The 57671-nt window shown below is 61.1% G+C and carries 52 protein-coding genes and 2 pseudogenes (2 of these 54 cut by a window edge); 31 read left to right on the top strand and 23 right to left on the bottom strand.

The genetic code is table 11. The features are described 5' to 3' along the window. The 5 genes from kdpB to ACS4RR_RS31920 form a co-directional block, all read left to right on the top strand. Positions 1-1306: the 3' portion of a potassium-transporting ATPase subunit KdpB gene (kdpB, locus tag ACS4RR_RS31940; RefSeq protein WP_456190601.1), read on the top strand. The gene continues 755 nt to the left of window position 1, outside the view; only the last 1306 of its 2061 coding nucleotides appear in the window; its start codon lies beyond the left edge, outside the window; it ends in the stop codon at positions 1304-1306. 20 nt (positions 1307-1326) lie between these two features. Then, positions 1327-1896, top strand: coding sequence for a potassium-transporting ATPase subunit KdpC (gene kdpC / locus ACS4RR_RS31935; RefSeq protein WP_260111829.1), 570 nt, complete (start codon positions 1327-1329; stop codon positions 1894-1896). A gap of 112 nt (positions 1897-2008) precedes the next feature. Next, on the top strand, positions 2009-4717 hold the full coding sequence (locus ACS4RR_RS31930) for a DUF4118 domain-containing protein (protein WP_260111828.1): 2709 nt from the start codon (positions 2009-2011) through the stop codon (positions 4715-4717). Further along, the gene (locus ACS4RR_RS31925) at positions 4714-5406 is read left to right on the top strand and encodes a response regulator transcription factor (protein ID WP_456190600.1); all 693 of its coding nucleotides are present in this window, start codon (positions 4714-4716) and stop codon (positions 5404-5406) included. The genes ACS4RR_RS31930 and ACS4RR_RS31925 overlap by 4 nt, the downstream gene beginning before the upstream one ends. 56 nt (positions 5407-5462) lie before the next feature. Continuing rightward, positions 5463-5918 carry a PTS sugar transporter subunit IIA gene (locus tag ACS4RR_RS31920; RefSeq protein ID WP_456190599.1) on the top strand — a complete coding sequence of 152 codons (456 nt, stop codon included), beginning with the start codon at positions 5463-5465 and terminating at the stop codon, positions 5916-5918. Positions 5919-6031: 113 nt separating this feature from the next. Here ACS4RR_RS31920 and ACS4RR_RS31915 read toward each other — a convergent pair whose 3' ends face one another. Together ACS4RR_RS31915 and ACS4RR_RS31910 are read right to left on the bottom strand one after the other, a co-directional pair. Then, positions 6032-7048 carry a porin gene (locus tag ACS4RR_RS31915; protein ID WP_017968352.1) on the bottom strand — a complete coding sequence of 339 codons (1017 nt, stop codon included), beginning with the start codon at positions 7046-7048 and terminating at the stop codon, positions 6032-6034. 12 nt (positions 7049-7060) lie between these two features. Beyond that, the gene (locus ACS4RR_RS31910; protein ID WP_170258370.1) at positions 7061-7294 is read right to left on the bottom strand and encodes a hypothetical protein; all 234 of its coding nucleotides are present in this window, start codon (positions 7292-7294) and stop codon (positions 7061-7063) included. 117 nt (positions 7295-7411) lie between these two features. Here ACS4RR_RS31910 and ACS4RR_RS31905 point away from each other — a divergent pair, with 117 nt between their 5' ends. From ACS4RR_RS31905 to ACS4RR_RS31885, 5 genes and pseudogenes are all read left to right on the top strand, one after another. Then, positions 7412-8437, top strand: a complete 1026-nt coding sequence (locus ACS4RR_RS31905; RefSeq protein ID WP_456190598.1) for a sulfate ABC transporter substrate-binding protein — start codon at positions 7412-7414, stop codon at positions 8435-8437. 8 nt (positions 8438-8445) lie between these two features. After that, positions 8446-9303: a sulfate ABC transporter permease subunit CysT gene (gene cysT, locus ACS4RR_RS31900; RefSeq protein WP_162115288.1), complete on the top strand. Its 858-nt coding sequence runs from the start codon at positions 8446-8448 to the stop codon at positions 9301-9303. Then, positions 9293-10165 (top strand): sulfate ABC transporter permease subunit CysW, encoded by an 873-nt coding sequence (gene cysW, locus ACS4RR_RS31895; RefSeq protein ID WP_017968349.1) that lies wholly within the window; start codon positions 9293-9295, stop codon positions 10163-10165. The genes cysT and cysW overlap by 11 nt, the downstream gene beginning before the upstream one ends. A gap of 10 nt (positions 10166-10175) precedes the next feature. Further along, a pseudogene (locus ACS4RR_RS31890) lies at positions 10176-11215 on the top strand (sulfate/molybdate ABC transporter ATP-binding protein). 257 nt (positions 11216-11472) lie between these two features. Further along, positions 11473-12309, top strand: a complete 837-nt coding sequence (locus tag ACS4RR_RS31885) for a cell wall hydrolase (protein ID WP_456190597.1) — start codon at positions 11473-11475, stop codon at positions 12307-12309. Positions 12310-12447: 138 nt separating this feature from the next. On the opposite strand, the gene pepT is transcribed toward ACS4RR_RS31885, so the two are convergent. From pepT to ACS4RR_RS31845, 8 genes are all read right to left on the bottom strand, one after another. Then, on the bottom strand, positions 12448-13680 hold the full coding sequence (gene pepT / locus ACS4RR_RS31880; protein ID WP_260111827.1) for a peptidase T: 1233 nt from the start codon (positions 13678-13680) through the stop codon (positions 12448-12450). 147 nt (positions 13681-13827) lie between these two features. Continuing rightward, positions 13828-14886, bottom strand: coding sequence for an ABC transporter ATP-binding protein (locus ACS4RR_RS31875; RefSeq protein ID WP_260111826.1), 1059 nt, complete (start codon positions 14884-14886; stop codon positions 13828-13830). Positions 14887-14890: 4 nt separating this feature from the next. Then, positions 14891-15721, bottom strand: coding sequence for a carbohydrate ABC transporter permease (locus ACS4RR_RS31870; protein WP_162115282.1), 831 nt, complete (start codon positions 15719-15721; stop codon positions 14891-14893). A 4-nt stretch (positions 15722-15725) separates the two neighbouring features. Beyond that, the gene (locus ACS4RR_RS31865; RefSeq protein WP_024319982.1) at positions 15726-16661 is read right to left on the bottom strand and encodes a carbohydrate ABC transporter permease; all 936 of its coding nucleotides are present in this window, start codon (positions 16659-16661) and stop codon (positions 15726-15728) included. Positions 16662-16869: 208 nt separating this feature from the next. Then, positions 16870-18129: an ABC transporter substrate-binding protein gene (locus ACS4RR_RS31860; RefSeq protein ID WP_222295270.1), complete on the bottom strand. Its 1260-nt coding sequence runs from the start codon at positions 18127-18129 to the stop codon at positions 16870-16872. Positions 18130-18164: 35 nt separating this feature from the next. Continuing rightward, on the bottom strand, positions 18165-19337 hold the full coding sequence (locus ACS4RR_RS31855; protein WP_260111998.1) for a PLP-dependent transferase: 1173 nt from the start codon (positions 19335-19337) through the stop codon (positions 18165-18167). After that, positions 19334-20056 (bottom strand): FadR/GntR family transcriptional regulator, encoded by a 723-nt coding sequence (locus ACS4RR_RS31850; RefSeq protein ID WP_456190704.1) that lies wholly within the window; start codon positions 20054-20056, stop codon positions 19334-19336. The genes ACS4RR_RS31855 and ACS4RR_RS31850 overlap by 4 nt, the downstream gene beginning before the upstream one ends. Before the next feature lie 387 nt (positions 20057-20443). Then, positions 20444-22267, bottom strand: coding sequence for a HAMP domain-containing methyl-accepting chemotaxis protein (locus tag ACS4RR_RS31845; RefSeq protein WP_260111996.1), 1824 nt, complete (start codon positions 22265-22267; stop codon positions 20444-20446). Between the two features lie 254 nt (positions 22268-22521). Here ACS4RR_RS31845 and ACS4RR_RS31840 point away from each other — a divergent pair, with 254 nt between their 5' ends. Then, positions 22522-22665, top strand: a complete 144-nt coding sequence (locus ACS4RR_RS31840; protein WP_222314014.1) for a hypothetical protein — start codon at positions 22522-22524, stop codon at positions 22663-22665. Positions 22666-23120: 455 nt separating this feature from the next. Here the strand turns inward: ACS4RR_RS31840 and ACS4RR_RS31835 are convergent, their stop codons facing one another. From ACS4RR_RS31835 to ACS4RR_RS31825, 3 genes are all read right to left on the bottom strand, one after another. Then, positions 23121-24011 (bottom strand): LysR substrate-binding domain-containing protein, encoded by an 891-nt coding sequence (locus ACS4RR_RS31835; protein WP_260111995.1) that lies wholly within the window; start codon positions 24009-24011, stop codon positions 23121-23123. 210 nt (positions 24012-24221) lie between these two features. After that, entirely contained in the window at positions 24222-25037 is an 816-nt protein-coding gene (locus ACS4RR_RS31830; RefSeq protein WP_260111994.1) for an endonuclease/exonuclease/phosphatase family protein, read from the bottom strand. Between the two features lie 93 nt (positions 25038-25130). After that, complete coding sequence (locus ACS4RR_RS31825) at positions 25131-26594, bottom strand: phospholipase D-like domain-containing protein (protein WP_260112010.1); 1464 nt, start codon at positions 26592-26594, stop codon at positions 25131-25133. A gap of 213 nt (positions 26595-26807) precedes the next feature. Here ACS4RR_RS31825 and ACS4RR_RS31820 point away from each other — a divergent pair, with 213 nt between their 5' ends. The 8 genes from ACS4RR_RS31820 to ACS4RR_RS31785 all read left to right on the top strand — a co-directional run bounded on the left by ACS4RR_RS31820 (position 26808) and on the right by ACS4RR_RS31785 (position 33024). Then, the gene (locus tag ACS4RR_RS31820) at positions 26808-27449 is read left to right on the top strand and encodes a UdgX family uracil-DNA binding protein (RefSeq protein ID WP_170260495.1); all 642 of its coding nucleotides are present in this window, start codon (positions 26808-26810) and stop codon (positions 27447-27449) included. A gap of 142 nt (positions 27450-27591) precedes the next feature. Continuing rightward, positions 27592-27846, top strand: a complete 255-nt coding sequence (locus ACS4RR_RS31815) for a DUF2934 domain-containing protein (protein ID WP_260111993.1) — start codon at positions 27592-27594, stop codon at positions 27844-27846. A 137-nt stretch (positions 27847-27983) separates the two neighbouring features. Beyond that, the gene (locus ACS4RR_RS31810) at positions 27984-28166 is read left to right on the top strand and encodes a hypothetical protein (RefSeq protein WP_260111992.1); all 183 of its coding nucleotides are present in this window, start codon (positions 27984-27986) and stop codon (positions 28164-28166) included. A 9-nt stretch (positions 28167-28175) separates the two neighbouring features. Continuing rightward, the gene (locus ACS4RR_RS31805) at positions 28176-28349 is read left to right on the top strand and encodes a hypothetical protein (RefSeq protein ID WP_017968332.1); all 174 of its coding nucleotides are present in this window, start codon (positions 28176-28178) and stop codon (positions 28347-28349) included. Positions 28350-28522: 173 nt separating this feature from the next. Beyond that, positions 28523-31237 carry a hybrid sensor histidine kinase/response regulator gene (locus ACS4RR_RS31800; RefSeq protein WP_260111991.1) on the top strand — a complete coding sequence of 905 codons (2715 nt, stop codon included), beginning with the start codon at positions 28523-28525 and terminating at the stop codon, positions 31235-31237. A gap of 397 nt (positions 31238-31634) precedes the next feature. After that, positions 31635-31949, top strand: a complete 315-nt coding sequence (locus tag ACS4RR_RS31795; RefSeq protein WP_011655053.1) for a hypothetical protein — start codon at positions 31635-31637, stop codon at positions 31947-31949. 52 nt (positions 31950-32001) lie between these two features. Next, complete coding sequence (locus ACS4RR_RS31790; protein ID WP_017968329.1) at positions 32002-32292, top strand: DUF3175 domain-containing protein; 291 nt, start codon at positions 32002-32004, stop codon at positions 32290-32292. A gap of 6 nt (positions 32293-32298) precedes the next feature. Next, entirely contained in the window at positions 32299-33024 is a 726-nt protein-coding gene (locus tag ACS4RR_RS31785) for a glutathione S-transferase (protein ID WP_170281966.1), read from the top strand. A 12-nt stretch (positions 33025-33036) separates the two neighbouring features. Here ACS4RR_RS31785 and ligD read toward each other — a convergent pair whose 3' ends face one another. From ligD to ACS4RR_RS31740, 9 genes and pseudogenes are all read right to left on the bottom strand, one after another. Beyond that, the gene (ligD, locus tag ACS4RR_RS31780) at positions 33037-33915 is read right to left on the bottom strand and encodes a non-homologous end-joining DNA ligase (RefSeq protein WP_222295277.1); all 879 of its coding nucleotides are present in this window, start codon (positions 33913-33915) and stop codon (positions 33037-33039) included. Next, positions 33912-34919, bottom strand: a complete 1008-nt coding sequence (locus ACS4RR_RS31775) for a DNA topoisomerase IB (RefSeq protein ID WP_170281968.1) — start codon at positions 34917-34919, stop codon at positions 33912-33914. The genes ligD and ACS4RR_RS31775 overlap by 4 nt, the downstream gene beginning before the upstream one ends. A 12-nt stretch (positions 34920-34931) precedes the next feature. Then, positions 34932-37088, bottom strand: a complete 2157-nt coding sequence (glgX, locus tag ACS4RR_RS31770; RefSeq protein ID WP_260111990.1) for a glycogen debranching protein GlgX — start codon at positions 37086-37088, stop codon at positions 34932-34934. 102 nt (positions 37089-37190) lie between these two features. Beyond that, the gene (locus ACS4RR_RS31765) at positions 37191-37985 is read right to left on the bottom strand and encodes an SDR family NAD(P)-dependent oxidoreductase (protein WP_170281970.1); all 795 of its coding nucleotides are present in this window, start codon (positions 37983-37985) and stop codon (positions 37191-37193) included. A gap of 349 nt (positions 37986-38334) precedes the next feature. Then, the gene (locus tag ACS4RR_RS31760; RefSeq protein WP_260111987.1) at positions 38335-39549 is read right to left on the bottom strand and encodes an MFS transporter; all 1215 of its coding nucleotides are present in this window, start codon (positions 39547-39549) and stop codon (positions 38335-38337) included. A gap of 143 nt (positions 39550-39692) precedes the next feature. Then, positions 39693-40176: pseudogene (locus ACS4RR_RS31755) on the bottom strand (GNAT family N-acetyltransferase). A 76-nt stretch (positions 40177-40252) separates the two neighbouring features. Beyond that, positions 40253-41458, bottom strand: a complete 1206-nt coding sequence (gene pcaF, locus ACS4RR_RS31750) for a 3-oxoadipyl-CoA thiolase (protein WP_260111986.1) — start codon at positions 41456-41458, stop codon at positions 40253-40255. Between the two features lie 9 nt (positions 41459-41467). Then, positions 41468-42172, bottom strand: a complete 705-nt coding sequence (locus tag ACS4RR_RS31745; protein ID WP_170256527.1) for a CoA transferase subunit B — start codon at positions 42170-42172, stop codon at positions 41468-41470. After that, entirely contained in the window at positions 42169-42876 is a 708-nt protein-coding gene (locus ACS4RR_RS31740; protein ID WP_017968319.1) for a 3-oxoacid CoA-transferase subunit A, read from the bottom strand. The genes ACS4RR_RS31745 and ACS4RR_RS31740 overlap by 4 nt, the downstream gene beginning before the upstream one ends. A gap of 259 nt (positions 42877-43135) precedes the next feature. Between ACS4RR_RS31740 and ACS4RR_RS31735 the strand changes: the two genes are divergently transcribed. After that, positions 43136-43894 (top strand): IclR family transcriptional regulator, encoded by a 759-nt coding sequence (locus tag ACS4RR_RS31735; protein WP_260111985.1) that lies wholly within the window; start codon positions 43136-43138, stop codon positions 43892-43894. A gap of 55 nt (positions 43895-43949) precedes the next feature. Here ACS4RR_RS31735 and ACS4RR_RS31730 read toward each other — a convergent pair whose 3' ends face one another. Further along, positions 43950-45494, bottom strand: coding sequence for an acid phosphatase (locus tag ACS4RR_RS31730; RefSeq protein WP_260111984.1), 1545 nt, complete (start codon positions 45492-45494; stop codon positions 43950-43952). Between the two features lie 199 nt (positions 45495-45693). Between ACS4RR_RS31730 and ACS4RR_RS31725 the strand changes: the two genes are divergently transcribed. The 11 genes from ACS4RR_RS31725 to ACS4RR_RS31675 all read left to right on the top strand — a co-directional run. Beyond that, a complete protein-coding gene (locus tag ACS4RR_RS31725; RefSeq protein ID WP_260112009.1) occupies positions 45694-46983 on the top strand; it encodes a cytochrome-c peroxidase in 1290 nt (429 codons plus the stop codon). 92 nt (positions 46984-47075) lie between these two features. Then, entirely contained in the window at positions 47076-48002 is a 927-nt protein-coding gene (locus ACS4RR_RS31720; protein ID WP_170256523.1) for an ArsR/SmtB family transcription factor, read from the top strand. Positions 48003-48212: 210 nt separating this feature from the next. Then, complete coding sequence (arfA, locus tag ACS4RR_RS31715; RefSeq protein ID WP_260111983.1) at positions 48213-49721, top strand: arabinosylfuranosidase ArfA; 1509 nt, start codon at positions 48213-48215, stop codon at positions 49719-49721. 199 nt (positions 49722-49920) lie between these two features. Next, positions 49921-51825, top strand: coding sequence for an ABC transporter substrate-binding protein (locus tag ACS4RR_RS31710; protein WP_260111982.1), 1905 nt, complete (start codon positions 49921-49923; stop codon positions 51823-51825). Positions 51826-51938: 113 nt separating this feature from the next. Next, positions 51939-52943: an ABC transporter permease gene (locus ACS4RR_RS31705; RefSeq protein ID WP_003554064.1), complete on the top strand. Its 1005-nt coding sequence runs from the start codon at positions 51939-51941 to the stop codon at positions 52941-52943. Between the two features lie 3 nt (positions 52944-52946). Continuing rightward, positions 52947-53804 (top strand): ABC transporter permease, encoded by an 858-nt coding sequence (locus ACS4RR_RS31700; RefSeq protein WP_017968309.1) that lies wholly within the window; start codon positions 52947-52949, stop codon positions 53802-53804. A 1-nt stretch (position 53805) separates the two neighbouring features. After that, entirely contained in the window at positions 53806-54795 is a 990-nt protein-coding gene (locus ACS4RR_RS31695; protein ID WP_456190703.1) for an ABC transporter ATP-binding protein, read from the top strand. Then, complete coding sequence (locus tag ACS4RR_RS31690; RefSeq protein WP_260111980.1) at positions 54792-55604, top strand: ABC transporter ATP-binding protein; 813 nt, start codon at positions 54792-54794, stop codon at positions 55602-55604. The genes ACS4RR_RS31695 and ACS4RR_RS31690 overlap by 4 nt, the downstream gene beginning before the upstream one ends. Before the next feature lie 114 nt (positions 55605-55718). Further along, entirely contained in the window at positions 55719-56444 is a 726-nt protein-coding gene (locus tag ACS4RR_RS31685; protein WP_260111979.1) for a DUF2726 domain-containing protein, read from the top strand. A gap of 90 nt (positions 56445-56534) precedes the next feature. Next, positions 56535-57407 (top strand): PGN_0703 family putative restriction endonuclease, encoded by an 873-nt coding sequence (locus ACS4RR_RS31680; RefSeq protein WP_260111978.1) that lies wholly within the window; start codon positions 56535-56537, stop codon positions 57405-57407. 1 nt (position 57408) lies between these two features. Continuing rightward, positions 57409-57671 carry the 5' portion of a hypothetical protein gene (locus tag ACS4RR_RS31675; RefSeq protein WP_260111977.1) on the top strand. The gene runs 235 nt beyond the window's last position, so only the first 263 of its 498 coding nucleotides appear in the window; its start codon is at positions 57409-57411; the stop codon falls past the right edge of the window.

Raw genomic sequence — 57671 nt, 5'->3', positions numbered from 1 at the left:
CGTGCTCGTCGCCCTCTTCGTCACCCTGATCCCGACGACGATCGGCGCACTGCTCTCGGCAATCGGCATCGCCGGCATGGACCGCCTCGTCCGCTTCAACGTGCTCGCCATGTCCGGCCGCGCGGTCGAAGCTGCCGGCGACGTCGACACGCTGCTGCTCGACAAGACGGGCACGATCACGCTCGGCAATCGCCAGGCAACGACCTTCCGTCCGGTCCGCGGCGTTTCCGAACAGGATCTCGCCGATGCCGCCCAGCTCGCCTCGCTTGCCGACGAAACGCCGGAAGGTCGTTCGATCGTCGTGCTCGCCAAGGAGAAATACGCGATCCGCGGCCGCGACATGGCAAGCCTGAAAGCAACCTTCGTGCCCTTCACCGCCCAGACCCGCATGAGCGGCGTCGATCTCGAAGGAGCCTCGATCCGCAAAGGTGCGGTCGATGCCGTGCTGGCCTATGTCAACGGCGATTCATCCTCGAAAAACGGCAGCGAGGTCGTGCGCGAACTGCAGTCGATCGCCGACGAAGTCGCCAAATCAGGCGGCACACCGCTGGCAGTTGCCCGCGACGGCAGGCTGCTCGGCGTCATCCAGCTGAAGGATATCGTCAAGGGCGGTATCCGCGAGCGCTTCACCGAGCTGCGCCGCATGGGCATTCGCACCGTGATGATCACAGGCGATAACCCGCTGACGGCAGCCGCCATTGCCGCCGAGGCCGGCGTCGACGACTTCCTCGCCCAGGCAACGCCGGAAATGAAGCTGGCGCTGATGCGCGAGGAACAGTCGAAGGGCAAGCTCGTCGCCATGTGCGGCGACGGCACCAACGATGCGCCGGCGCTCGCCCAGGCCGATGTCGGCGTCGCCATGAACACCGGCACGGTCGCCGCCCGCGAGGCCGGCAACATGGTCGATCTCGATAGCGATCCGACGAAGCTCATCGAGATCGTCGAGATCGGCAAGCAGCTCCTGATGACGCGCGGCGCGCTGACGACGTTTTCGATCGCCAACGACATTGCCAAGTATTTCGCCATCATCCCGGCGATGTTCCTGACCTTCTACCCGCAGCTCGGCGTGCTCAACGTCATGGGATTGTCGACGCCGCAAAGCGCCATCCTCTCGGCGATCATCTTCAATGCCCTGATCATCATCGCGCTGATCCCGCTGTCGCTGAAAGGTGTCCGCTACCGTCCGATCGGCGCCGGCGCGCTACTGTCGCGCAACCTGCTGATCTACGGTGCCGGCGGCATCATCGTCCCCTTCATCGGCATCAAGGCGATCGACATGGCCGTCGCAGCCCTCGGACTCGCCTGAACACTCCAAGGAGTAAGACAATGTTCAAAGAACTTCGTCCGGCAATCGTCATGATCGTCGCCACCACCGCCATCACCGGTCTTCTCTATCCCCTCGCCATGACGGGTGCTGCCCAGGCCCTCTTCCCGACCCAGGCGAACGGCAGCCTGATCGAGAAGAACGGCCAGGTGATCGGCTCGACGCTGATCGGCCAGGCCTTCACCAGCGACAAGTATTTCCACGGCCGCCCTTCGGCCGCCGGCGACGGCTACAATGCGGCTGCCTCCAGCGGTTCGAATCTCGGCCCGACCAGCCAGAAGCTGATCGACCGCGTCAAGGGCGACTACGAGACCGCCAAGGCGACGAACCCGAACGCGGAGGTGCCCGCCGACCTCGTCACCGCTTCGGGCAGTGGCCTTGATCCCGATATCTCGCCGGAGGCTGCCTACTTTCAAGTGGCGCGCGTCGCCAAGGCACGTGGTGTTGATGAGGCCAAGGTCAAGGCGCTGGTCGACGGTGTGGTTTATGCCCGCGAAATCGGCATTCTCGGCGAACCCACAGTCAATGTTCTGGCGTTGAACCAGAGCCTTGATGCTTCTATGACTCGGTAACCCTGGCAGGCTGGGCGCCCTTTTTCTTCCCATCGCTGCGCGCGTCGCAGGGACGAAGGATAGGAAGACATAGCGCCCCTCCTCGGCAGCCATCTGCAGAAAGACCACACGCATGCCAGACGACAATCGCGACCAGGCCGGCAGGCCCTCGCCCGATGCGCTTCTTGAAAAAGCCCGGGCGGAGTCGCGCGGCCGTCTGAAGATCTTCCTCGGTGCCGCCCCCGGTGTCGGCAAGACCTACGAGATGCTCGTCTCCGGCCGCGCCAAGATGGCCGACGGTCTCGATGTCGTCATCGGCGTTGTCGAAACTCATGGCCGGAAGGAGACCGAGGCGCTCGTCGCCGGCTTCGAGATCATCCCCCGCGTTGAAATCAGCTACAAGGGCCGGCCGCTCGAGGAAATGGACCTCGACGGCATCCTCGCCCGCCGGCCGGATCTTGTGCTGGTCGACGAACTCGCCCACACCAATGCCGAGGGCAGCCGCCATCCGAAGCGCTATCTCGATGTCAAGGAATTGCTCGATCGCGGCATCGACGTTTATACGACGCTGAATATCCAGCATGTCGAAAGCCTGAACGACGTCGTCTCGCAGATCACCCGCATCCGCGTGCGCGAGACGGTGCCGGACTCGATTATCGACCTTGCCGACGACGTCGAGATCATCGACCTGACGCCGGATGATCTGATCAAGCGTCTGCATGACGGCAAGGTCTACATGCCGCGCACCGCCGAACGTGCGCTGAGCAATTATTTCACCCCCGGCAACCTGACGGCACTGCGAGAGCTTGCGCTCCGCAAGACTGCCCAGCGCGTCGACGACCAGCTGCTCACGCATATGCAGGCCCATGCCATATCGGGCCCCTGGGCGGCGGGCGAACGCGTTCTCGTCTCGGTCGACCACCATCCGCGCTCCGCCTCGCTGGTGCGTTATGCCGCCCGCATGGCCTCGCGGCTGCGCGCACCCTGGGCGGCCGTCTATATCGAGACCAACCGCTCGATCAATCTGACGGAAGCCGAGCGCGATATCGTCGCCGCCACGCTGCGCCTTGCCGAGCAGCTCGGCGGCGAAGCGATCACCATTCCCGGCCGCGAGGTAGCCGAAGAGCTCGTCCGCCACGCCACCGCCAATAACGTCACCCATATCGTCATCGGCGCCCCGAAGAAGCCGACATGGCGCGACTGGTGGAGCCGCTCGATCACCGACGAGCTGATCCGCAAGACCGGCGAGATCAGCGTCCATGTCATTTCAGGCAATGAGAAGGACGGCACCACCGCGCGCGGCGTCAGGGCGGCCGCCACCCCGCCGCCACTGGATTTCAGAGCTTACCTGCTGGCGACCAGCTATGTCGCCATCGCGCTCGGCGTCAGCATCGTGCTCGACCAGGTGCTCGACGTGCGCAACCTCGCCCTCGTCTTCCTGATGGCGGTGCTGACCTCCGCCGTCCTCCACGGCCTGCGGCCGGCCCTTTACAGCTGCATCCTCAGCGCGCTTTCCTTCAATTTCTTCTTCCTGCCGCCGCGCTACACGTTGACGATAAGCGATCCGGAAAGCGTACTTGCGCTCTTCTTCTTCCTGGGCGTCGCCATCATCGCCAGCAACCTGACCGCGACCGTGCAGCGCCAGGCGGCCGCCGCCCGCCAGCGGGCGCGCACGACCGAGGACCTCTATCTCTTCTCTAAAAAACTCGCCGGCACCGGCACGCTCGACGACGTGCTCTGGGCGACGGCCTTCCAGCTCGCCTCGATGCTGAAGGTCCGCGTCGTGCTGCTGCTGCCGGAAGAGGGCGGTATCGCCGTCAAGGCCGGTTATCCCCCTGATGACACGCTCGACGATGCCGATATCGCCGCGGCCCGCTGGGCCTGGGAGCACAATCATGCCGCCGGCCGCGGCGCCGACACCCTGCCCGGCGCCAAGCGCCTCTATGTGCCGCTCCGAACCGGGCGCACCGCCGTCGGCGTCATCGGCCTCGACAGCGACCGCCGCGACGGGCCGCTGCTGACGCCGGAGCAACAGCGGCTGCTGGATGCGCTGGCCGATCAGGCGGCCCTTGCCATCGAACGCATCCAGCTTGTTGCCGATGTCGACCGGGCACGGCTTGCGGCCGAAGCGGACCGGCTGCGCTCGGCCCTGCTGACGTCGATCTCGCACGACCTGAAGACACCGCTGGCCGCCATCCTCGGCGCCGCCGGCACGCTGCGCGACTATTTCGCCTCGATGCCGGAGGAGGACCGCAGCGACCTGCTGTCGACCGTCGTCGACGAATCCGAACGCCTCAACCGCTTCATCGCCAACCTGCTCGACATGACCAAGATCGAATCCGGCGCGATGGAGCCGAACCATGCGCTGCATTATGCCGGCGATATCGTCGGCAGCGCGCTGCGCCGCGCGGCAAAGATCCTCGACGGCCATAAGACCGAGATGAGCATTCCTGCCGAGCTGCCGATGGTGCGCGTCGATCCTGTCCTGTTCGAGCAGGTGATCTTCAACCTGCTCGACAATGCCGCGAAATACGCGCCCGAGGGATCGGTGATCCATATCGGCGGCTGGGCCGATGCCGACAACGTCGTCGTGCAGATTTCGGACGAAGGCCCAGGCATTCCGCCGGCGGATCTTACCCGCGTCTTCGACACCTTCTACCGCGTGCGCAAGGGCGATCAGGTGCGCGCCGGCACCGGGCTTGGCCTTTCCATCTGTCGCGGCTTCATCGAAGCGATGGGGGGCACGATCACCGCCGGCAACCGCACGGGCCGTCCGGGCGCTGTCTTCACCATCCGCCTGCCGAAACCCACCGACATTCCAAAACTGGATGAACTCAAATGACCGGTTCAGCCGTCAAAATCCTCGTCGTCGACGACGAGCCTCCGATCCGCAAGCTGCTCCGCGTCGGCCTGACCGCGCAAGGCTACGAGGTGCAGGAGGCGCCGAACGCCAGCGCCGCCCGTCAGTCGGTCGCCGCCGACATGCCCGACCTCATCGTGCTCGACCTCGGCCTGCCCGATACATCAGGCCACGACTTGCTGCAGGCGTGGCGCGACGAAGGGCTTTCCATGCCGGTCGTCATTCTCTCCAGCCGCACTGACGAGGCCGGTATCGTCAAGGCGCTGGAAAGCGGCGCCGACGATTACGTCACCAAGCCCTTCGGCATCAACGAGCTCGGCGCCCGCATCCGCGTGGCGCTGCGCCACCGCCTGCAGCAGCAGGGCGAAAAGGCAATCTTCCAGACCGGCGGGCTGTCGATCGATCTCGTCAAGCGCATCGTCAAGGTCGACGGCCAGGAAATAAAGCTGTCGCCGAAGGAATACGACATCCTGCGCGTGCTCGCCCAGCACGCCGGTAAGGTGCTGACACACCCGTTTCTTTTAAAGCAGGTATGGGGGCCGGCGGCGGATGTGCAGTATCTGCGCGTCTATATCCGGCAGCTGCGGCAAAAGGTCGAGCAGCTTCCGGACCAGCCGCACTATATCACCACCGAGACCGGCGTCGGCTACCGGCTCAGGGAACCGGATTGACATCCCCTCCCTCCCGCTGCCCGAGCAGTATTGAGCCGAACAGTATTGAGAATGACATGAACCTTCTGAACATCATCCGGCCGGAACACACCTTCATCGGCGTGTCGGCGCCGACCAAATGGCGCGCGCTGCAGACCATCGCGGACAAGGCGGCCAAGGCATTCTCCGTCGATGGCCAGACCATCCTGAAGGCGCTCGAAGCGCGTGAGAAGCTCGGTTCCACCGGCATCGGCAACGGTATCGCCATTCCACATGCGGCGATCGACGGCATGACCAGCCCGCGCGGCCTTCTCATCCGCTTCGCCCAACCACTGAATTTCGAAGCGATCGACGATATCCCGACCGACATCGCCTTCGTGCTGCTCTTCGGAGAAAACAATCGCGGCGAATATCTGAACGTGCTGTCTGCCATCGCCAGGCGGCTGCAATCGGACGGCGTGCTTGCCGCCATGCGCAAGGCAAGAACGGGCGACGAATTCTATTCCGATTTCATCGCCGATTCACGGGTGTGACGTCCAAATTCAATAGCGAGAGCATGATGTCGTCCGAAGATCGCTCACACTTGTCGGCATCATAAAAAGGCGCGGCCCGAAGGTCGCGCCCGCTCATCTGCAATCAGACTATCTTAGAAATCGCGCTGGAAGCGCAGGAAGCCGAACACTTCGTCGTCGCCTTCGTCCTCATCGTGATATTGCACGCTGAGCTTCGTACGCAGGTCTTCGACGATCTGGTAGTCGATGGTGACACCTGTGGTATAGGCGCTGCCGCCGGTGAAGCCGTTGCCGTCAGCCTCGAGAGCGATGTTTTCGAAGTACTGGAAGCCGGGAGTGACCTTCCACTTGTCGTTGATCTTCAAGGCATACTCAGCTGCGATCGTCCATTCGGACTCTTCGTAGTAGTAGTTGGCGCCGCTTGCCCATACGCCGGCGATGCCGAGCGTGCCCGGGCCGATATCGGCATAGACGATGCCGCGGACAGCGACTTCGCTGGTGTCGGTGTCATAACCGGCAAGCAGGTAAGCGCTGATGGCGCCGGCCTTGTAGGAGACCTGGCCTGCGACACCAAAGTTGTTCGGGCCGTCGCCCGGCTTGGTGGCGTAGTCGTCTTCCAGTTCGTCGACCGAGATGCCGGCCGCGAAAGCGCCGGCCTCGTACTGATAACGGATCGAGTTGTGGGTCGTCTCGTTGCTGGCGAGCGTATCGGTCTCCCCGCTCATGTCGTCATCCCACCAGCTGTACAGCTTACCGACGCGGAAACCGGCAATGTCGATATAGCCTTCATCGAGCAATGCTTCCTGGTCGGTGGCATTGTCGACATTGTAACGCAGCGTGATGACGCCGGTGAGCGTGCCGTACTCGGTGTCGTTCTTGGCCTGGAAGGTGACCTGACCGCGAGTCCAGAAGTCTACGTCGGAGTCGCCGGAAATATGGTCACCGAAACGCACTTCAGTACGGATGTAACCGCCGATCGAAAGGCATGTTTCCGTCCCCGGAATATAAAAATAGCCGGTACCGTAGGCGTCGCAAACGCGAACATATTCCACGGGCTCGGGTTCCGCCGCCACGATGGCGTCGGCTGCACGGGCTCCGGAGGCCGCGGCAAGGGCGGCAACGGAGGCAAAAAGGATCGTCCTGATATTCATTTTGAATGGCCCTTAACAGGTTTGGAATGCGAGGCGCACTTCAAGGGTTGCCCCCGCGTTGCGGTCGGCGAATACGACCGCAACGGAGGCCATATAGGAATCCGCAAGTGCCATCGCGGCAAAATCTTGGCAAAAATCAGCACCATCATGTCGCTTTCGTGGAGGAACTGTGGCCAAAAAAACACGCTCCCGCGACACGACGGCGGGCGACGATCGATTGGCCGCGGCCAACTTCGGCACGTCCATTTCAAAACCGCCTCTTAAATGGAATGACGTTCTAACAGTCCGACTGGAACGGGAAGAAACTTCGTTTCATTATACGACTGAATTGATAGAGTTAAGACACAAAACAGGAGGGTTCCCATGCAGACACAACGGTTCACCCGGCTCCTCGCGGCGGCGGTCATGGCAGGCAGCTTCGCAATCGGGGGCATCGCTCCGGCATTCGCGGATCAGACGCTTCTTAACGTTTCCTACGATCCGACTCGCGAATTGTACAAGGATTTCAATGCCGCCTTTGCCGCCAAGTGGCAAAAGGACAGCGGTGAAACCGTGACGATCCAGGCATCGCATGGCGGCTCCGGCGCCCAGGCCCGCTCCGTCATCGACGGCCTCGACGCCGATGTCGTGACACTTGCCCTCGAAGGCGATATCGACGCCATCGCCAAGGCGACCGGCAAGATCCCGGCCGACTGGAAGACCAAGTTCCCCAACAATTCGACGCCTTATACGTCGACGATCGTCTTCCTCGTCCGCAAGGGCAACCCGAAGGGCATCAAGGATTGGGGCGATCTGGTCAAGGACGACGTGCAGGTCATCACCCCGAACCCAAAGACATCGGGCGGCGCGCGCTGGAACTTCCTTGCCGCCTGGGCATGGGCCAAGCAGGCCAACGGCGGCGACGAAGCCAAGGCGCAGGATTACGTTGCGAAACTGCTGCAGCACGTTCCGGTTCTCGACATTGGCGCCCGCGGCGCCACGACCACCTTCGTCCAGCGCGGCCTCGGCGATGTGCTGCTTGCCTGGGAAAACGAAGCCTATCTTTCGCTCGAGGAACTCGGTCCCGACCAGTTCGAGATCGTGACACCGACCTTCTCCATCCGCGCCGACCCGCCGGTCGCCATCGTCGACGGCAATGTCGACAAGAAGGGAACACGCAAGGTCGCCGAAGCCTATCTCAACTACCTCTATTCGGACGAAGGCCAGAAGATCGCTGCCAAGCATTACTACCGGCCGTTCAAGCCGGAAGCCGCCGATCCGGCTGACATCGCCCGCTTCCCGAAGCTGACGCTGGCGACCATCGACGACTTCGGCGGCTGGAAGAGCGCACAGCCGAAATTCTTTGGCGACGGCGGCGTATTTGACCAAATCTACAAGCCGGCCCAATAATAGACTTCATGAAAGCACATAGCCCCACGCGGTGGCGGTTCAAACGGCCGAGCGTCATTCCGGGTTTCGGAATGGCGCTCGGCCTTACCTTGACCTGGCTCACCCTTCTGATCCTCATCCCGCTTTCGGGCCTTGCCGTCCGGTCGAGCGCGCTCGGCTGGGAGAAATTCTGGTCGATCGCGGTCGATCCCCGCACGTTGAACGCACTGCGTATCAGCTTCGGCAGCGCCTTCATCGCCGCGATCGTCAACGCCGTCTTCGGCATCATCCTCGCCTGGGTGCTGGTGCGTTACCGCTTCCCCGGCAAACGCATCATCGATGCCATGGTCGACCTGCCCTTCGCGCTGCCGACCGCCGTTGCCGGCATCGCACTGGCGACACTCTATGCGCCGAACGGCTGGATCGGTCAGTTCCTGACGCCGCTCGGCATCAAGATCGCCTTTACGCCAGCCGGCATCGTCGTGGCGCTGATCTTCGTCGGCCTGCCCTTCGTGGTGCGCACCGTGCAGCCCGTCATGGAGGAGATCGACAAGGAAGTGGAGGAGGCTGCGGCAACGCTCGGCGCCAACCGCTTCCAGACGATTTTCCGCGTGCTGCTGCCGGGGCTGGCGCCGGCCGTGCTCACCGGCTTCGCGCTCGCCTTTGCCCGCGGCGTCGGCGAATACGGCTCGGTCATCTTCATCGCCGGCAACCTGCCGTTCAAATCGGAGATTGCGCCGCTGCTGATCATCATCAAACTCGAAGAGTATAATTACGCGGCAGCCACCGGCATAGCGGCGATCATGCTGGTCCTCTCGTTCGCCCTGCTGCTGGTCATCAACCTCATCCAGAGCTGGAGCAGGCGGAGGTATGGCTATGGCGCTTGATGCGACCGTTCGACCGGCAAAGCTGCGTTCGGTGACGACTGAACATCGGATCGCACGCTACAGCCTGATTGTCCTTTCACTCGTCTTCCTGCTGCTGATCCTGCTGCTGCCCCTCGCGGCCGTTTTCGTAGAGGCCTTCCGCAAGGGCACCGGCCCCTTCCTCGAGGCGCTCGGCGATGCGGAGACATTTTCGGCAATCCGCCTCACATTGATCGTCGCGGGGATCAGCGTGCCGCTCAACCTCGCCTTCGGGGTCACCGCCGCCTGGGCAATCGCCAAATTCGAGTTCAAAGGCAAAGCCTTCCTGACGACGCTGATCGACCTGCCCTTCTCGGTCTCACCCGTGATATCGGGCCTGGTCTTCGTTCTGCTGTTCGGCGCCAATACCTGGCTCGGCCAGTGGTTCAGCGCTCACGACATCAAGATCCTGTTTGCGGTGCCGGGGCTGATCCTCGCCACCATGTTCGTAACCTTCCCCTTCGTCGCCCGCGAACTGATTCCGCTGATGCAGGAACAGGGAACGGCCGACGAGGAGGCGGCCCTTTCGCTCGGCGCCAGCGGCTGGCAGACCTTCTGGCACGTGACCTTGCCGAATATCAAATGGGGCCTGCTCTACGGCGTGCTTCTCTGCAACGCCCGCGCCATGGGTGAATTCGGCGCCGTCTCAGTGGTATCAGGCCACATCCGCGGCCAGACCAATACCATGCCGCTGCAGGTGGAAATCCTCTATAACGAGTATAATTTCACCGGCGCTTTTGCCGTCGCCACGCTTTTGGCCTTGCTCGCGCTCCTGACTCTTGTTTTGAAGACGTTGCTGGAAATGCGCTATAGCGCCGAAATCGCCGCCAGCCGGCGGCACTGAAGGAATTGGAATGGAAGTACGCGTTCAAAACATTCGCAAGGAATTCGATCGTTTTCCGGCGCTGCACGATGTCTCGCTCGACATCCGCTCCGGCGAGCTGATCGCACTGCTCGGCCCTTCGGGTTCCGGCAAGACGACATTGCTGCGCCTGATCGCCGGGCTGGAAAGCCCGACGGAGGGGCTGATCTTCTTCGGCGACGAGGATGCCTCGAAGAAATCAGTGCAGCAGCGCAATATCGGCTTCGTCTTCCAGCATTATGCCCTCTTCCGCTACATGACGGTGCTCGATAACGTCACCTTCGGCCTGAGGTCAGAAAGGGTGCGCGGCGGCCTGCGAAGGCCGACATCCGCCGGCGGGCGCTGGAACTGCTCGACCTTGTCCAGCTTTCCGGTCTTGAAAAACGCTATCCCGCCCAGCTTTCCGGCGGTCAGCGCCAGCGCGTGGCCCTCGCCCGCGCTATGGCCGTCGAGCCGAACGTGCTGCTGCTCGACGAACCCTTCGGGGCGCTCGACGCCCAGGTTCGCAAGGACCTGCGCAAATGGCTGCGCGAGATCCACGACCGCACCGGCCACACCACCGTTTTCGTCACGCACGACCAAGACGAGGCCCTAGAACTCGCCGACCGTGTCGTCGTTATGAGCCAGGGGGCGATCGAGCAGGTCGGCACGCCCGATCAGGTCTACGATTATCCGAACTCGCCCTTCGTCTTCGGCTTCATCGGCCAATCGAACTGCCTGCAGGTCGAGATATCAGGCGGTGACATCCTCTTCGAAGGCCGTTCGCTCGGTCTTAATGCCGATGGTGAGCCCGAGGGACCCGCGCAACTCTATTTCCGCCCGCATGACGTCAGGCTCTGCGAATCAGCCGAAAACTGCATAGCCGGCCAGCCGGTCTCCAGCCGCCGCGTGGCAGGCACCCGCCATATCGAATTGGATATCGGCAACGACCGCCCGCATATCGAGATCGAATTGCCGCCGAGCGAGGCCGACAGGCTTGACCGCAACCGGGTAGCTTTCAAGCCAACCCGCTGGAAACTGTTCCGCAGTTGATGGAGATTGGGGCAGCGCCGCGCGTCTTTTCGGGAGCTGCAAAAGACGCTGTAACACTTTGAATTGCTGCATAATTTTATCCTTGGATCGATTCCGATCTCGGGAATCATGGAATGGCTCATCGCCGGAATCGTATTTGGCGAGAGGCCCTTAAGGTTTTTGTTATCTAAGGTTGTTTGTATTTCAGTCATATGACGAGTAAAACGTTTTCGCTTAATCATGAAGGGCTGAACTAATTCCGTAGGAGGCACCTGGCGTTGAGGGCGGAGATTTCCTTTGGAAAATCCCTGATCGGGATTTTGTTTGTAGGACTGGCAGCGGCAAGCTGCACGACGACATCGAAACCGGCGGCAACGGCGGCGAACACCAAGACGAAGCAGGGCCAAGCGGCGAAAGTCACGTTCAATTATACGGCCAAAGACCGCGAGTGCCTGCAACGCGCGATGTATTTCAGATCGCAGCATTCGGACGAGGACGGCTACATGGCTGTCGGGACCGTCGTCATGAACAGGCTCACCTCTGGCGCCTATTCCACATCGATCTGCGGCGTCGTGGCCCAGAAAAGGCAGTTCGCGCCCGGCGTGATGACGCGCGAAGTCAAACCGCAGGCGGAAACTGAGCTTGCGAGCGCGGCCGATGCGATTCTTATCAAGGGCGCACGCCATCCTGCGGTGAAGGATGCGATGTTCTTCCACACCGATGGCCTGAAATTCCCTTACGACAACATGCACTATGTGACGGTTGCCGGCGGTAACGCCTTCTACGAGAAGCGCGATTCCAACGGCATGCTTGAAACGCCGCCGCCGCTGCCCTCCTACGAGGTGGCGATGAACTATGTGCCCGGCGAAAGCATGCTGCCGCCGCAATTCGAGGCATTGATACCCTCGGCAGTTCCCGTTCCTCTGCCGGCTCCGGACCCCATGGCGACGGCGAGCACGGGGCAGATGCGGATAACGGCGCCGGTGACTTCGCCGGAAACATCACCGGTAACATCGGTCGAGCCGGAGCCGGGAATGCCCATCGCGATCCCTATTCCCCGGCCCGCCTATGACAGCGTGATGCTGCGTGAAAGCCTTCCGACGAACGGTGGTTAAACCGTCCTTCCGGTATGAGTTAGATGGAAGCGCGCCTAAAGCGCGTCGCAATCTTTCAGATCCGCTGACCGCACTTCAGGTCTTTGATTTCCGCATGTCGCGATCTCAAAACCGCTGCACACTTTTGCGCGACATGCTTTAGGCGCGCTCTTCCCAGACCCTCGCCAATTCCACGATCGTTTTGACGGCCTTTTCCATGTCCTGACGGCTCACCCATTCTAGCGGCGAGTGGAAAGCATGGCCGCCGGCGAAGATGTTCGGGCACGGCAGTCCCATGAAGGAAAGGCGAGAGCCATCCGTGCCGCCGCGGATGCTGCCGCGCACCGGCGTCATGCCGGCCCGGCGCACCGCCTCGATGGCGTTCTCGACGATCTCCGGGTGACGATCGAGCACCACCTTCATGTTGCGATATTGCTCCTTCACCTCAAAACGATAGGTCGAGCCGGGATAGCCAGCCAACACCTCCTCAACGATGGCTTCGAGCATCGTTTCCTTTTCCGTCAGCCCCTTGTCGGTGAAGTCACGGATGATGAGGCTCAGCGACGCCTTCTCCATCGAGCCGGTCACGCCTGTCGGATGGATGAAGCCCTGCTTTCCTTCGGTGGTCTCGGGGGCAAGATGCCTCGGCAGCCGGTCGATGATGGCGCCTGCGATCTTGATGGCGTTTTCCATGCGGTCCTTGGCAAAGCCGGGATGGATTGCAACACCTGATATACTAATCTCGACGCCATCGGCCGAGAAGGTCTCATCCTCGATATGGCCGGCCGTCTCGCCGTCCATCGTATAGGCGAAGTCGGCACCGAGTTTCTTCAGGTCGACTTTGTTGACGCCGCGCCCGACTTCCTCGTCGGGCGTGAATAGGATCTTGATCGTCCCGTGCCTGATATCGGGACTGCCGACGAGCATCTCAGCCGCGGTCGTGATTTCGGCCAGTCCGGCCTTGTCGTCGGCACCGAGCAATGTCGTGCCGTCGGTCGTGACGATATCGTTGCCGATCTGGTTCTTCAGTTCGGGATGATCGCTGGCGCGGATCACCCGGCTCGTATCATTGGCAAGCTTGATATCACCGCCGGCATAGTTCCTGACGATCTGCGGCTTGACATCGGTGCCGCTGAAATCGGGTGCGGTATCCATATGCGAGCAGAAACAGATGACCGGCACCGTCTTGTCGCTGTTGGCCGGAATGGTCGCGTAGACATAGCCGTGTTCATCGAGATGCGCGTCGGCGAGACCGATCTTCAGCAGTTCATCGACCAGAACCCGTCCGAGATCCTTCTGCTTTCCCGTGGTCGGCTGCATCGACGAGGCAGGATCGGATTGCGTGTCGATAACGACATAACGGAGAAAGCGGTCGAGAACAGTGTCGGTCATAGCATCCAGTCCAGCAAGATCACACGGACGATATAGCCCTCATGGGCGATGCGGCAAAAGATTTTTCCGCTCGCAGCGCGTGAGGGTTCCACCATCCAATACGTCTCTCAGCCACCACCGCGGCAGCAAGCAACCCACCTCAACCCCTCAGTCGACGCGTTTTCCCTCGGCGTCGAACACATGCAGATACTGGGCCGGGAAGGCCACATTGATTTTCGGACCTGCCTTCAGCGCTTCGCGGTTCAGCGTGAAGATCTTGAACGGCAGACCATGCAGGGCAAGGTGCAGGATGATGCCGAAGCCTGTGGGCTCGACGAGTTCCACATCGGTGGCGAGCCCTGCCCCGCCGTCGCTCACCAGCACATGCTCCGGCCGGATGCCGAGCGTCACCTTTGCGCCGTCGACAAGCGGCAGCGGCTTTGCAAGCGGCACGATCGTGCCGTCCTTCAACTTCACGCCGCCGGCATCATAGGTGGCCTCGAGGAAATTCATCCCCGGCGAGCCGATGAAGCCGGCGACAAAGAGATTGGCGGGGCGGTCGTAGAGTTCCAGGGGACTGCCGACCTGCTGGACCACCCCGCCATGCATGGCGACGATCCGGTCCGCCAGCGTCATTGCCTCGATCTGGTCGTGGGTCACGTAGATTGAGGTCGCCTTCAGGTCGCCATGCAGTTTCTTGATTTCGGCGCGCATCTGTTCGCGCAGGCGCGCATCGAGGTTCGACAGCGGTTCGTCGAACAGAAAGGCCTTCGGCTGGCGCACGATGGCGCGGCCCATGGCGACGCGCTGGCGCTGGCCGCCGGAAAGCGCCTTCGGCCTTCGTTCGAGCAAAGGGTCGAGGCCGAGCTTGGCAGCGGCTGCGGCCACCGCGCCTGCAATCTTCTCCTTCGCCACCTTCCGGAGCCTGAGGCTGTAGCTCATATTGCCGGCGACGTTCATATGCGGGTAAAGCGCGTAGGACTGGAACACCATGGCGATGTCGCGATCCTTGGGATGCAGCTCGTTGACCCTATTGCCGGCGATGCTGATCTCGCCTGATGTGACCTCCTCCAGCCCGGCGATCATCCGCAGCAGCGTGGACTTGCCACAGCCGGACGGGCCGACGAGCACGACGAACTCGCCGTCCCGGATTTCGAGGTCGACGCCGTGCAGCACCCGCACATGGCCATAGGCTTTGTGAATATTCCGGATATCGATCGATGCCATTTGTTTAACCCTTGACCGCGCCGGCCGTCAGCCCCTGGACGAGATAGCGCTGGATAAGCAGGAAGAAGAGGCCGGCCGGAATGAGCGCCATGACGCCCGCCGCCATCATCTGCCCGAAATCCACCGAGAATTTCGAAACGAAGGTGAGAAGGCCGACCGGGAAGGTCGCCGCATCATTGCCGTTGATCAGCATCAGCGCGAAGAGCAGTTCGCTCCAGGCGGCGGTGAAGACGAAACCGAGGGTGGCGGCGATCCCCGGCAGCGTCAGCGGCAGGATGATCTGGCGAAACGCCGTGAACTGCGTCGCCCCGTCGATCTTCGCCGCCTCTTCGAGATCCCTCGGGATGCCGTCGAAGAAGGACTGCATCAGGAAGGTGGCGAAAGGCACGTTGAAGGCGGTGTAGACGACGACGAGCCCGGTCAGGCTGTTGGTCAGGTGCAGCGGCGACAGGATCTTGAAGATCGGCGCCACCAGCATGACCAGCGGGAACATCTGGGTCAGCAGCATCAGGGCGACGATCCAGTATTTTGCCCGGAAATTGAAGCGCGACAGCGCATATCCCGAGAGCGAGGCGCAGATGGTCACGGTGACCGCCGTCGAGGCCGAGACGATCAGGCTGTTCTTGAAGAAGGTCGGAAAGGCGCTGTGGCGCAGCACGAAGGCATAGTGATCCCATGTCATGCGCGATGGCCACATGCGCACGCCCTCGCTATAGAGCAGGTCATTCGGCGTCACCGAGACCTTGAGCAGCCAGAACAGCGGAAAAAGTGCGAAGGCGATGTAGCAGAGGATCGCCAGACGGTGTGCGATGGTGGGAATGACGGATCGTCTCATGATCTCAATCCTTGTTCAGCAGCGTCTGCCGGAGCAGGATGATCAGCATCGAATAGGCAAGCAGCAGCACGAGCAGCACCAGCGCGATCGCCGAGGCATAGCCGAAATCGAGCCGCCTGAAGGCCGTCGTGAAGATGTAGCTGGCGACGATCTGCGTCCGGTCGGCCGGCCCGCCACTGGTCATGACGACGATGAGATCGGCGAAATTGGAAATCCATACGGTGCGCAGCAGCACCGTGATGGCGATCGTCGGCGCCAGAAACGGCAGGGTGATCGAGCGGAAGCGCTGGAACCAGCCGGCGCCGTCGATCGATGCCGCCTCATAGAGATCGCGCGGGATCGCCTGCAGCGCCGCAAGCAGGGTGATGGCGAAGAACGGAATGCCCCACCAGACATTGGCGACGATCGGCCCCCACATCGCATAATTGGGATCGGAGAGGATGTTGCCCGGCTCATGCATCAGCCCGAGGGCGAAGAGCCAGTGCGGGATCGGCCCGATGACGGGATTGAACAGCCAGGCCCAGTTGAGGCCGGCGAGAAAGGACGGCACGGCCCAGGGCAGGAACACCAGCGCCTGGGCGATCGCCCTGCCCTTAAAGGGCTTGTCGAGCAGCAGCGCCAGGATCAGCCCGAAGACGAACTGCAGGACGACGGAAGCGCCGGTCCACCAGAGCGTATTCCGCAGCGCGCCATAGAAGGCGGCATCGCCGGCAAGCTCGCGGAAATGATCGAGCCCGATGAAGCCGCCGGAAAACGGATTGAGCAGCTGGATATCGCGGAACGCATAGGAAATGCCGACCGTCAGCGGCACCAGCATCACCGCAATGATCAGGATCAGCGACGGCGCGCTGTAGAGATAGGGCTCCGAAGCATCGGCAACCCGACGCAGCCATGGCCTGCGGTCGCGACGCATGTCGAGCGTATCGGCGGAAATGGTCATCGGTCTGCAATTTCCATTGTCTTACCCGGTTGGGAATTTGTGGTGCTTTTGAATGGAGAGACCGGAGCCCCCTCATCCGCCTGCCGGCACCTTCTCCCCGCTGGGGAGAAGGGAATATGCCGCAACGTTTCCGTTCCCTCCTCCCCTCGGGGAGAAGGTGGCCCGTAGGGTCGGATGAGGGGGCTTTTGGCTCAAAGCCCGCTATCCGCTATTTCTTGGCAAGGAACTTCTGCTGCGCCTTGGTGAGGTAGTCAGCCCACTGGTCGGCCAGATCCTTTGCCGAGATATCGCCGAGCAATGCCTGCTGCGAGGTCTTGATCGCCAGCGAATCCTTGAAGAAGGCGAATTCCTCGAGGTACGTCGGCATCACGGTTGGTACCGTGTTCGGGTCCGCCAGTTCCTCGAACCAGCCCTTGAACTGGTCACCGGCATAGAAGGGATCCTTCTCGGCCGCCGTATAGGCCGGGAGGGCGCCGATGCGCTTGTTCCACTCGATATTGCCTTCCGGCCCTTCGAGGGTGGCGATCAGCTTCCAGGAGAGATCCTTGTTGCCGCTGGTCGTGAACATCGACCAACCGCCATAGCCGATCGTCGGGAAGGACTTTCCGTCAGGACCCTTCGGCAACGGCATCACGCCGAAATCATCCTTATTCATGCGTTCGGCGATGGCGATCAGCGCATCCGGATCCTGGTCGAGGAAAGCGCAGGTGCCGGAGTAGAAGCCGGCGACGACTTCGTTGAAGCCCCAGTTGACGCTATCCTTCGGCGCATAGCCCTTCTTGTAGAGATCGACCATCCATTCGATGCCCTTGGCCCAGCCGGGGCTGTTCATCGTCGAGGTGCCGTCGTCGTTGAAGTACTTGTTCGAGCCGGCCATCGAGGCGGCAAAGATCATCCAGCCGTTGAGGCCGCCTGGTCCGCCGCGCATGCAGTAGCCGTATTTGCCGGACAGTTTGGAAACTTTCTCCGAAGCGGCGGTGAATTCCTCCATCGTCTTCGGCGGCGCGGCGACGCCGGCTTCGGCAAGCAGTTTCTTGTTGTAGAACATCGCCCTCAGATAGAAGCCGTAGGGCAGCATATAGGCTGTGTTCTTGATGTCGCGGCCGAGTTCGAGCGCGCGCGGCGTCAGCTCCTTGGTATGTTCCCACTTTTCGAGGTAGGGCTCCAGGCTCTCGAGCATACCGTTATTGGCATAGAGCGACAGCCAGGTATCGGGCATTTCCATCACATCGGGCACGTCGCCGGCCGACACCATGGTCGCGAACTTCTGGAAGGCTTCGTTCCAGGGCAGCGAGATGATGTCGACCTTGGTGCCGGGATTGGCGGCTTCGAATTTGCCGACGATCGATTTCAGCGTTTCGGTGCGCTCCGGGCTGGTGATGACTTCGACAAGCTTGAGCGTCGTATCGGCAAAGGCCGTACCCGCCATCATCGAAGCAAAGAGCGTCGAGACTATTAGTTTTTTCATGGCTCAGTTCCCCCTTATTAGGTTTCTCTCGGGTTTCAGGATTGTGAGGCGGCGGCGAGCGCCTCCTCGATGTCTCTCCACAGAGCCTCGGTTCCTTCGAGGCCGACATGGAGACGTACGGATCGCGCATGGATGCCGAAGGCATGTGCGGAATTCGGCTGTGCCTTCTGCTGAAGCACCACCTCGCCCGGTACGATCAGGCTTTCATGTCCACCCCAGCTTACGCCCAGTTTGAAGAGCTTGAGGTGATCGGCGAAGGTGCGGATATCGACGTCTTCGCGGAAGATGAAGGAAAACAGGCCCGAGGTGCCGATGAGGCCGGCGGGCAGGCGGTTGGCGAGCCCCGGATGGCAGACCGTCTCCACCACGTCGAGCTTCTGCAGGCGCCTGGCGATTTCAAGCGCCGATGTCTCGTGGGCTTTCATGCGCAGCGGCAGCGTGCGCAGGCCGCGGATCAGCAGCCAGGCGTCGAACGGCGAAAGCTTGCCGCCGAGATAGGGATAGGCCTCCGCCTTGATGCGTGCGATCATCGCCTTCGAGCCGGCGATGACGCCCGCCACCACATCGCTGTGGCCGCCGAGATATTTCGAGGCCGAATGGATGACGAGATCGACGCCGAGCGTCAGCGGCCGCTGGAAGAACGGGCTTGCCCAGCTGTTGTCGATCATCGAGACAACACCGTGCCGCTTGGCGAGGGCTGCGAGCGCACCGACGTCATGGGCCTCCATCACCCAGCTCGTCGGGCTTTCCAGGTACAGAAGCTTGGCGCCGGGCAGCGCCCTGGCGACCGCTTCCTCGTCGCGCCCGTCGACATAGGTCACCTCGATCTTCATCCGTTTCAGGATGGTGCCGAACAGGCGGAAGGCGTCGGGATAGACATGATTGACGGCGACGATGCGATCGCCCGGCTCGACAAAGCTCAGCACCGAGGACGAGATTGCCGCCATGCCGCTGGCAAAACCCAGCGCATCCTCGGCACCTTCGAGCTTGGCGAGCATTTCCTCGAAGGCGCGTACCGTCGGGTTCAGGCCGCGCGTATAGATCGGCCGCACCTTCTCGCCGCGATAGGAGGCGATCATGTCCTCGTAATCGGAAAAGGTGAAAAGCGAGGTCTGGAAAATCGGCGGCACGACGGCGTCAGCGACGTTGCTCTCGTCGTGCGCGGTGATGAGGGAAGCAAGATCGAACGGTTCTGCGCCGTTGCTCATTTGGACATTTCCTTGATGTCTTCCTCGACGATATCGAGAATTTTCAGTGTTTCGGCGCGCGCCGCCTCGGGATCCCCGGCAGCGATCGCGTTGAAAAGGGTGCGGTGAAAGGGAAAGGATCGGCGGGCGAAATCCTGCCGGTCGAACGGATGTTCCCAGAAGCGCTCGAAGGTCTCGCGCATCTGCTCGAGAAGCTGGCGAAACAGCGGATTGTGGGTGGCGTCGTAGACGGCGAGATGGAAGGCGAGGTCCTCCGGTCCGGAAGTGCCTTTCTCCAAGTGCACCCGCTCCATCGCATTGAGCTTTTCCTCGATGACGCCGAGATCCGTGTTCGTGCGCCGCCGCGCCGCGACCATGCCTGCCTCGCATTCGATGCCGCGGCGAACCTCCAGCGTCTGCAGCAGCGCGTCGCGCAGATGCACCGCATCAAACGACAGCGGCATGTGGATCGTCGCCCTGGAAACCGGCTTCAGCAGATAAGTGCCGCTGCCCTTGCGCGTCTCGATGACGCCGAGCGCCTGGAAGTGGCGGATCGCTTCGCGAATGGTCGAGCGGCCGACGGCAAGGGCTGCCATCAACTCGCGCTCGGCCGGCAGCCGATCGCCCGCCTTCAACCTGGCTTCCTCGACATAATCCGCCAGCGCATCGGTCACCTGACGCGCGCGGTCCATGACCGGAAGCGGCCGGATGACCGGCCTGTCGCTACGATTTGCCTTCATGGTTCCCCATTTTCTTATCAGGCAGTCAGGCCTTGAAATTGGTCTGACATCTTAGCATTTCTCAAAGAGGGGAAGGCGTCAAGGGTGTTTGTTGGGAACGAACTCGCGTTGGTTCAGCCAACATGCATGGTGGCAAGCCCGTTCTCCGTTCTTATTGGGAGGTTGCGGGTGTCATAGTGCATTCGTGCCAATGTGCGGGTTGGGCGCCGGGCCAAAAAGCGGCTTAGCTGGACATCACGCGGAGAGCGCTACCATCCTGTCAATTGCCAATTTGTACGCCCGCTGACCGAGAATCGGCGTCCGATCCCGAGATTTGGCGGACGCAACGGTGCGTTCACGGCGACGTAATCATCGCGTGAACTTTTAGTCCGATCGATAACAGGTGAATTATGCAGTCTTGCGGAAAGCATAGGCTTGGTGTCCCGTTCCGTCACCCACTTTGAATTGTCCAATCAGCTCGCGTAGCGTAACGGTCTCGTTCGCCAGCGACGTGGAGGCGGCACTCGCCTCCTCGACCATCGCAGCATTCTGTTGGGTCGTCTGATCGAGGCTGTTAACTGCCGTGTTTATCTCAGCGAGACCTGTCGACTGCTCGCGCGACGATACTGCGATCGCTTCGACGTGTTGATTCATTGCTACCACGAGCTCACCGATCTGCTTCAAGGCACTGCCGGTTTTCGAGACCAGCTCGACACCTGTTGCCACCTCCCCACTCGATGTTTGAATGAGCGATTTGATTTCCTTTGCCGCCTTTGCCGAGCGCTGCGCCAGCTCGCGTACCTCCTGGGCAACGACCGCGAAGCCCTTGCCAGCTTCGCCCGCGCGTGCAGCTTCAACACCTGCGTTCAACGCGAGGAGATTCGTCTGAAAGGCGATTTCGTCAATGACACCGATAATGGTCGATATCTCGTTGGAAGATTGCTCGATGCGGCTCATTGCTTCGACTGCTTGTGTGACAATCTGGCCGGACGTCATTGCGCTGGCGTTGGCCTCAGCGGCAACCTTCCGGGCTTCCTCGGCGCGTTTGGAAGATGAGGCGACGTTTGCTGTGATTTCGTCCAGCGCGGCCGCCGTTTGTTCCAAAGCCGCCGCCTGCTGCTCGGTGCGTCTTGCGAGGTCGTTCGCACTGTTGGCGATCTCGTTCGATCCGCTGTCGATACCCACTGTCGAGCCGGCCACTTTGGTCAGCGTGCGACAGAGCTGGGCCACTGCACTGTTGAAGTCGCTCCTTAGCGCCTCAAAATCAGCATCGAATGGCTCGCTGATCTGGATTGTGAGATCGCCGTCAGCCAGCTTCTTCAAGTTTCCGGCCAATCCGTTCGTCGCCTGAGCCATCGCCGCCGCTCGCGCACGGTCAATCTCCTCACGTCTCTGGCGTTCACCTTCTGAAAGGGCGCGACTTACCTCAATTTCCTGATCGGCTTTGATCTTGGCCAATGCCGTCTGCCTGAAAACTTCGACCGCCCCAGCCATCGAGCCGATTTCGTCGGTTCGGCTGGCATAAGGAATGATTGCCGCCGTGTTGCCTGCAGCAAGCCCGGTCATCGAACCCGTAATCGCATTGATTGGACGGGCGATCTGCGCGGCAACGTAGACAATCGCGCCAGCGACAATCGCCAAGACTAAGGCAATAAGGCCCCAGGTGCTCCAGAGGATCGCACTATAGGTTAGCTCGCTGCTCTCGTATGAGGCATCCGAACCCTTCACGTTGATGTAAAGCAGCTCGCCAGCGTCCTTGTCGGCTTCTTGGATAATGGGCTCCATATCATTGTAGAAAATGACCTTCGCCGCATCGTTGTCGTTCTTACGAGATTTCTCGAGCATCGGCTCGGCTGCATTCGCGTAGTCGGTTGCGCCTTTTGCGATCTGTCCCAGTAATTCTTTCTCGTGAGGCGATGATATCAACGCGTTATAGGCTTCGATCGCTTTTGCCAGTTCTTCCCTCTGTGCGGTAACCTGCTTTTCAGCCGCCGCGATCGCTTCGTCACTGAGGGACATGATGTGATTGGCATATGCGAACTTCATCTTCTGAAGTTGGAGTTGAATGTTCCTGACGACGGAAACGCTTGGCAGCCAATTCCTGGCAATGGCAGTAGTGTCCTCATTTACCGCTCGCACGCTACTCAGCGAGAACATTGCGAAGCCGAGAAAAATGGACGCAAACGTCAGATTGATGACGATCAGGGAGGTTCGGACGGTAGGCCTGCGCATGTATTCACTCCTTGGAACGATGTCAGGCCAGGTCACAAACTTGGCTCTTGGTAAGTATTGTATGAATTTTAGGGATTTCTGTTTAATTAAACGTCAAACCCGCAGTTAGTGTGCTTGACTTTGGCACTCGCCAAAAGGCGGTATTAATGCGCGTGTCTAGCAATCTGCCGAAGGCCATTCGGCCAGCAAAGCTGGACCGATTATGCGCAGCCGATTGACCCGAGTTGAGTATTCCTCGAGCCAGTCACCGGAACATGGCCATCATCGCCTCTGGGCTACTGGCGGTGGCACCCGAAACCTTCAAGGACAAAGCACTCAGGCTTTCCCAAAGGGCCAACAAACTTCGGATCATCGGGCTCGGTGCGGAGATCGGGATGGCACGGCATGCCGACCTTTGATCTTCTGTCGCGTATGCTCGCCTGCGTCCATGACGCGTATAACGACAACGCCAACGAGGACGACGCGGACGCGATCAAGGATGGTGCGAGAGAAGCGTTCAAGAAGGCCAGAGGCCTTTTCGAAAAGAAGGTGACGTGCCCACCTTACCTTAGGCCATTTTGAACTGGAATTTTCCACTCCATGAAGCCCCGAGGTTTTGGAAGCGTAGATCGTGTTCGTTTTGAAGCACGCGGAGTGGCAAAGGGCTCGGCATCGCCTATGCCTCGGATCGCACGGTCCGGCCCTTTCTCGAAAGTGGCGGGCTCGTCACCCGGCTGGACTGGTGTTCCGCCATTCCGGGCCTGTGTCTCGAGTGTCCCGGTCACAGTCACGTGCCGCAGGGTTTGGGGGCCTTCATCACGGTGCCGACCGAGGTCGTGCGGCACAGACAATAGATCGCCCTCGCCCACCCAGTTCAGACTCCCCCAATCCGGGACCCGATCCAGCGCACGAAGAGCGAGGCAAATGGGCTGAGCCGTTCGAAACTGCGCGCAACGAGCCAGTAGCCGCCGTGAGGAATGGCAAGATCGAAGAGGCGAAGCAGCCGGCCTGCTTTGATCTCCTCCTCGGCGAAGATCTCGTCCATCAGCGCTACGCCCTGCCCGCGCAGGACAGCCTGCATCACCAGGCCACCATCGGCATAGATCGGCCCCCGCGCCGTCTCCGGCATGGCGATGCCAGCAGCTTCGAACCAGCGCGACCACACGTCCCGGTTTTCCTCATGCAGCAGCGTGTGGCGCAGAATGTCCTCCGGCCGTTTGATCGCCGGCCCCATCTTGAGAAAGGCAGGCGCTGCGACCGCTGTCATTCTGACATCGGCGAGATGCCTGCTCTCGGTTCTCGGCCAGGCGGTGGCGACCGCGCTATGGCGGATGGCGATGTCGGCCTGGCCACTGCGGAATTCGACGAGGTGAGGGTCGGAGTCGATCGTCACCTCGATCTCGGGATGCCGCTCGCGAAACTCCGGCAGGCGGGGAACGAGCCAGCATGCCGCGAAGGAAGGTTCCGCGCTGATCGTGATCGCGGCAGCCGTCGACCGGCCACGGATCTCCTCCAAGCATTCATCGATCCGGTCGAAGGATAACGTCAGGATCGCCAGCAGCCTGGCCCCGGAAGCGGTGAGATGGACCCTGCGATGGCGGCGCTCGAAGAGCGCTTCGCCCAGCGACGTCTCAAGCTCGCGGATCTGCCGGCTGACCGCTGCCTGCGAGATGAACAGCTCCTGCGCCGCCAGCGTGAAGCTTTCGAGGCGGCCGGCGACCTCGAAACTCCGCAAAGCCGTCAATGGCAGGCGTCCACGCTTCATCCATAACCTCAAGTCATTCGAGGGCGACGATAAGCTCGTTTGAAGGCGCCAGGCAAGAGGCGGCATATGATCGCGAAGGAGAGATTTCAATGCGCAGGCGGATATTCGAGATCATATTGAACGTCATCCGACTGGTGACGTTTCAGCCATGCCTGAGTGAAAGCGCCGGGCGAAGTGAGAATGGCGACAGCACCCACTGTCGCCATGACATCAGACCGGCACCGGCTCCAGATCGACAAGTGCCTTGATCGGCAGGTGGTCGGAGGCGATGCGCGCCAGTGGCGTATCATGCGCTTCCACCTCCGAAATAATCCCCTTGCGGTTGGCGATGATCCGGTCGAGGGCCAGAAGCGGCAGGCCGGCAGGGAAACTCGGTACGGCGGCCGGCAGCTCGCCGAAGGCGGATTGGAAGGTGTTGAGCGAAGACCGGTCGCCGAGCCGCCATTCGTTGAGGTCGCCGAGCAGGATGGTCGGCATCTCGTGCCTGTCGTTGATCAGTTCGACCAACGTGCGGGCCTGCTGGGCTCTGCTATGGCGCAGCAATCCGAAATGCGCGGCGATGATGCGCAGCACCCCGCCCTGCTCGAGTTCGATTTCGGCAACCAGCGCCCCGCGCGGCTCCAGCCCCGGCAGCTTGACCTGATGCACGTCATGCACCAGCCCCTTCTTGAAGAGCACGACATTACCGTGCCAGCCATGCGCCTTCGCCATGCCGGCAATCGGCACCGGGATCAGTCCCGTCTCCCGTTCCAGCCGGCCGAGATCGAGAATGCCCGTGCGTTCGCCAAAGCGCGTATCGGCCTCCTGCAGCGCGATCACGTCGGCGCCGATTTCATGGATCACCCGGCTGGTGCGCTCCGGATCGAAGCGGCGGTCGGTGCCGATGCACTTGTGTACGTTGTAGGAGGCGATCAGCGTTCCCGAACTGCGCGGCCTTGCCTCGGTATAGGCTGGGTCGAGCCGCTTTTTCCTGCTCCTGATCGAGGCGAGAATGCTGGCGGGAAGGCTGTCTTTTCTGGCGTGCATCGGCAGGCGCACTCGTCCCGTTGATCGAAAATGCTTGTCTCAGCAGTATAGGCAGGCAAGCCGAACTTACCACGTCCGATCACAAAAAATCCGTCAGAGATAGGGCGACCCCAGCCATAGCACCTTTTCGATCAGCCGCACCGCGAAGGGTCGCGCCTGCAGGCCCTTAAGCGTCACCGGCGCTGCCGTTTTCAAGGTTTCCTCGATGTGCTCGTCGATCTCGGCGGCGAAGCCCTCGTTCAGTACTTCGAGATCGACCTCGAAATTCAGCCGCAGCGAACGCGGGTCGAGATTGGAAGAGCCGACATAGGCCCAGGTGCCGTCGATCGTCAGCAGCTTCGAATGGCTGAAGTTGCCGGTGGAGCGCCAGATGCGGCAATAATTCTTGAGGATCTGGTCGAATTGCGCCGTCATCGCCCGGTCGACCAGGACGAGGTTGTTGACCGCAGGCACGACGATATCGACTTCGACGCCGCGCCGCGCCGCCGTCACCAGCGCGCTGATGAGTTCGCGGTCCGGCAGGAAATAGGGCGACATGATGCGGATCGATTGGCGCGCCACGGAAAAAGCGCCCATCAGCATCTTATGGTTGGTCTCGACGCTGCGGTCCGGGCCGGAGGCGACGACACGCATCAGTATGGGATCACCGGCGCTGCGCTCTGGCGGTTCGATGCGCCACGGCTCGTCGTTCAACAACTCCTGCGTCGAGAAGCGCCAGTCTTCGGCGGCGAGGTCGAAGAGGTCGGCCACGACAGGGCCCGTGACGCTAAAATGCGTGTCGTGGGCAAAGTTTTCGCCTGTCGCCTCCTCGCTGAAGCCCGCCCTGATGTTCATCCCGCCTGTCAGCGCAATTTTCCCGTCGACGATCAGGATCTTGCGGTGGGTGCGCAGATTGGCATAAGGCAGCCGCAAGCCCATGATGACGTTGCCGTTGAAGACGGCAACAGTGACGCCGCTCTCCCTGAGATGGCCGAGAATGCTCGGCACCGAATAACGCGCCCCGACCGCGTCGATCAGGACCCGGACCTCCACACCACGCCTGACCGCGGCAATCAGCGCATCGGCGATGCGAAGGCCAACCGCATCTCGGTCGAAAATATAGGTTTCGAGCAGGATGCTGCGCGTCGCCTCGTCGATGGCTGATTTCATCGCGGCATAGGCCTCGTCGCCGGTCTCCAGCACGTCGATCGTATTGCCTGTCGTCAACGGATTGCGAGTCACCCGGTCGCCCAGCGTCTGCAGCGCGGCAAAACGGCGGCCGAACTGGCTGATCACCGTCTCGGCCTCGGCATCGAATGTCTCCAGTTCGTCGAATTCGGCCGCAAGCAGCAGCGCGTCGCGGCGGACGCTCAACGATTTGCGGCGGATGCGGTTGATGCCGGCAATCGCGTAAAGCACCGCGCCGATGATCGGAGACAGAATGATGACGCCGACCCAGCCGATCGCGGCACGCACCTCCTCCTTGGTCATGGCGGCATGGATCGCCGCCGCGGCCCCCATGGCGATCGAAACGACAAAGAGGATATGCGGCCAGTAGGTTGATAGGAGATAGAACATCGCTGGCGAATATAGCCGCGAAACCGCGACGTTCAATCACACTGCCGCTCTCCCATGAGGCGAAATTTTTCACCGTGACCATTGTGCCAGCCCGGGGACCGATCGTGAAAGGTTCCGGAATGGGCCTGCAGATTGCAAAGCGCGCGGCTCATTCCCGAACGGGAACAATCCCGGCACAGATCGATTGACCCCAAGGAAATGAGGATCGCCATCATGAACATAGCCGCAAACGTCGGTCCCGCCTTGGCGCTCGAAGTCGCGGATGCTGACAGCATTGCCGAACTCCGGCATCAGGCCGAAGACTGCACCCGCTGTGATCTCTACAAAAATGCCACGCAGATCGTCTTCGGCGAAGGTCTGGGGAAAGCCGAGATCGTCCTGGTCGGCGAGCAGCCGGGCGATCAGGAGGATCTGACCGGCAGGCCCTTTGTCGGCCCCGCCGGCCGGCTGCTCGATCGCTGCCTCGAAGAGGCCGGTCTCGATCGTCAACGCTGTTATGTCACCAATGCGGTCAAGCATTTCAAGTTCACGCCACGCGGCAAACGGCGGCTGCATTCGAAACCGAATGCCGGCGAGATCAGGCGGTGCGCCTGGTGGCTCGGCGCAGAGATCAATATCCTGCAGCCGAAACTCGTCGTGACGCTCGGCGCAACCGCTCTTTATGCGCTGCTCGGCCCGAAAGCAAAGCTGACGCCAGAGCGCGGCCATATCCTGCATCCGACAAATCGTCCGCCTGTTCTGGTCACCATCCACCCCTCCTATCTCTTGCGCATTCGCGACGAAGAAGAGCAACAGCGGCAGCGCCGGGAGTTCGTGTCAGATCTGCACAAGGCGGCAGCGTTTCGGCCCGCTTGAGTGCCGATTCTCAACCCTAATATGCTGCGATGCGAATTATTTCGGGTTGCGGCGCGATTTCGCTTGAAACAGTTCCCCACCTCTGGAACCATCTCAGCAGTATCGCGTTCGAACGACGGCATCATGTGACTGGAGATCAGCGATGGCAGAAACTCGGGAAGAGTGGATCAAAAAACGTGCATACACTCTCTGGGAAGAAGAGGGATATCCGATAGGGCGAGATTCCATTCATTGGGAACAGGCACGACACGAGCGCGACACGCTCGATGGCTCTGCCGCGTCTTCCAACCGCAAGGAAGTCAAGTCCAAGGCGAAACGCAGCGTGACGGGCAGCAAGACGAACGGCGTCGTGACACCGGCAGCGAAACGGACTGCGAGCCGCAAGACGGCGTCCTGAACACTGAAATACCGAGCATGTCGATTAAAAGGGCGTCGTCGCGACGCCCTTTGATCCCTCTTTGTCATATGCCTGAATTAGTTGTGCTTTATGGAATTTGAGAGGTGGGCTTCCATGCGGGGGTGAACAGAGGCCGGATGACGCTGCAAGCTTTGAGGCTTCAAAATAAAGCTGTTCCCCCGCCCGACAACCGGGAACAAGAACATCCAATGGCTGTTAATGGCGAAACCGGGGAGGTTGCCATGAACGACGGCCGTATCGAAATCCTTTCCATCCCGCTCTTCGCAGCCAGCGGCTGCGCTTCGACCACGATCGTGTGAGGGATGGAGATGTCGCTCCTCATCATCGCCGCGCTGCTCTATCTCGGTCTCGCGCTTGGGTTCATCCTTGTCGTCGACAATCTCGTCGGGCTGGTTTTCCGCGATCCGCGCGCGCCGGTGCAGCGGCCCTCCTTCGACATCGGCCGCGCCTTCGCCGCATCGCAAAAACTCTATCGAAAATAACAGCCCGCAGGCGCCGTCCGCAGACTGCTAAAAGTGTTGAACGCCCGGCGGTTAAGGATATTTCGACCGGGCCCTTTCCCTCCTATCGGAAGCCTCTATGTTGACGGTTTGGAAGGGCTGATCCCGAGGTGGCCAATCACCCGGCGCGGCTGACGACAAGAAAGCGATTTTGAATGGGAAGCGTCGCGAACGGCTGGCCGACAGGCGGCGGCGAAATCGGCGAATTGTTACGGCATCCGGCTTTCCATGCCGTCGGTCTCGGTCCGGTCGAAAGCTGGCCTGCGTCTCTCAAGCATATCGCCGAAATGGTGTTGAATTCCCGCCAGCCCAAATTCGTCGCCTGGGGTCCGGATCTCGCTTTTCTCTACAATGACGCCTATGTGCCTGTTTTCCCGGAGCGACATCCCGATGCCCTCGGAAGACCCTTCCGCGAGGTCTGGGCAGACATCTGGGAACAGTTCTCGCCAATCATCGCCAGCACTCTGGAAGGCGGTTCGCAGCTCTTCAAGGAACTGCTCATCCCGATGCGCCGCGACGGCCGCACCGAGGACACCTGGTTCACCTTCTCCTACACCCCGCTGCGCGACGATGACGGCATGGTCGCCGGCATCCTCTGTGCGGCCCTTGATGTCACAGACCAGGTGTCGGCCAAGCGCGGCGAACAGATTGCGCTGGAAGAGCTGCGTGCAAAATCGGACGCGCTTGCAGTCGTCAACCAGGCGGGCGCCGCGATCACCGCTGAGCCCAATGTCGAACGCCTCACCCAGATTGTCGTCGATGCCGGCGTGACGCTGACCGGCGCGGAATTCGGCGCCTTCTTCTACAATGTCGATGACGGTGAGCGCGGCAGCTACATGCTCTACGCGCTCTCAGGCGTCGATCGGAAGAACTTCGAGAAATTCCCGATGCCACGCAATACCAAGGTCTTCGCGCCGACTTTCAACGGCGAAGGCATCGTGCGCTCCGACGACATCCTGCTCGACCCGCGCTACGGGCAGAATGCGCCGCATGCAGGCATGCCGAAGGGGCATCTGCCGGTCAGGAGCTATCTTGCCGTGCCGGTGAAATCACGCGACGGCAGTGTCATCGGCGGTTTGTTCTTTGGCCACGGCCAGCCCGGCCGTTTTTCCCAAGCAGCCGAGGCGAGCCTCGTCAGCCTCGCCGGCCAATCGGCCGTCGCGATCGACAATATCCGGCTCTTCCGTGCCGCCAAAGTCGAAATCGACCAGCGCCGCGATATGGAAGATCAGCTGCGGAAACTCAATGAAATGCTCGAGGTCCGCGTCGCGGCAGAGATTGCCGAGCGCCAGCAAGCCGAAGCAGCACTCCAGCAATCGCAGAAGATGGAATCGATCGGCAAGCTTACCGGCGGCGTCGCCCATGATTTCAACAATCTGCTGCAAGTGATCTCCGGTAACCTGCAGCTTCTCGGCAAGGACGTGGCTGATAACGGCCGGGGCAAGGAACGCATTTCCAACGCGCTTGCCGCCGTCGGACGCGGCTCGCGACTGGCAAGCCAGTTGCTCGCCTTCGGCCGCCGCCAACCGCTGGAACCGAAGGTCGTCAATATCGGCCGCCTCGTCACCGGCATGGACGACATGCTGCGCCGCGCGCTTGGCGAAGAGATCGAAGTCGAGACCATGGTCTCCGGTGGCCTCTGGAACAGCTTTGCCGATCCGACCCAGATCGAGAACGCCCTGCTCAATCTTGCGATCAACTCCCGGGACGCGATGGATGGCGCCGGCAAGTTGACAATCGAGGTCGGCAACGCCTTCCTCGACGATTCCTACAGCCGCGCCCATCCTGAAGTCACCGCCGGCCAATATGTCGTGCTGGCGGTCACCGATACCGGCTCCGGCATGATACAGGAGGTAATAGAACAGGCATTCGAGCCCTTTTTCTCGACCAAGCCGGAAGGCAAGGGTACCGGGCTTGGCCTGTCGATGGTCTATGGCTTCGTCAAGCAGTCCGGCGGTCATGTGAAGATCTACAGTGAGATCGGCGAAGGCACGACCGTCAAGCTCTACCTGCCCCGCTCGTTCCAGAGCGAGGATGGCATCACCAAAGTCGACAACGTGCCGGCAACCGGGGGCACGGAAACCATCCTTGTCGCCGAGGATGACGAGGGTGTGCGCACGACTGTCGTTGAGATGCTGACGGATCTCGGCTATTACGTGCTGAAGTCCAAGGATGCGCAAAGCGCGCTCACCGTTATCGAAAGCGGCGCCCATATCGATCTGCTCTTTACCGATGTCATCATGCCCGGCCCGTTGAGGAGCCCGGAGCTTGCGCGCATGGCGCGAGAGCGCCTGCCCGATATCGCCGTGCTCTACACATCGGGCTATACCGAAAATTCGATCGTCCATGGCGGCAGGCTCGATCCCGGCCTCGAACTGCTCTCCAAGCCCTATACACGCGAGGAACTCGCCCGCAAGATCAGCCACGTGCTTGCCAACCGGAGCCAACGCCGCCAAGGGGCGAGCAATGCCGCAGCACCGGTTGCCCAGCCCGATATCGCCGGTGAAAAGCTGAAGCTGCTGCTCGTGGAAGATGACGCCTTCATCCGCATGGATACTGCCGAGATTCTGCAGGATCTCGGCTATGACGTCATCGAGGCTGATAGCGGTGAGCGGGGCGTGGAAATCCTCCGACACACCATCATCGACATCATCGTCGCCGATGTCGGCTTGCCCGGCATGTCGGGTCCGGCCTTTGCCGCCAAGGCGCGGGAGGCCTTTCCGTCGGTCGGCCTGGTCTTTGCCACCGGCAACAGCAGCCTGCCGGATGCAAACCGTTTCCCCGGCTCGGTACTGCTGTCAAAACCTTTCAGCAGCTCGGCGCTCGACCAGGCGGTCAGGAACGCCGTCCAGCAGCGACCTGTCGGCTAAGGCATTTCTGTTCTCTGCCAGTCGTGGAAATGCTGTAACTTCTGCTTTATGCGTCGGCGCCGTGGAACTCGGGATATTTGCGCATCAGATCCACCTCACTGATGCAGCTGTCGTCACGCGCCATCAGTTCGATCGAGATCGTGTCGGCAGGATCGGGGTATAGGTGACCGGCATGCCTGACCGTTCACGTCGATCGCGCCGTTCCATCGGCTTTGACGATGTGTTTTTCCATGTTCTCGGCTCCTTCCTATGTGCAGGCTCATGCAGACTTTTCCCATCGGATACCTGATAAAATCGGCTTTTGTTCCGAATCCTGGGCCTGCGGACCATGATCGTATGACCGGAACTTTTGGCCTCCGTATCGGTTCACTCCCTTTGAAAGCCAGAGGAGGCAAAAATGCCGAGAGGTGACAAATCCGACTATACCGACAAGCAGAAACGCAAGGCCGAGCATATCGAGGAGGGCTACGAGGATCGCGGCGTCTCCGAGAAGGAAGCCGAACGGCGTGCCTGGGCGACCGTCAACAAGGAAAGCGGAGGCGGCAACAAATCCGGTTCCGGCCGCGGCAAGAAGGATACGCATGAATCTTCTGAAAAGGGCGGCCGCATCGGCGGCGCGGCCTCCGCCGCACGCTCGAAGGAGGAACGTTCCGCTTCCGCGAAGAAGGCCGCTGCAACGCGCAAGCGCAACGAACACCACAGCCACCATTGAAGAGGATGCGGCAAGCGGAGGCTTTCCGCCAGCCGCACAGGGAGTTTGACCCATGGCCAAATCGAGGAAGAAATGGTCGCAGGACGTCACCGAACACAGCGATGCGTTGGACCTAAAAGAAGGCGTGTTCAAATCGGACGATCCGAAGAAGATTGCCCGCTCCGTCAAGCACTCAGCCGAAGAGAGCGACCGCCGCAAGTCGAGTCCCTTTCGTGCCGCCATGTCGATGCTGACCTTCTACATCAACCGCGCCGGCAACCAGCTGACGAAAAAGCGGCGCGGTACCCTTGAAAAAGCCAAGGACGAACTGCGAAAAGACTTCGGTCGCCAACCGAAGGATTGAGCAGCCATGGCATATGAGCTTTATTATTGGGACGGCATTCAAGGCCGCGGCGAATTCGTGCGATTGGCGCTGGAAGAGGCCGGCGCCGACTATATCGACATCACCCGCCAGCCCGGGCGTGGCACCGGCGCCATGTTCGACATCATGGAGAGCGAAAGCGAACCGCACATTCCTTTCGCCCCGCCCTTCCTGAAGGACGGTGACCTCATTATCCCGCATGTCGCCAACATCCTGCTTTATCTCGGTCCGAAGCTCGGCCTTGCGCCCGAGGATGAAGGCCTTCGCCATGTCGTCAATGGCCTGCAGCTGACCGTCACCGATTTTGTCGCCGAAGTGCACGATACGCACCATCCGATCGACATGTCGCTTTATTACGAGGACCAGAAGCCAGAGGCAAAAGCCCGCTCAGCTGCCTTCATCCGCGAACGCATTCCGAAATTCCTCGGCTATTTCGAGCGTGTGCTGCGGCAAAATCCGAAAGGCCCCAACCATCTGGTCGGCGAAGCGCTCACCTATGTCGACCTCTCGCTCTTCCAGGTGATCGAGGGCCTGAGCTACGCCTTCCCGAGAGCCATGACAAACTGCAAGGCGGAATATCCCGCTCTGCTAGCTCTGCATGATGCGGCGGCTAAGCGTCCAAACATCGTCCGCTATCTCGCCTCCCCCCGCCGCCTCGCCTTCAACGAGGAAGGGATTTTCAGGCACTATCCTGAGCTCGACAGTGCGGGCTGAGTTAAGAGCCGTTCATTCCAGTGGCACGGCCGCATCGAAGAAGTTTCCCCATGGGTCCTTCGGCCGGGTCTCCAATCGCCGCGGCACGTTGCCGAGCGTGAAAGCGGCGGGACCGCTCACCTCGTTCAATTCTGACCAATCCAGCGGCATCGAAACCGGTGCACCCAGTCGTGCCCGCGTGGAATAGGCCGCGACCGCCGTGTTGCCGCGGCCGTTGCGGAGATAATCGATGTAGATATGTCCACCGCGTTTTGCCTTTGTCGCGGTTGCCAGATATTTGTCCGGCGCGTCGGCCGACATGCTTTCGGCCAATGAATGGGCGAAATCCTTCACCTCCGCCCAGCCGGCCTTCGGCGCAAGCGGCGTCACCACATGCAGCCCCTTGCCGCCCGACGTCTTGACGAAGGCGGCCAGCCCACGTGCTTCCAGCCGCGACTTCAACTCAAGCGCTGCCGTTATCGCCGCGCCCCAGGCAACGTCCTCGCCGGGATCGAGGTCCATGGTGATCATATCGGGTCGTTCCCAATCGTCGGTCGTCGCACCCCAGGGATGGATTTCGAGCACGGCCGACTGCACCAGCGCCACGAGACCGTTGAAATCGACGATGCGCAGCAGCTTTTCGCCGTCCGCATCCTGCGGATCGGCAATCTCTTCGATATGCGGGTTCATGCCCTTCCAGGCATGTTTCTGGAAAAACCGTTGGTGGCTTTTTATCCCGTCCGGCAAACGCAGCAGCGCCAACGGCCGATTGACGACATAAGGCGCCATGAACGGCCAGACCGCCGCGTAATAATCCGCGAGCTGCTGCTTGGTCACGCCCTCGTCCGGCCAGTAGAGCCGGTCGGGATGTGTCAAAGATACGTCCGATGCCGGCGGATGTCTGGGGCTCATTCTTCGATCTCGCTTGTGAGGAAATCAAGTAGCCTGTTTTCCTCGGCCCGCAAGCCCCGCAGCGGTTCGTTGCCGCTCTCCGTCAGCGGATGATCGTTGCCGGCGAGCGCGATGATCGCGGGATGGATATAGCTCGAGCGCGAAATCGCCGGTGTGTTGTGCAGCGTCTCGGCCGCGGCCTCCGACATTTGCTTTACCGTCGGCCGGCCGCCGCCGGCAATTGTCTCGCGCGCCACACCGAAGGCCGCCAGCGAGCCCGCCCAGGTGCGGAAGGTTTTCGCCGAAATCGGAACCCCCGATATCTCGGCCAGATAGGCGTTCAGCCGGCCGGAATCGATCGGCTTCAGCGTCCCGCTTTCGTCCTTCCAGACGAAGAGCTGGCGGCCGGGCAGGTCGGCTATCTCCTCCAGGATCTTCTGGAGCCTGGGATGCTTGAGGCTGCGCTGGACGCGCTTGCCACCCTTGGCGCGAAATTTCAGCTCTATCTGACCGGCGACGATCTTCAAGTGGCGCTTCAGCAGCGTCGTTGCGCCATAGGTGCCGTTCTCCCTGACATAGGCCTGGTTGCCGACGCGTAAGTGCGCCTCGTCGAGCAGCGTCGTCAAAGCCGCAAGTACGCCATTGACATCCTCCGCACCGGTGTCGAGATGGCGCAGCACGGTCCGGCGGATCCGAGGCAGCGCCCGGCCGAACTCGATCAACTGATGGAATTTTCCCGCACTTCGAAAGGATTGCCAGTCCTTGTGATAGCGGTATTGCTTGCGGCCGCGCGCATCGAAGCCCGTCGCCTGCAGATGACCGTTTTCGTAGAGACAGATCCAGACATTCTCGTAGGCCGGCGGCAATCCAAGTGCCCTGATGCGCGCCCGCTGCGATTCATCAGTGAGCGTCGTGCCGTCGGGCATGACGTAGCTGAAGCCCTTGCCCTTCCTTCGTCTTCGGATGCCAGGTTCGGTGTCGCTGACATAAACGAGACCAAGTTCGGTGATGGCTTCGGCATTCATGCTTTCTGAGACCTACTTGCTCCAGCGGCCGAACTGGAACCAGCGACGACGCTCGGCCTTTGTCGCGCCTTGCGGCGGTTCGGTTTGTCCCTTCGGTGCGAAGACTGCGACGCTCTGGGCATAGACCATCACCGGATTGTCCTCATCGTGCACCTCGAAAGCCTCCGTCTCTGATCCCGTGTCGAGAACCCTCGACCACTGTTTCAGCCCGTTCACGACAGGCAGATGGACCTCGCAATCGCCGCCTGCATTGAAGACGAGGAAGAGGTCGTCCATCCTCTCGGTATCCGGAGCATGCACGCTCCTCGAGAGATAGACGCCAATGACCTGCAATCCGTCGTCATTCCAGGCGCCGTCATCCATGAAACTGCCGTCGGGCTTGTACCAGGCGATCTCGATGCGCCCGTCCTCGGCTGTCTCTCCGGTCAGGAACCGCTCCTGCCGCAGGACGGGGTGGGCCTTGCGGAAGGCGACTGCCTGCCGGCAGAAATCGAGGAAGGGGTCGTCGAGCCCTGTCCAATCCGTCCAGCCGATTTCGTTGTCCTGGCAATAGGCGTTGTTGTTGCCGCCCTGACTGTTGCCGAGTTCGTCGCCGGCAAGGATCATCGGCACGCCCTGGGAGAGCATCAGCGTCGCCATCATGTTGCGCCGCCGCCGTGACCGCGCGGCGTTGATATCGGCATTATCCGTCGCACCCTCGGCACCCATATTGTCGGAATGATTATCCGAATGGCCGTCCCGGTTATCCTCGCCGTTCGCCTCGTTGTGCTTGTCGTTGAAGGAGACCGTGTCCATCAGCGTGAAGCCGTCATGGGCCGACAGAAGATTGATCGAGGAGGTCGCTCCCCGGTCCGAATGGTTGAACTGCGGCGCCGAGCCGGTGACACGCGCCGCCACCTCCGACACCATGCCGCCATCGCCCTTCCAGAAACGGCGAACGTCGTCGCGGAATTTGTCGTTCCATTCGCGGAAGGGATGCGGGAAGCCGCCGACCTGATATCCGCCCTCACCGATATCCCAGGGTTCGGCGATCAGCTTGACCCCCGATAGCATCGGATCCTGCCGGATGGCGCCGAAGAAGCCGCCCTGGCGGTCGAACTCCAGATCCTGCCGGCCGAGCGTACTGGCAAGATCGAAGCGGAAGCCGTCGATATGCATGACGCCCACCCAGTAACGCAGGCTGTCGAGCACCATGCGCATCACCATGGGGTTGGCGACGTTCAGCGTATTGCCGGTACCCGTCGTATCGAAGGTATGGCGCGGATCATCGGGGGAGAGAATGTAATAGCTCGCATTGTCGAGCCCGCGGAAGGACAGTGTCGGGCCTTTTTCGCTGCCTTCGGCGGTGTGGTTATAGACCACGTCCATGATGACTTCGATGCCGGCGGCATGGAACCTTTTCACCATGGTCTTGATCTCGGTGATCTTGTCGCCGGACATGTAGCGGGATTGCGGCGCAAAGAAGCCGAGCGTCTGGTAGCCCCAGTAATTGCGTAAGTTCTTTTCCAGGAGATAACGGTCGTCGAGGAAATATTGGATCGGCAGAAGCTCGATCGCTGAGATGCCGAGCTTGACGAGATGGTCGATGATCGGATCGCTGCACATGCCGAGAAATGTGCCGCGCAGCCGGTCAGGCACTTTCGGATGCGTCATCGTCAGGCCGCGCACATGCGCCTCATAGATGATCGTGTCGGGCCAAGGGCGGCGGATCGCCTCTTCACCCGCCCAGTCGAAGTCCGGATCCTGCACCACGCCCTTAACCGTGAAGGGCGCGCTGTCGCGCTCGTCGAAGGAAAGGTCATCCTCGCCGATCTGGTAGCCGAACAGCGCATCGTCCCACGTCAACTCGCCCGTCACCTGTTTGGCATAGGGATCGAGCAGCAGCTTGTTCGGATTGAAGCGATGGCCGGCGGCAGGCTCGTAGGGACCATGAGCGCGATAACCGTAGACGGTGCCGGGGCCGATGCCGGCAATATAGCCCGACCAGATATCGCCTTCGCGTTTCGGCAACGGCAGCCGGGCGATCTCATTCTTTCCATCAGGCGAGAAGAGACAGAGCTCCATCTGTTCCGCATGCGCGGAGAATACCGCGAAATGGGTGCCAGAACCCGTATACTCCGCCCCCAGCTCCGGCTTGAGGAAGTCGAGTTCCGAAAATGAAAAGCTCATGGTGCCCCGCTTGCTGAAAAGACCAAGCAGGAAACGTCACGGCGGTTCGAAAGTTCCCTTTTAAAAGGGAAAGCGAAGGATCTTGCTCGCCGATCGAAGCGTCTACGGCATCAGCTGGCCGCCATTGACCTCGATGATCTGGCCGGTGATGTAGCCCGACAGCGTCGGCGAGGCGAGGAAGAGATAGGCGCCGACGCAATCTTCCGACGTGCCGACGAAACCCATCGGGATCGACTTGCGCTGCAGCTCCATCTGCTCGTCATTGGTATAACGCTCGTGGAAGGGCGTGGCGATAACACCCGGCGCCACCGCGTTGACGCGGATCCTGTCGGCGACGAATTCCTTGGCATGACCGCGGGTGATCGTCGAGACGAAGCCTTTGGACGCCGCATAAAGGATCGCACCATTGCCGCCGCCATTGCGCGCAGCGATCGAAGTGGTGTTGATGATGAAGCCGCCCTGCTTCTTCAGCCAGGGATGGGCCGCACGCGTTGCCGCCAGTACAGAGCGTGCGTTGAGATCCATGACCGCGGCATAATGCGCATCGGTATATTCTGCGGTCGGCTTGCGCCCCAGCATGCCGCCGGCATTGTTGATGAGCCCGTCGAGATGACCGAAGGTCTTCGCCGTCTCCTCGACGACACGCTCGGTCTCGCCTTCCCTCGACACGTCGCCCTGGACCAGATGCACCGTGCCGCCGGTAGCCCGGATCTCGTCGGCAAGCTTCTCCGCCGGTTCGCGGCTGGCATTATAATGGACGCCGACCTTGGCCCCTTGGGCCGCGAAGGCGCGGGCGAGTGCCGCGCCGATGCCGGTCGAGGCACCGGTGATCAGCACGGCCTTGCCGGACAGGTCCGGCAGCTTGATGGATGCGAGCGACTGCGCAAGTTCGACCATGGCGACGATTGCCTCCCGAAAAACCAAGGACATAGGTGATGAAACGAATAGGGGAAGTCTTATCAGTGGAAATCGACGTTGGGCAATCCACGAAAGGGAGATTTCATTGTGGGCGAATGCAAGGGATCGAAAAGTCCCCTCCCCAACCCCTCCCCACAAGGGGGAGGGGCTAAGCTGCGATGACCGACGGTGACCAAAAGGTAGCTCTTGCCCGCTGCTACCGTTCGGCAGACTGATACGATTGATGGCTGCGTGAGGCGGTGCTGCACGTAGCCCCTCCCCCTTGTGGGGAGGGTTGGGGAGGGGTAAGCGGCAGAATGAAAGGCTGACCGCGCCAAGCGCCATCTCATCAAGAAGTTACGCCAAAGACCGGCTGCGGCTCCCGGCGGGTAAGAGGCGGGAATGCGAGCGCTATCGCCGCAGCTCCCAGCCCGACCATTGCGGAGCCGATGAACAACCAGGAATAATTGGCGAATGTGTCGAATACCCAGCCGCCGATCAGAGGGCCAAACGCCATGCCGAGACTGGAGAGCATCGTTGCCGCACCGAAGACGGTGCCGATGATCCGCGGCCCGAAATATTCCCGCGCCAGCACGGCATAGAGCGGCATTACGCCGCCATAGGCGCTGCCGAAGACGATGGCGAGCGCGTAGAATTCGCCGAGCTGGCTGACCAAGAGATAGGTCGCCAGCGCTGCCGCCTGCACCAGCAGGCCGGCGACCAGCACAGGCTTCACCCCGATCCTGTCGGCAAGGCTGCCATAGAGCAGCCGGCCGCCCAGTCCCGCCAGACCCTCAACGCTGTAGATGCTGACGGCCGCCATAGGTGCTACGCCGCAGATCGTCGCATAGTTCACCATGTGGAAGATCGGCCCGGAATGCGCCGCGCAGCAGGCAAAGAAGGTCAGGCCAAGCACGATGAATTGCGGCGATCGAAATACTTTCGACAGTTGCGGCCGGGCGCCGTCGGCCGCGAACGCGGTTCCGGTGTCGGTGGTCTCGGCAGGTCGGCGCCTGACGAGAAGCGCGGCCGGCACGAGCAGCATCCAGGCAGCAATGCCGATGATCAGCATGGCCGGGCGCCATTCATAGGCCGAGATCAGCCAGCGCGCGAAGGGTGAGATGGTCATCGGCGCGACGCCCATGCCGGCGGAGACGAGCGACACCGCAAGTCCGCGATTTTCGTCGAACCAGGCGGTCGTCGCCGCGATCATCGGCGCGAAGAACGTGCTGGCGGCCAATCCGACAAGGATGCCGTAAGTCAGTTGGAACTGCAGCAGTGTCTCGGCGCGGCTCGCCAGCACCAGCGCCAGGCCGAGCAGCACGGAGCCTATCAGCACGACCGCGCGCGGGCCGAAGCGGTCGCTTGCCGCCCCCCAGAAGAAACCGCCGAAGCCCATGACGATGAAATTCAGCGTCATCGCGCTGGCGATCCCGACATGCGACCAGCCGGTCGCGGATGCGATCGGCTCCTGAAAAATCGCCAGCGAGAACATCGCGCCGATTGCCACGCATGACATCAGAGCGCCGACGGCGACGATGACCCAACGATAAGAAACACTCATGGCTTCATAACCTCCATGCCGGACAGAGTGATCGCGAGGCATGCGGCAAGCCTACCGCATTTCGCGCCTGCGATCTCAAGACGTTTGAACCGCCGCGATTTCGACAGCGCATTCACATCTTTTTTCGCCGAGCGATCTGGCCGCTAAAGCGTGCGAAACATCACACAATGCGTCGACATAGCCCTGCTTGGGATGAAGGAAGACACCAGGAAGCCGGCCGACGATATCGAAGCCGAGAGATTGCCACAGCCCAACCGCGCGTTCATTGCTGCTGACGACGAAATTGAACTGCATCGCCCGAAAGCCAAGCAAGCGGGCATGGCCCAGGGAATGCTCATGCATCAGCCGTGCGACGCCGCGGCCGCTTGCGGCAGCATCGGTCATGTAGCCGCAATTGCAGACATGCCGGCCGCCACCTGCCTGATTGGCCTTGATGTAATATGTGCCGAGGATCACGCCATTTTCTTCGGCGACGAAGGTCTCGCGGTCCGGTCCCATCCAGTAGGCCACCGCATCGGCTTCGCTGAGATCGCGATCGAGCGCATAGGTTTCGCCGGCGCGGATCGTCGGACCGATGATCCTCCAGATCGCGCTTCGATCCTTCTTGTCTGCGGGTCGGATCAGCATGCCCGATCTCTAACCAAACCGGACACACCGCGCAACGGGTCGGCAGCCTCCGGCAAAAGCTGGAAGCGTCCCGGCCTCAAACCCTTTCAAGTGCTATCGCGATCCCCTGCCCGACGCCGATGCACATGGTCGATAGCGAGTATTTTCCGCCGGTCTCCAGAAGCTCGAGGGCCGCCGTGCCGGTGATTCGTGCGCCCGACATGCCAAGCGGATGGCCGAGTGCGATCGCGCCGCCATTGCGGTTCACGCGTGCGTCATCATCGGCAATGCCCAGCGCGCGCAGCACCGCCAGCCCCTGGCTGGCAAAGGCCTCGTTGAGTTCGATCACGTCGAACTGCTCAGCGGTCATGCCGAGCCGTGCCATCAGCTTGCGCGAGGCCGGGATCGGCCCGACACCCATCACCCTTGGCGGAACGGCGGCAGCCGCGCCGCCGAGGATGCGGGCGATCGGCGTCAGGCCGTATTTTCGCGCCGCCGCTTCCGACGCGACGATCAGTGCCGCCGCCCCGTCATTGACGCCGGAGGCATTGCCGGCCGTCACCGTACCGCCTTCCTTTTTGAAAGGTGTCGCGAGTTTCGCCAGCGTTTCGATCGTCGTCGCGCGCGGATTCTCGTCCTTGTCGACGACAACAGCATCACCTTTGCGCTGCGGGATCGTCACCGGGGTGATCTCCTTCGCCAGCCGTCCGTTTGCCTGGGCAGCGGCCGCCTTCGCCTGGCTTCGCACCGCAAACGCATCCTGGTCTTGGCGGCTGACATGATAGTCTTCGGCGACGTTCTCGCCGGTCTCCGGCATGGAATCGACGCCGTACTGCTTCTTCATCAACGGGTTGACGAAGCGCCAGCCGATCGTCGTGTCATGGATTTCGGCCGCGCGCGAAAAGGCCGTCTCGGCCTTCGGCATGACGAAGGGCGCGCGTGACATGCTCTCGACGCCGCCGGCGACCATCAGCTCGGCCTCGCCGGAGCGGATGGCGCGCGCCGCCGTGATCACCGCATCCATGCCGGAGCCGCAGAGCCGGTTGATCGTCGTGCCGGGAACCGTGATCGGCAGGCCGGCCAGCAGGGCCGACATGCGCGCGACATTGCGGTTGTCCTCGCCCGCCTGGTTGGCGCAGCCGAAGATCACATCGTCAACGGCTTCCCAATCGACGGCGGCATTTCGTTGCATCAGCGCCTTCAGCGGGATTGCGCCGAGATCGTCGGCCCGCACCTGGGATAGCGAGCCGGCGAAGCGGCCGATCGGCGTTCTGACATAGTCGCAGATAAAGGCTTCGGTCATGGCTTTTCCTCAGAGTTGGGGGACGACGAGGTCCGCAACCGGCCCGTCGACATGCAGCGGCGCGCCGGTCATCGCCTGCAATTCCTCTTGCGACATCGCGGCCAGCTTCTCGCGCAGGACGAAGCGTCCCTTGACGATGTCGATGACGGCATGGCTGGTATAGATCCTGGTGATGCAGGCGACGCCGGTCAGCGGGAAGGTGCATTTCTCCACCAGCTTCGGCTCGCCTGTCTTGGTGACGTGTTCGGTGATGACGCAGACCTGCTTGGCGCCGTGCACCAGGTCCATGGCACCGCCGACGGCCGGCACGCCCTTGCTGCCCACCCGCCAGTTCGCAAGGTCGCCGCTTTGGGCAACCTGATAGGCGCCGAGGATCGCGACGTCGAGATGACCGCCGCGCACCATGGCGAAGCTGTCGGCGTGATGGAAGAAGGCAGCACCCGGCTTCAGCGTCACCGCCTTCTTGCCGGCATTGATCAGATCCCAGTCTTCTTCGCCTGCCGCCGGCGGCTCGCCAAAGTTCAGGATGCCGTTTTCGGTGTGGAAAATCGCCTGACGGCCAGGCGGCTGATAACGGGCGACCATTTCCGGAAAGCCGATGCCGAGGTTCACATAGGCGCCGTCGGCGATGTCCTGCGCGGCGCGCCAGGCGATCTGCGCATTGGAAAGCTTGATGTCTTCGCGGGTGTTGATGCGGCTGATATCGATCGTCATACGTAGGCCACTCCGGCTCGAATGAGCTCTTCTTCCTGCTGGGGATGGGGAACGGCAACGACGCGGTCGACGAAGATGCCTGGTGTCACCACCTGCTCGGGATCGATGCCGCCGGCCGGCACGATGGATGAGACCTGGACGATGGTCTTCGCCGCCGCCATGCACATCAGCGGATTGAAGTTGCGGCCGGCCTTGTTGTAGGTGAGATTGCCCTGGATGTCGCCGATCGCAGCCTTGACGATTGCGAAGTCGGCCTTCAGCCAGCGCTCCTGCACGTAATGGCGGCCGTCGAATTCGGCGATGACCTTGCCGTTGGCCAGTTCGGTGCCGTAGGCCGTCGGCGTGTAGAAAGCCGGGATGCCGGCCCCGCCGGCGCGGATGCGCTCGGCAAGCGTTCCCTGCGGCACCAGCTCGAGCTCGATTTCGCCGGCCAGATATTTATCGGTAAAGGCGCGGGGATCCGACGAACGCGGGAAAGAACAGATCATCTTTCTGACCATGCCGGCATCGATCATCGCAGCGATACCGATGCGCCCGTTGCCGGCATTGTTGTTGATCACGGTGAGGCCTTTGGAGCCCTTGTCGATCAACGCATGAATGAGCTCGATCGGTGCGCCTGAGCCACCAAAACCACCGATCATGACGGTCGCGCCATCACCGATCTCAGAGACAGCTTCCGCCGTGCTCCCGACTGTCTTGTCCATGCGGGATCTCTCCTTGGCTGATGCGGTCGGGAACTCTCCATCCCGTCCGCTGGCGTAGACATAAAGCGCGGCAAGCCAGCCGGCAACGAATTTGTGCGATATTTGATATTTGTTCATATATCGCACAATAAGGAGCGGTCGGGCGCAGCCCGAGCAATCGATCCAGTGAATCGATTGCAGCGACCAATGCCCGAAGCGCAAGCGAAGGGCGAAGCGTCATGGAATGTGTAGACAGGCAGCCCCAACACAGGAGCCTTACATGCGCGAAACGGATTTTGTCAGCGGCTTTGCCCGCGGCCTCAAAGTCATCGAAGCTTTCGGTGAAACGCGGCAGCGGCTTTCCATCGCCGAGGCCGCCAAGCTGACGGAGCTTGACCGCGCCACCGTGCGCCGCTCGCTGCTGACGCTCGCCGAGCTCGGCTATGCCGATTACGACGGCAAGTTCTTCACGCTGACGCCGAAGATCCTGCGCCTTGGCCATGCCTATCTCGCAGCGACGCCGCTGCCGGCGCTGCTGCAGCCGCATCTCGATCAACTCTCGCAGAAAGCCGGCCAGAGCGCCTCGGCCTCGGTGCTCGACGGCACCGACATCGTCTATATCGCCCGCGCCTCGCAGCGCCGCGTCATGTCGATCAACTTGACCCCCGGCAGCCGCCTGCCCGCCTACTGCGCCTCGATGGGCCGCGTGCTGCTTGCTGCCCTGGCCGAAAGCGAGGCACGTGCCATCCTCGCCCGCAGCGAGCTGAAGCAAAACACGGCGAATACGAAGACCGATCCGGACGAGCTCATCGCCGAATTCCGTCGGGTCCGCGCCGAGGGTTACGCCATCATCGATCAGGAGCTGGAGATCGGCCTCTGCTCCATTGCCGTGCCCATCGACAACGACCGCGGTGAAACGGTCGCAGCAATCAACATCGGCGCGCCGGCCGCCCTCGTCCCCGCCGCCGAGATGAAGGAACGCTATCTGCCGCTGCTGAAGGAAACACAGGCCGCGTTGCGGCCGCTGCTGCGTCGATGACGATAGACTTCGTTGCAGAGCGACCCCGGTCAGCGCCGGGGCCGCTCATGATCGGTCAATGCGTCAGGTCGAGCGCGGCAGTCAGGTCGCCCATCGGCGGCCGGTCGTTATTGCCAAGCGCCTTGTCGCGGGCGAGGATGCCGGGCAAAACCGGCAGATCGTAGCGCGCGGTGATGAAGCGGATGATCGAGGTCGTGTCGTACTGGGTATGATCGACCATGCCGCCCTTGGCGAAGGGCGAGATGATGAAGGCGGGAATACGGTTGCCCGGACCCCAGCGGTCGGCCTTCGGCGGTGCGACGTGATCCCAGAAGCCGCCATTCTCGTCATAGGTGACGATAACGAGCATATGGGCCCATTGCGGGCTGTTCTCGAGATGGGAAACGATATCGGCAAGATGCTGGTCGCCGCTCGAAACATCGGCGTAACCGCCATGTTCGTTGAGGTTGCCCTGCGGCTTGTAGAAGGAAACTGCCGGCAGCTTGCCATCGTCGATATCCTTCAAGAAGGCTTCGCCGCCAAGGCCGCCGTCTTTCAGGTGTTCGGCGCGCGCCGGCGTACCGGGCGCAAAATTGGCGAAATAGTTGAACGGCTGGTGATGAAACTGGAAGTTCGGCACCGGCGTGGCGTTCTTGCCGTCCAGGGCTGCCTGCCAGGCGCCGCTATACCAGCTCCAGCTGACACCCTTCAGCGACATGAGGTCGCCGATGGTGATTTCATGCTGCGGCGGCAGCGTCGTTGCGGCCGCCGGATCGGCAAAGGCCGGATCGCCGTCCTTGGCCGGCGGATTGGCGCTCGGCTGGTAGGGTGGCTGCATGGTGTTGACGGCGTAGAAGTCGGGCGTCAGCGTGCCGTCGGAGACGAATTTCGGTGCGCCCTCCAGCGCCGACTTCGGGGCATTCTCCGCGACCGTCAGCGATGTCCCATCCGCATCCACCTTGGCGATGGTCGGCTTGGCCGGGCTCTTGTCGGCATCCGGATAATAGGGCGCGCAGGCGCAGACCAACGCGAAGTGGTTGAGGAACGAACCGCCGAAGGCGGTCTGGAAGAAATTGTCGGCAATGACGTATTTCTTGGCGACCTGCCACATCGGCAGGATGGAGCCGTCGTAGTGACCCATGACCAGATTGCCGGAATCGGCCCAGGCGACGAACTTGTCGTTCTTGCCGCCGTCGATCTGCATCTGCTCCTGATAGAAGCGATGCCAGAGGTCGCGGGTGATGACCGAAGGCGCCTGCGCGAAGCCCTTCGGATCGTCGATCGCGAAGGAGGCGTTGGCAAGATGGGCCGACTGCGCCTCAGTGACAGCAGGCGAGACACCCTTGGCAGTCAGGCCGCCCCAGGCCGGCGGCAGTTCGGGCAGCGGCTGGCCGTCGCGGTCGAGCTGGCGGGCGCGATCGGCTGTCGCGTTCGAGAGCCCGTCGGCGCCGGGAAAGCTGCCGTAGAGATTATCGAAGCTGCGGTTTTCGGCATAGATGACGACGACATTGTCGATCTTGTCGTAGCCGGCGGGCGCCGCATGGGCTGCCGTCGCCATGGCAAACGGCACCATGGCCGATCCGGCGAGACGGATGGAATGGAGGAGTTTCAGTCTTTTCACGGGAAGTACCTCATGGCTAGGGGGCGTTGGCTAGAGGGAGCGGAGAACGCTCGGGGGCGCGCTGAGGCTATTCCCGCCGTCTATCAACTTTGTGACATCAGGACTTGCCGTGATGCCGCACGAGGATGGCCGTCATCAATTTGTTGCAGCGGGGTTCGATCATAGCGGAAACCGGCCCGAACTTATTGGAATCCTTATGATGACGACGAAGATCATCTGGCTTGTGCGGTCCGGCCTGGCCGTCAGCATGGGTGCCGTGGCGCTTGGTCTTGCCCTTCTTCCCCTGCGGCAAAGCAGCGCGGCAGCTGCCGCCGGCGTGCATCCGGGGCCGATGTCGCGCACGGAAGCCTTCGCCCGGGCCGAAACGCTCACAGCGCTCGGCCGCAAGATATTCTCAGATACCTCGCTGTCGGCCTCGGAGCTTCAAGCCTGCGCGTCCTGCCATGATCCGGCTCACGCCTTCGGCCCGGCATCGGCCATGCCGGTTGAGATGGGCGGCGAGCATCGGGACCAGCCGGGGCTGCGCGCCGTTCCGACCCTGCGCTATCTGCAATCGGTGCCTGCTTTCACCGAGCATTATTACGATTCAGAGGACGAAGGCGACGAGAGCGTCGACAACGGCCCGACGGGCGGTTTGACCTGGGACGGCCGGGTCGATCACGGCGCCGATCAGGCAAAGATCCCGCTGCTCTCACCCTTCGAGATGGGCGACAGGGATGTGGCCGAGGTGGTGGCGAAGCTGCAGACGGCAGCCTATGCTGACGACATCAAGGCGGCATTCGGCGAGGCCGTGTTCGACCATCCTAAGGATGCCTTCGATGCCGCGGCCGAGGCGCTCGCCACCTTCGAACAGAGCGGCCCGGATTTCTATCCCTATTCCAGCCGCTACGATGCCTTCCTCGCCGGCAAGGCGACGCTGACGGCGCAGGAACTGCATGGGCGCCAACTGTTCGAGGATCCGGCCAAGGGCAACTGTTCGAGCTGTCACTTGAGCGAACCCGCCAATGACGGCGAGCCGCCGCAATTTTCCGATTTCGGCTTCCTCGGGCTTGCCGTACCGCGCAACATGGCGATCCCCGCCAACAGTGATCCGAACTATCACGATCTCGGTCTTTGCGGCCCTCAGCGCACCGATTTTGCCGGACGCAGCGAATATTGCGGCCTGTTCCGCACCCCGACGCTGCGCAATGTCGCGCTGAAGCAGAGCTTCTTCCACAACGGCTATTTCCACTCGTTGCGAGACGTCGTCTCCTTCTATGCGACGCGCGACAGCGAACCCGGCCGCTGGTATCCGAAAAATTCCGACGGCACGGTTCGCCGCTATGACGACCTGCCGCAGGCCTATTGGGACAATCTCAACCAGGATCCGCCCTTCGGCAGGAAGCCGGGCGACGCGCCTGCCCTCACCGATCCCGAGATCGACGACATCGTCGCTTTCCTCAGAACCCTGACCGATGCCGATCTGCAGGCCGAGGCGACCGGGCATTGACCCGTGCCGCTACCGTAGCCACTCGTCGAAGCATTCCCACTTGCTGTATCATAATTTACGATATACATCATTCCATCGGAAATAGTGGGGGAATGATGGAACGCTCGTTTTTGACGATTGCCGCCGGCGAGAATAATGATGCGATACGCGCGCTTTCGGCGCCGGCGCGGCTTGAGATGCTCAGGCTGCTCTGCGCCAGGGGGCCGATGAATATCAACGACATCGCGCGTGCTCTTTCTCTTCCTCAATCGACTGTCGCCACCGGGATCCAGATTTTGGAAGACGCCCGGCTTGTCGATTCCCAGCTGACGAAGGCGCGCAAGGGAAACCAGAAGATCTGCTCTGCGATCTACAGCGAAATTTTGATCAGCTTTGAGGAAAGTGCCGCGCAAAGGGCCAACAATATCATCGAAGTCGAGATGCCGGTCGGGCTCTACACCAGCTGTGACGTCCATGCGCCATGTGGTCTTTGCTCCACCGAGAGCGTCATCGGCCCTCTCGATGTTCCCGACTATTTCCTCGATCCGCAGCGCATGCAGGCCGGACTCGTCTGGTTCGGCAGGGGATATGTGGAATATAAATTCCCCAACAACGCCAAGGTGTTGAACAAGGATATCCGCGCCATCGAGTTTTCGATGGAGCTGTCGTCTGAGGTGCCCGGCACCAACCCGGACTGGCCCTCTGATATAACGCTCTGGGTCAATGGCATGGCGATCGGCACCTGGACGTCGCCCGGCGACTACGGCGACAAGCGGGGCGCCTTCACGCCGGCATGGTGGAAGCTCGAGGGGTCGCAATATGGTATGATGAAGACTTGGCGGATCTCGACGCGCGGAACCTTCATCGACGGTATCGCCGCATCGAATGTCACGCTCAGCGATCTCGCGCTTGCCCAGCACTCTTCCATCCGGCTCCGGGTCGGCATCGCGGAGAATGCCGGCCATACCGGCGGCGTCAACATTTTCGGCCGCGGCTTCGGAAACCACGGACGCGATATCATCATGCGGCTGCATGTCTGAAAATTAAAAATCGGAAATCTTGATTTAAATATCGCGCTTTTTTCCGGTTTTGATGAGCGATCAATTACAACAACAGGCTGGAATAAAACAATTTTCTCGGAAATCCACATTAGTATGATTAAAAACGCAACTCGGTTGACAGAACAACATTCCTGATATCAAGTTAGGGGCAAGAAAACAAAAAATCTGATATATAAACGGGAGGATCCGTTGAAGACGAACATCGTTGTCCACCGCGATTTCCGCATCGCGACCATTGACTCCAGGCTCTACAGCTCATTTCTCGAGCACCTCGGCAGGGCGATCTACGGCGGCATTTATGAGCCCGGACACCCCACGGCCGATGAGGACGGATTCCGCCAGGATGTCCTCGATCTGGTCCGTGAGCTCGACACGCCATATTGCCGTTATCCCGGCGGCAACTTCGTCTCGGCCTATAATTGGGAAGACGGCGTCGGCCCCCGTTCGGAGCGCCCGGTGCGCCTCGACCTTGCCTGGCGCACCCGTGAAGCCAACCAGATCGGCGTGAATGAATTCGTCGACTGGTGCAAGAAGGCGAATACCAAGCCGATGCTTGCCGTCAATCTTGGATCACGCGGCCTGGATGCCGCCCGCAATTTCCTCGAATATTGCAATCATCCCGGCGGCACCTACTGGTCGGATCTGCGTCGCAAGCACGGCTGGTCCAATCCGCACGATGTGAAACTGTGGTGCCTCGGCAACGAGATGGATGGTCCCTGGCAGGTCGGCCACAAATCGGCCTATGAATATGGCCGGCTGGCGGACGAGACGGCGAAGGCCATGCGCGGCTTTGACAAGTCGCTTGAACTCGTGGTCTGCGGCTCGTCCAATTCCGACATGAAGACCTATCCCGAGTGGGAGGCGCAGGTTCTCGAGCAGTGCTATGACAGCGCCGATCATATTTCGCTGCATATGTATTTTGCCAACCGCGAGAAAAATACCCTCAACTATCTTGCCCGCGCGACGAAGCTCGACCGCTACATCACCACGATCGGCGGCGTGATCGACTACATCAAGGAGAAAAAACGCTCGAAGAAGACGATCGGCATTTCCTTCGATGAATGGAATGTCTGGTATCATTCCAACCAGCAGGACAAGGAGATCCTGGCGCGCGATGAATGGCCGGATGCGCCGCATCTCTTGGAAGACATCTACAATTTCGAAGACGTGCTGCAGGTCGGCGGCATCTTGAACACCTTCATCCGTCGCTCCGACCGGGTGCGCATCGCCTGCATCGCACAGCTCGTCAACGTCATCGCCCCGATCATGACCGAAGACGGCGGCGCGGCGTGGCGCCAGACTATCTATTACCCCTTCTATTACGCCTCCAGGTATGGCCGTGGAACGGCGCTGCAGCTGGTCCTAGATGGCCCGACCTATGACAGCGACGAGGAGAACGACGTCCCCTATCTCGACGTATCGGCCGTGCATTCAGAGGACGGCAAGACCCTGACCTTCTTTGCCGTCAACCGCCATCCGAGCACGTCGCTCGATCTCGATGTGCGGCTGGAAGGTTTCGGAAATGCGCGGGTGGTCGAGCAGGTGGAGATGACCCACGGGGACCTCGAGGCCGTCAACACGGCTGCGCGGCCGAAGACGGTCGCCCCCGTCAATGTCGAGAGTGGAAAGATCGAGGATGGACGGCTGCGCGCGGCGCTGAAACCGTTCTCCTACAACGTCATTCGGCTGTCGGTGTGACAGTCACCGCCGGGTAGCCCATTGGGCCGCCCCGGCTGAGATATTCGGCTCACTGCGAGGAGGCAGGGAGCCGGAGAGATGGTTCACCGAGGTCCTGGACCTGACTGTTCAAGTCCTGAGGCTTCTGCGAACCGACAACCGCGACGTGCCCATGCGTGCCTTTACGGCCGCCGTATCGTCGCTTTCTAGGGAGGAGTTCATGCAACAGTGGAAGAGGCTCGCATTTGGCGTCGCACTGGCCGCACTCGGCCTGACAGCGACGGCCAAGGCCGATGACTACACCTCCTTGCCGCGCAAGGAGACGCTCATCGTCGAAAACCCGGAAGGGACGATCAAAAATCCCGGCTGGTTCAACATCTGGGTCAATGGCGGCGGCGGCGTATCGACCGGCCTGCAGCAACTGACCATGGATACGCTCTGGTATATCGACCCCGAACAAGGACTTGGCGGCGCGACCTGGGATAATTCGCTGGCTGCCGACAAGCCGCAATATAATGCCGACTTCACCGAGATGACCGTGAAACTGCGCAAGGGGCTCTTCTGGAGCGACGGCGTGGAGTTCACGGCAGACGACGTGGTCTATACCGTCAAGACGCAGATGGATCATCCCGGCATGGTCTGGAGTGCTGCCTTCTCGGTGCAGGTGGCAAGCGTCGAGGCGACCGACCCTTCGACTGTGGTGTTCAAGCTGAAGAAGCCCAATTCGCGCTTCCACGCCATTTTCACCGTTCGCTGGAACGGCGCCTGGATCATGCCCAAGCATGTCTTCGAGAAAGTCGAAGATCCGCTTCGCTATGATTTCGCCAATCCCGTTTCGCTCGGCGCCTATAAGCTGAAGGCATTCGACCCCCAGGGCAAGTGGTATACCTGGGAGAAGCGTGACGACTGGCAGCGGACATCGCTTGCCCGCTTCGGCGAGCCGGCCCCGAAATACGTGACCTATACCGATCCCGGCCCGCCGGATAAGCGGACGATCGCCCAGCTCGAGCACAATCTCGATATCATCCACGACAACACGCCGGAGGGCATGTTCACCCTCAAGGAGAAATCCAAGTCGATCGAAACCTGGTTCCCGGGCTTCCCCTTCGCCCATCCGGACCCGACGCTTCCGGCCGTGATCTTCAACACCCAGAATCCGCCCTTCGACAACGCCGATGTACGCTGGGCGCTTGCCCTGCTGATCGACGTCAAGGCGGTTGACATGGCGAGCTACCGCGGCGCTGCGACGCTGTCGGCGCTCGGCGTGCCGCCGACGGCGGCGACGATGAAGGACTATCAGGCGCCGATGCAGGATTGGCTGAAGAATTTCGAGGTCGATACCGGCAAGAGCAAGATCAAGCCCTATGATCCGACAGTCGGGCAACAGATCGCCGATATCCTGCGCAAACAGCCGAAGTTCAAGGACCAGATCCCGACCGATCCTGAGGCAATCAGCGGTGCCTTCGGCTATGGCTGGTGGAAACCGAACCCGAAAGCGGCCGGCGAACTGCTGGAGAAGGCAGGCTTCAAGAAATCCGGCGGCAAATGGCTGACCCCTGATGGACAGCCCTTCAAGATTCGGATGACGGTGGAAGGCGACACACGCTCGGTCTTCACTCGCGCCGGGACGCTGATCGCACAGCAATGGGCGGCATTCGGCATCGACGCCAAAGCCGTGCCGGCCGCGAAACTTTGGCAGACGGCGCTACAGCCCGGCGATTTCCAGGTGGCGATCGCCTGGAGCGTCGAAACCTGGGGCGGCGATCCCGATCTGTCGTTCTTCCTCGACAGCTGGCATTCGCAGTTCGTGGCCAAGAAGGGTGACAATCAGCCGCCGCGCAACTGGCAGCGCTGGAGCAATCCGGAGCTCGACAAGATCATCGAAAGCATCCGCGGCATCAGCGCCGACGATCCCAAGGGCGTCGAGCTCGGCAAGGATTATCTGAAGCTGGTTGCCCGCGAAATGCCGACGATCCCGCTGATGTCGTATAACGTCTTCACCTCGATGGATACGACCTATTGGACCGGTTATCCGACGATATCCGATCCCTATACCGATCCGGTGCCGAATTGGGCCAACTCCAGGCTGATGATGGTCAAGCTGAAGCCGGCACAACCGAAATAATCCTCCCAACGCCGGCGCGAGTGTTGCGCGCCGGCCCCCTAATCGGCGGGCATGTGGCATGTCCGTCGATCCTTTCCACTCGATGAAGGGAACCAGAGAGGAACCACTGCCCTATGACGTCCTATCTGATCTTTGTGCTGAAGCGGTTCGGTCAGTTTCTGCTTGTCGTATTTCTTGGCGTGACCATCACATTCTTCGTCACCCACCTGACCCCGATCGATCCGGTCGAAGAAAGCATAGGCGCGATAACGCAGATGGGTCAGTCCGATCCCAACGCGATCGAGCTGATGCGCCAGTCGCTTCGCGAGCTTTACGGCATGGAGGGCTCGATCTGGCAGCAATACCTGCATTTCTGGCTTCGGCTTGCGACCGGTGATCTCGGTCCCTCGCTGTCGGCTTTTCCCACACCCGTTTCCACCATCATCCTGCGATCCCTGCCCTGGACCATCGGGCTGATGACCGTGTCGACCCTCATCACCTTCGTGCTCGGCAATGCCATCGGCGCGCTCGCCGGCTATTACCGCAAGGACATGGTGCTGAAGGCCGTCAGCCTCGTCTTCATCGCCCTGCTTCCCATTCCCTATTATATTCTGGCCTTCGTGCTGCTGATTGTCTTCGGTTATCTCTGGCCGGTGCTGCCGATCAACGGTGGCTACGAGATGAACGCCAATCTGGACCTCTCCTTTGCCCTGGTCTTCGATATCCTGAAACACTCGATCCTGCCGGCCTTGTCGCTGATCATGGTTGGAGCCGGCAGCTGGCTGATCGGGATGCGCGCGCTCGTTTCCAACATCATCACCGAGGATTACGTCGTCTTCGCCGAGCTTGGCGGCGTTCCGAAGCGAAAGATCCTGCGCTCCTATATCGCCCGCAATGCCATGGTGCCGCAGTTCACCGGACTTGCCATGTCGCTCGGCGCGATCTTCAACGGCACGGTCATCACCGAAATCGTCTTCGGCTATCCGGGCATCGGCAACCTGCTGATCGAAGCGGTGCATGCCGGCGATTACAGCCTGGTGCTCGGCCTCAGCGCATTGTCGATCGTCGGCGTCGCCGCCGCCGTGTTCATCATCGACATTCTGAGCCCGCTGATCGATCCGCGCATCAAGGTGGAATAGAGCATGTTTACGATCGTCCGCGACCTCGCGCGCCAGAATATGGAATTCCTCTGCGGCCTGCTGCTCTTTGCCGTTATCGTCGGCTTCGTCATCTTGTCCTATTTCTCGCCCTACGGCGCGACCGACATCTATCTGCTGCCGCCGGACATGCCGCCCGACGGCGAATACTGGCTCGGCACGACCTCACGCGGCCAGGACGTTTTCTGGCAACTGACGACCGCGCTTCGCAACACCTTGTTTTTCGGCATCGGCGTCGCCTTCATTTCACGCATCATCTCGTTGGTCGTCGGCCTCGTCGCCGGCTATGCCGGCGGCGCGGTCGACCGGGTGCTGATGGCCATCAACGACAGCGTCATGGTCATCCCGCAATTTCCGCTGCTGATCCTTTTCTACTTCGTGCTGAAGGACAGCATGACTTGGACGGCGCTGATCCTCATCATGGCCTCGCTCGGCTGGTCCTACGATGCACGCCTCATCCGTTCGGTCGCAATCAGCCTAAAGACGAGATCCTTCACCACCCAGAGCGTCTATTCCGGCATGAGCATGCGCAAGATCCTCGTCGAGGAGCACCTGCCCTATGTTCTGCCGATCGTCTTCGCCACCACGATGAACAACATGATCTGGTCGATCGGCATGGAGATCACCCTGTCGGTGCTCGGCTTCACCGATATCGAGACGCCGACCATGGGCATGATGATCTATTGGGCCAATGCGCATTCGGCACTGATATCGGGCATATGGTGGTGGGTGGCCGCACCCGTCGCCGTCATCGTCGTCCTCTTCCTGGCGCTGTTCCTGCTGTCCATGTCGATGAACGAATACAATGATCCGCGCAGCCGGCTGAACCGGATGGGAAGTTAGTATGGACCCTTTGGTCGAAATCCAGAATCTGAAAGCCTATTACCGTGCCTTTCTCTTTGGCGTCGATCGCGAGGTGCGCGCCGTCGACGATATCAGCCTGACCATCGCCCGCGGCGAGGTCTATGGCGTCGCCGGCGAATCGAGCAGCGGCAAGACGACCCTGATCAAGACCATCGCCGGCGCGATCCGGCCGCCGCTACGGGTGGTGTCGGGAAAAGTAACATTCCATTTCGCCGGCGGCACCCAGGACATCTATGCGATGAGCCCGGAAGAGCGCATGGCGCTGCGCTGGCGCCACCTTTCCTATATCATGCAGGGCTCGATGAATGTGCTCAATCCGGTGCGCCGGATCCGGCATTCCTTCACCGATTTCGCCTTTCGCCACATGAACGTCAGCAGGGCGATTTTTCTCGAGAAGGTCGCCACCCACCTGCAGCGGCTGAAGCTCGATCCGCAGCTGCTCGACGCCTATCCCCACGAACTCTCCGGCGGCATGCGGCAGCGCATGACCATTGCGCTGGCGACGATCCTGACGCCGGAATTCATCATCGCCGACGAACCGACGACCGCGCTTGACGTCATCGTTCAGCGCGACGTGCTGTCGATGATCCGCGAAATCCAGCGCGAGATGGGCTCGTCCTTCCTGTTCGTCACCCATGACATGGGGGTGCATGCGACCGTCTCCGACCGCATCGGCATCGTCTATGCCGGGCGTCTTGTCGAGGAAGCGCCGACCCCCAAGCTCTTCAGCAAACCGCTCCACCCCTATACGCAGCATCTCGTCGGCAGCCTGCCGCGCATCGGCGATGCGACGGCCCGCCCTTCGCTAGAGGGACGTCCGCCGAACCTCGCCATGCCGCCGGAAGGCTGCCGGTTTCACCCGCGCTGTCCGAAGCGCATGGACATCTGCTCGCAGAAGGTTCCGCCGCTCGTCACCGTCGAGCCGGGGCGGCGGGTGGCGTGTTTTGCCGTTACGGGAGATCAGGTTTGAGCGCCCTTCTTAGCCTCTCGCATGTCACCAAAGTCTACCGACAGGGCGGCATGCTCGGCCGGCGGCTGATCACGGCGGTCAAGGACGTCAGCTTTGAACTCGGAGCGGAGCCGGAGATCCTCTCGATCGTCGGCGAATCCGGATCGGGAAAATCGACGATCGCGGCGATGATCCTCGGCCAGACCGAACCAACGGAAGGCGAGCTTCAATTCAGCGGCAAGACCGTCGCCATCCATAGCCGATCCGAACGCAAGGCTTTCATGAAAGAGGTGCAGCCGGTTCTGCAGAACCCCTTCGAAGCCTTCAATCCGCTGAAACGTGTCGATCGTTATCTCTTCGAGACCGCCCGCAATTTTTCCTTCTCGGGAAACCGGCCGGACCGCCAGCAGGCGGAGAAGATGGCGGATGCAGCACTCGTCCATGTCGGCCTGACTCTTGAAGAAGTGAAAGGCCGGTTTCCCCACGAATTGTCCGGTGGCCAGCTGCAGCGCGTCGCCATCGCCCGCGCGCTGATCCCGCAACCCCGCCTGCTGGTGGCCGATGAACCGGTCTCAATGGTCGACGCATCGTTGCGCATGGCCATCGTCAACCTCTTCGGCCGGCTGAAAGCTGAGCTCGGGCTTTCGATCGTCTACATCACCCACGACCTCGCCACCGCCTATTACATCAGCGACAACATCATCATCATGCGCAAAGGCGAAATCGTCGAGCGAGGACGGGCGCGGGCGGTGTTGGATGATCCGCAGCATCCCTATTCGCGGGCGCTCAAGGACGCGGTGCTGGCGGCGGATTTTAGTGCGGCGGTGTGAGTGGGGGAGGATAAGGCAAATGATGCGTCTGTCCTGAGGGACCTAATTCTTTTGAGTGGCTTTCGCACATGCTCCACGCGTTCTACTATCTGAGCGGGAAATCTGGAGAGGGGCATGCACTATCGCCAAAGGTCGGTGCTGTTTGCAGCACCTGGACTTATTATCGGGGCTGCCGCACTAGGCGCTTCGGGCGCTTTAACGATTGCAGATTTCGATGAGCCAGAACTGCTGATTGCCGTCCTGTTTGTCGGTCTCATCATCGGTATGGCCATTGAGCAGATCTTAGGCACGACGAGAAAGCAGGCGTGGCGGGAGAGAAACAGGTCGCGCTGGGAGGAAAAGCGCAGCACCGAGCGCATCGTCCCGGGACCTCCGCTTCAGACGCCAGCTGCGGAACCATTGCGACCATTGGACGCCACGGATCAACTGCGTATCGTGATGCGCTCGTCTTTCACCGTTCAACCATTGCTGAACAAAAGCGAAGCCCGGGTATTTCGGGAGCTGGACAGCATCGTGATCGGCTGCAATTCTTCCTGGCAGGTAATGGCGCAGGTGTCGTTGGGCGAAATCCTCCGAAGCACCGATGCGGACGCCTACAGGTGCATCAACTCCAAGCGGGTCGACTTACTGCTCGTAGACAGCAATTGCCAACCGCGGCACGCAATCGAATATCAGGGCGGAGCACACCATCAAGGCACCGCGGCCGCACGCGATGCGGTAAAGAAGGAGGCGCTGCGACGCGCCGGTATAGGCTACCACGAGGTGGTGGCCGGCCATACGACCCCGTCGGAACTCAGGCGAATAGTCGAAACGCTGGTGGACAAACCAATTGCCAGCTAACGCGCTCCCGTCACTCATGCCTATGCCGCCGAGCCACTTCCATCAGAAGAAACCACCGCCTCGTCTTGATGGTATGGAGACGCAACTGCGATGACATCCGATTTCCAGGCAGTTCGCGAAAATCTGTTTCCGGCCAGCCACGGAGCCATCGAGCACTGGGAAGCATTCCCCTGGCATCGTGACCGAACCAACCGGATTCAGGCGCATAAGGCACATTCATCTCAAGCCATCGCAATCGATGTGTTCGGCACGGTCAAGATGAGCACGGATCGCGACCGCATCTTCGATGCCATCGCCGCAAGAGTTGGCGTGGCACCGGGCGGCCCGTGGGCGATAACACTCGAGTGGACGGACACCGATCGGCTGCTGGGAGAACCGAGGCCTACGCAAGTCGATGCACTTGCTGTTGGCTCACTGGCTGCGCTCGTCATCGAGTGCAAATTCACCGAACCCGGAGGACAATGTAGCCAAACGGCCATGTTGAGCTCGGGCGAGCGCCAATGCAACGGAAGCTATGCCGACCAAATCAATCCGGTTAACGGCTTGCGCGCGCGCTGTGCTCTTACAGGCAAGGGCATTCGTTACTGGGAGTATATCCCAAGGGTCTTCGCGCTCGATCCGGCTGTCGACCACACGCCCTGCCCTTTTAAGGCGGACTCCTATCAGTGGATGCGCAACGCCGTGCTGGCAGCAGCGTTTGGCAAGCACCACAAGCTTCAAGCGGCCGCCCTCGCAGCCTTTGCCGATCATCCTAGTTTTCCGACGGCACGGAAAGCGAAGCGAGGCCTGCTAGACGCGAGTCTCGGTGGCCACGCTGCCATTACACCCATTTCCTACCAGCAGATCACTGCGATCGCTTGTCATGTCGGCCTCGACCAAGAACTTTGGACCGGCCTTTCTGCATGGGTTGATCGAAAGATCGCAGGCGCGGCGTTACGAAGATCGGAACTCCAAGAGGTTTGAAATGGATGCTGATATCTGGGATCGAGCCTTTTATGACGACGGCGAATGGGTTTCCTGGTCCGATGTGGAAGAACAGCTCCGATATCATGAGTGGCGCGCCAAATATCCGAATGCGGTCACATCTTTGATACCGTATTTTCAGGAGCTCTTGTCGCTGGCACAAGACTACCATCTTGCGACTGGTCGCCATCTCAATGCATACGGCGACATTGGGGAACTCTTCGGCGCCATCACCTACGGAATAAGGCTGAACAAGAATTACGC

The sequence above is a fragment of the Rhizobium zaerense genome (assembly GCF_051810725.1).
In the GTDB taxonomy this organism is placed as follows: domain Bacteria; phylum Pseudomonadota; class Alphaproteobacteria; order Rhizobiales; family Rhizobiaceae; genus Rhizobium; species Rhizobium leguminosarum_I.
This window is presented reverse-complemented; position numbering and strand designations above follow the sequence as displayed.

Coding starts and splice junctions, on each gene's coding strand:
- kdpC (WP_260111829.1), top strand. CDS start 1,327: ATGTTCAAAGAACTTCGTCCGGCAATCGTCATGATCGTCGCCACCACC.
- ACS4RR_RS31930 (WP_260111828.1), top strand. CDS start 2,009: ATGCCAGACGACAATCGCGACCAGGCCGGCAGGCCCTCGCCCGATGCG.
- ACS4RR_RS31925 (WP_456190600.1), top strand. CDS start 4,714: ATGACCGGTTCAGCCGTCAAAATCCTCGTCGTCGACGACGAGCCTCCG.
- ACS4RR_RS31920 (WP_456190599.1), top strand. CDS start 5,463: ATGAACCTTCTGAACATCATCCGGCCGGAACACACCTTCATCGGCGTG.
- ACS4RR_RS31915 (WP_017968352.1), bottom strand. CDS start 7,048: ATGAATATCAGGACGATCCTTTTTGCCTCCGTTGCCGCCCTTGCCGCG.
- ACS4RR_RS31910 (WP_170258370.1), bottom strand. CDS start 7,294: ATGGACGTGCCGAAGTTGGCCGCGGCCAATCGATCGTCGCCCGCCGTC.
- ACS4RR_RS31905 (WP_456190598.1), top strand. CDS start 7,412: ATGCAGACACAACGGTTCACCCGGCTCCTCGCGGCGGCGGTCATGGCA.
- cysT (WP_162115288.1), top strand. CDS start 8,446: ATGAAAGCACATAGCCCCACGCGGTGGCGGTTCAAACGGCCGAGCGTC.
- cysW (WP_017968349.1), top strand. CDS start 9,293: ATGGCGCTTGATGCGACCGTTCGACCGGCAAAGCTGCGTTCGGTGACG.
- pepT (WP_260111827.1), bottom strand. CDS start 13,680: ATGACCGACACTGTTCTCGACCGCTTTCTCCGTTATGTCGTTATCGAC.
- ACS4RR_RS31875 (WP_260111826.1), bottom strand. CDS start 14,886: ATGGCATCGATCGATATCCGGAATATTCACAAAGCCTATGGCCATGTG.
- ACS4RR_RS31870 (WP_162115282.1), bottom strand. CDS start 15,721: ATGAGACGATCCGTCATTCCCACCATCGCACACCGTCTGGCGATCCTC.
- ACS4RR_RS31865 (WP_024319982.1), bottom strand. CDS start 16,661: ATGACCATTTCCGCCGATACGCTCGACATGCGTCGCGACCGCAGGCCA.
- ACS4RR_RS31860 (WP_222295270.1), bottom strand. CDS start 18,129: ATGAAAAAACTAATAGTCTCGACGCTCTTTGCTTCGATGATGGCGGGT.
- ACS4RR_RS31855 (WP_260111998.1), bottom strand. CDS start 19,337: ATGAGCAACGGCGCAGAACCGTTCGATCTTGCTTCCCTCATCACCGCG.
- ACS4RR_RS31850 (WP_456190704.1), bottom strand. CDS start 20,056: ATGAAGGCAAATCGTAGCGACAGGCCGGTCATCCGGCCGCTTCCGGTC.
- ACS4RR_RS31845 (WP_260111996.1), bottom strand. CDS start 22,267: ATGCGCAGGCCTACCGTCCGAACCTCCCTGATCGTCATCAATCTGACG.
- ACS4RR_RS31840 (WP_222314014.1), top strand. CDS start 22,522: ATGGCCATCATCGCCTCTGGGCTACTGGCGGTGGCACCCGAAACCTTC.
- ACS4RR_RS31835 (WP_260111995.1), bottom strand. CDS start 24,011: ATGAAGCGTGGACGCCTGCCATTGACGGCTTTGCGGAGTTTCGAGGTC.
- ACS4RR_RS31830 (WP_260111994.1), bottom strand. CDS start 25,037: ATGCACGCCAGAAAAGACAGCCTTCCCGCCAGCATTCTCGCCTCGATC.
- ACS4RR_RS31825 (WP_260112010.1), bottom strand. CDS start 26,594: ATGTTCTATCTCCTATCAACCTACTGGCCGCATATCCTCTTTGTCGTT.
- ACS4RR_RS31820 (WP_170260495.1), top strand. CDS start 26,808: ATGAACATAGCCGCAAACGTCGGTCCCGCCTTGGCGCTCGAAGTCGCG.
- ACS4RR_RS31815 (WP_260111993.1), top strand. CDS start 27,592: ATGGCAGAAACTCGGGAAGAGTGGATCAAAAAACGTGCATACACTCTC.
- ACS4RR_RS31810 (WP_260111992.1), top strand. CDS start 27,984: ATGACGCTGCAAGCTTTGAGGCTTCAAAATAAAGCTGTTCCCCCGCCC.
- ACS4RR_RS31805 (WP_017968332.1), top strand. CDS start 28,176: ATGTCGCTCCTCATCATCGCCGCGCTGCTCTATCTCGGTCTCGCGCTT.
- ACS4RR_RS31800 (WP_260111991.1), top strand. CDS start 28,523: ATGGGAAGCGTCGCGAACGGCTGGCCGACAGGCGGCGGCGAAATCGGC.
- ACS4RR_RS31795 (WP_011655053.1), top strand. CDS start 31,635: ATGCCGAGAGGTGACAAATCCGACTATACCGACAAGCAGAAACGCAAG.
- ACS4RR_RS31790 (WP_017968329.1), top strand. CDS start 32,002: ATGGCCAAATCGAGGAAGAAATGGTCGCAGGACGTCACCGAACACAGC.
- ACS4RR_RS31785 (WP_170281966.1), top strand. CDS start 32,299: ATGGCATATGAGCTTTATTATTGGGACGGCATTCAAGGCCGCGGCGAA.
- ligD (WP_222295277.1), bottom strand. CDS start 33,915: ATGAGCCCCAGACATCCGCCGGCATCGGACGTATCTTTGACACATCCC.
- ACS4RR_RS31775 (WP_170281968.1), bottom strand. CDS start 34,919: ATGAATGCCGAAGCCATCACCGAACTTGGTCTCGTTTATGTCAGCGAC.
- glgX (WP_260111990.1), bottom strand. CDS start 37,088: ATGAGCTTTTCATTTTCGGAACTCGACTTCCTCAAGCCGGAGCTGGGG.
- ACS4RR_RS31765 (WP_170281970.1), bottom strand. CDS start 37,985: ATGGTCGAACTTGCGCAGTCGCTCGCATCCATCAAGCTGCCGGACCTG.
- ACS4RR_RS31760 (WP_260111987.1), bottom strand. CDS start 39,549: ATGAGTGTTTCTTATCGTTGGGTCATCGTCGCCGTCGGCGCTCTGATG.
- pcaF (WP_260111986.1), bottom strand. CDS start 41,458: ATGACCGAAGCCTTTATCTGCGACTATGTCAGAACGCCGATCGGCCGC.
- ACS4RR_RS31745 (WP_170256527.1), bottom strand. CDS start 42,172: ATGACGATCGATATCAGCCGCATCAACACCCGCGAAGACATCAAGCTT.
- ACS4RR_RS31740 (WP_017968319.1), bottom strand. CDS start 42,876: ATGGACAAGACAGTCGGGAGCACGGCGGAAGCTGTCTCTGAGATCGGT.
- ACS4RR_RS31735 (WP_260111985.1), top strand. CDS start 43,136: ATGCGCGAAACGGATTTTGTCAGCGGCTTTGCCCGCGGCCTCAAAGTC.
- ACS4RR_RS31725 (WP_260112009.1), top strand. CDS start 45,694: ATGACGACGAAGATCATCTGGCTTGTGCGGTCCGGCCTGGCCGTCAGC.
- ACS4RR_RS31720 (WP_170256523.1), top strand. CDS start 47,076: ATGATGGAACGCTCGTTTTTGACGATTGCCGCCGGCGAGAATAATGAT.
- ACS4RR_RS31710 (WP_260111982.1), top strand. CDS start 49,921: ATGCAACAGTGGAAGAGGCTCGCATTTGGCGTCGCACTGGCCGCACTC.
- ACS4RR_RS31705 (WP_003554064.1), top strand. CDS start 51,939: ATGACGTCCTATCTGATCTTTGTGCTGAAGCGGTTCGGTCAGTTTCTG.
- ACS4RR_RS31700 (WP_017968309.1), top strand. CDS start 52,947: ATGTTTACGATCGTCCGCGACCTCGCGCGCCAGAATATGGAATTCCTC.
- ACS4RR_RS31695 (WP_456190703.1), top strand. CDS start 53,806: ATGGACCCTTTGGTCGAAATCCAGAATCTGAAAGCCTATTACCGTGCC.
- ACS4RR_RS31685 (WP_260111979.1), top strand. CDS start 55,719: ATGCACTATCGCCAAAGGTCGGTGCTGTTTGCAGCACCTGGACTTATT.
- ACS4RR_RS31680 (WP_260111978.1), top strand. CDS start 56,535: ATGACATCCGATTTCCAGGCAGTTCGCGAAAATCTGTTTCCGGCCAGC.